At 71.1% G+C, this 56,742-nt stretch carries 53 protein-coding genes (2 of these 53 running past the window's edge); 23 read left to right on the top strand and 30 right to left on the bottom strand.

The genetic code is table 11. The features are described from left to right. The 3 genes in view from BLR04_RS04400 to BLR04_RS04390 are tightly spaced (each overlapping or abutting the next) and all read left to right on the top strand, a layout consistent with a single transcriptional unit that may run on beyond the window. Positions 1–1,006: the 3' portion of an MFS transporter gene (locus tag BLR04_RS04400; protein ID WP_090760721.1), read on the top strand. 269 nt of this gene lie to the left of the window's left edge; 1,006 of the gene's 1,275 nt are visible here — the last part of the coding sequence; the start codon falls outside the window, past its left edge; its stop codon occupies positions 1,004–1,006. After that, positions 1,003–2,007: an alpha/beta fold hydrolase gene (locus BLR04_RS04395; RefSeq protein WP_090759845.1), complete on the top strand. Its 1,005-nt coding sequence runs from the start codon at positions 1,003–1,005 to the stop codon at positions 2,005–2,007. The genes BLR04_RS04400 and BLR04_RS04395 overlap by 4 nt, the downstream gene beginning before the upstream one ends. Beyond that, positions 2,008–3,174: an alpha/beta hydrolase family protein gene (locus BLR04_RS04390; protein ID WP_090759844.1), complete on the top strand. Its 1,167-nt coding sequence runs from the start codon at positions 2,008–2,010 to the stop codon at positions 3,172–3,174. Here the strand turns inward: BLR04_RS04390 and BLR04_RS04385 are convergent. Beyond that, on the bottom strand, positions 3,162–5,150 hold the full coding sequence (locus BLR04_RS04385; RefSeq protein WP_090759842.1) for a glycosyltransferase family 2 protein: 1,989 nt from the start codon (positions 5,148–5,150) through the stop codon (positions 3,162–3,164). The two genes, BLR04_RS04390 and BLR04_RS04385, sit on opposite strands and share 13 nt — an antisense overlap. Before the next feature lie 70 nt (positions 5,151–5,220). Next, the gene (locus BLR04_RS04380) at positions 5,221–5,844 is read right to left on the bottom strand and encodes an aggregation-promoting factor C-terminal-like domain-containing protein (protein WP_245740023.1); all 624 of its coding nucleotides are present in this window, start codon (positions 5,842–5,844) and stop codon (positions 5,221–5,223) included. A gap of 362 nt (positions 5,845–6,206) precedes the next feature. Here BLR04_RS04380 and BLR04_RS04375 point away from each other — a divergent pair, with 362 nt between their 5' ends. The 3 genes from BLR04_RS04375 to BLR04_RS04365 are packed head-to-tail and all read left to right on the top strand — an operon-like array spanning position 6,207 to position 8,787. Then, the gene (locus BLR04_RS04375) at positions 6,207–6,881 is read left to right on the top strand and encodes a response regulator transcription factor (RefSeq protein WP_090759840.1); all 675 of its coding nucleotides are present in this window, start codon (positions 6,207–6,209) and stop codon (positions 6,879–6,881) included. Positions 6,882–6,898: 17 nt separating this feature from the next. Beyond that, positions 6,899–8,284 (top strand): sensor histidine kinase, encoded by a 1,386-nt coding sequence (locus BLR04_RS04370; protein WP_245740022.1) that lies wholly within the window; start codon positions 6,899–6,901, stop codon positions 8,282–8,284. Beyond that, positions 8,281–8,787 (top strand): hypothetical protein, encoded by a 507-nt coding sequence (locus BLR04_RS04365; protein ID WP_090759836.1) that lies wholly within the window; start codon positions 8,281–8,283, stop codon positions 8,785–8,787. The genes BLR04_RS04370 and BLR04_RS04365 overlap by 4 nt, the downstream gene beginning before the upstream one ends. Here the strand turns inward: BLR04_RS04365 and phoH2 are convergent, their stop codons facing one another. The 15 genes from phoH2 to BLR04_RS04290 form a co-directional block, all read right to left on the bottom strand. Then, complete coding sequence (phoH2, locus tag BLR04_RS04360; RefSeq protein ID WP_281191299.1) at positions 8,788–10,107, bottom strand: RNA 5'-3' helicase PhoH2; 1,320 nt, start codon at positions 10,105–10,107, stop codon at positions 8,788–8,790. It abuts the gene before it with no gap. Positions 10,108–10,314: 207 nt separating this feature from the next. Beyond that, complete coding sequence (locus BLR04_RS04355) at positions 10,315–11,076, bottom strand: isoprenyl transferase (RefSeq protein ID WP_090759833.1); 762 nt, start codon at positions 11,074–11,076, stop codon at positions 10,315–10,317. A 47-nt stretch (positions 11,077–11,123) separates the two neighbouring features. Then, positions 11,124–11,669, bottom strand: coding sequence for a hypothetical protein (locus tag BLR04_RS04350; protein ID WP_090759830.1), 546 nt, complete (start codon positions 11,667–11,669; stop codon positions 11,124–11,126). A 40-nt stretch (positions 11,670–11,709) separates the two neighbouring features. After that, positions 11,710–12,600: a DUF7064 domain-containing protein gene (locus tag BLR04_RS04345; RefSeq protein WP_090759828.1), complete on the bottom strand. Its 891-nt coding sequence runs from the start codon at positions 12,598–12,600 to the stop codon at positions 11,710–11,712. Between the two features lie 55 nt (positions 12,601–12,655). Next, entirely contained in the window at positions 12,656–13,006 is a 351-nt protein-coding gene (locus BLR04_RS04340) for an SCO6045 C-terminal-like domain-containing protein (RefSeq protein ID WP_218128715.1), read from the bottom strand. Next, a complete protein-coding gene (locus BLR04_RS04335; protein WP_090760715.1) occupies positions 13,003–13,815 on the bottom strand; it encodes an MbnB/TglH/ChrH family RiPP precursor modification enzyme in 813 nt (270 codons plus the stop codon). Before BLR04_RS04335 ends, BLR04_RS04340 begins: the two co-directional genes overlap by 4 nt. A gap of 1 nt (position 13,816) precedes the next feature. Next, positions 13,817–14,827, bottom strand: a complete 1,011-nt coding sequence (locus BLR04_RS04330) for a TIGR04222 domain-containing membrane protein (RefSeq protein WP_176902929.1) — start codon at positions 14,825–14,827, stop codon at positions 13,817–13,819. 104 nt (positions 14,828–14,931) lie between these two features. Further along, entirely contained in the window at positions 14,932–15,669 is a 738-nt protein-coding gene (gene narI, locus BLR04_RS04325; protein ID WP_090759824.1) for a respiratory nitrate reductase subunit gamma, read from the bottom strand. Further along, the gene (gene narJ, locus BLR04_RS04320; protein ID WP_090759822.1) at positions 15,669–16,283 is read right to left on the bottom strand and encodes a nitrate reductase molybdenum cofactor assembly chaperone; all 615 of its coding nucleotides are present in this window, start codon (positions 16,281–16,283) and stop codon (positions 15,669–15,671) included. Before narJ ends, narI begins: the two co-directional genes overlap by 1 nt. After that, entirely contained in the window at positions 16,280–17,917 is a 1,638-nt protein-coding gene (gene narH / locus BLR04_RS04315; protein WP_090759820.1) for a nitrate reductase subunit beta, read from the bottom strand. The genes narJ and narH overlap by 4 nt, the downstream gene beginning before the upstream one ends. After that, positions 17,917–21,558: a nitrate reductase subunit alpha gene (locus tag BLR04_RS04310; RefSeq protein WP_090759818.1), complete on the bottom strand. Its 3,642-nt coding sequence runs from the start codon at positions 21,556–21,558 to the stop codon at positions 17,917–17,919. The genes narH and BLR04_RS04310 overlap by 1 nt, the downstream gene beginning before the upstream one ends. A 95-nt stretch (positions 21,559–21,653) precedes the next feature. Continuing rightward, positions 21,654–22,121 carry a CBS domain-containing protein gene (locus BLR04_RS04305; protein ID WP_090759816.1) on the bottom strand — a complete coding sequence of 156 codons (468 nt, stop codon included), beginning with the start codon at positions 22,119–22,121 and terminating at the stop codon, positions 21,654–21,656. Continuing rightward, complete coding sequence (locus BLR04_RS04300; RefSeq protein ID WP_090759814.1) at positions 22,118–22,957, bottom strand: universal stress protein; 840 nt, start codon at positions 22,955–22,957, stop codon at positions 22,118–22,120. Before BLR04_RS04300 ends, BLR04_RS04305 begins: the two co-directional genes overlap by 4 nt. A gap of 215 nt (positions 22,958–23,172) precedes the next feature. Then, a complete protein-coding gene (locus BLR04_RS04295; protein ID WP_090759812.1) occupies positions 23,173–23,697 on the bottom strand; it encodes a DoxX family membrane protein in 525 nt (174 codons plus the stop codon). A 121-nt stretch (positions 23,698–23,818) separates the two neighbouring features. Further along, entirely contained in the window at positions 23,819–24,784 is a 966-nt protein-coding gene (locus tag BLR04_RS04290; protein WP_090759810.1) for an AraC family transcriptional regulator, read from the bottom strand. 60 nt (positions 24,785–24,844) lie between these two features. On the opposite strand from BLR04_RS04290, the gene BLR04_RS04285 reads away from it, so the two are divergent. Further along, positions 24,845–25,753, top strand: coding sequence for an SDR family NAD(P)-dependent oxidoreductase (locus BLR04_RS04285; RefSeq protein ID WP_090759808.1), 909 nt, complete (start codon positions 24,845–24,847; stop codon positions 25,751–25,753). Between the two features lie 45 nt (positions 25,754–25,798). On the opposite strand, the gene BLR04_RS04280 is transcribed toward BLR04_RS04285, so the two are convergent. The 5 genes from BLR04_RS04280 to BLR04_RS04260 all read right to left on the bottom strand — a co-directional run bounded on the left by BLR04_RS04280 (position 25,799) and on the right by BLR04_RS04260 (position 30,711). Further along, positions 25,799–27,580, bottom strand: a complete 1,782-nt coding sequence (locus tag BLR04_RS04280) for a phosphoenolpyruvate carboxykinase (GTP) (protein ID WP_090760714.1) — start codon at positions 27,578–27,580, stop codon at positions 25,799–25,801. Between the two features lie 261 nt (positions 27,581–27,841). Then, positions 27,842–28,354 carry a hypothetical protein gene (locus tag BLR04_RS04275; RefSeq protein ID WP_090759807.1) on the bottom strand — a complete coding sequence of 171 codons (513 nt, stop codon included), beginning with the start codon at positions 28,352–28,354 and terminating at the stop codon, positions 27,842–27,844. Between the two features lie 57 nt (positions 28,355–28,411). Continuing rightward, positions 28,412–29,563: a C40 family peptidase gene (locus BLR04_RS04270; protein ID WP_245740021.1), complete on the bottom strand. Its 1,152-nt coding sequence runs from the start codon at positions 29,561–29,563 to the stop codon at positions 28,412–28,414. 119 nt (positions 29,564–29,682) lie between these two features. Continuing rightward, on the bottom strand, positions 29,683–30,183 hold the full coding sequence (greA, locus tag BLR04_RS04265; RefSeq protein WP_090759804.1) for a transcription elongation factor GreA: 501 nt from the start codon (positions 30,181–30,183) through the stop codon (positions 29,683–29,685). 108 nt (positions 30,184–30,291) lie between these two features. Further along, positions 30,292–30,711 (bottom strand): DUF4307 domain-containing protein, encoded by a 420-nt coding sequence (locus tag BLR04_RS04260; protein WP_090759802.1) that lies wholly within the window; start codon positions 30,709–30,711, stop codon positions 30,292–30,294. A 134-nt stretch (positions 30,712–30,845) separates the two neighbouring features. Here BLR04_RS04260 and mca point away from each other — a divergent pair, with 134 nt between their 5' ends. The 3 genes from mca (at position 30,846) to BLR04_RS04250 (ending at position 32,268) form a co-directional block, all read left to right on the top strand. After that, complete coding sequence (mca, locus tag BLR04_RS04255; RefSeq protein WP_090759800.1) at positions 30,846–31,730, top strand: mycothiol conjugate amidase Mca; 885 nt, start codon at positions 30,846–30,848, stop codon at positions 31,728–31,730. 70 nt (positions 31,731–31,800) lie between these two features. Continuing rightward, positions 31,801–31,983: a hypothetical protein gene (locus BLR04_RS39520; protein ID WP_143021954.1), complete on the top strand. Its 183-nt coding sequence runs from the start codon at positions 31,801–31,803 to the stop codon at positions 31,981–31,983. Further along, the gene (locus tag BLR04_RS04250) at positions 31,984–32,268 is read left to right on the top strand and encodes a GNAT family N-acetyltransferase (RefSeq protein WP_090759798.1); all 285 of its coding nucleotides are present in this window, start codon (positions 31,984–31,986) and stop codon (positions 32,266–32,268) included. Positions 32,269–32,272: 4 nt separating this feature from the next. On the opposite strand, the gene BLR04_RS04245 is transcribed toward BLR04_RS04250, so the two are convergent. Continuing rightward, positions 32,273–33,421: a hypothetical protein gene (locus BLR04_RS04245; protein ID WP_090759796.1), complete on the bottom strand. Its 1,149-nt coding sequence runs from the start codon at positions 33,419–33,421 to the stop codon at positions 32,273–32,275. A gap of 133 nt (positions 33,422–33,554) precedes the next feature. Here BLR04_RS04245 and BLR04_RS04240 point away from each other — a divergent pair, with 133 nt between their 5' ends. Continuing rightward, a complete protein-coding gene (locus BLR04_RS04240; RefSeq protein ID WP_245740020.1) occupies positions 33,555–35,552 on the top strand; it encodes a thioredoxin domain-containing protein in 1,998 nt (665 codons plus the stop codon). Between the two features lie 60 nt (positions 35,553–35,612). On the opposite strand, the gene BLR04_RS04235 is transcribed toward BLR04_RS04240, so the two are convergent. Next, complete coding sequence (locus BLR04_RS04235) at positions 35,613–37,637, bottom strand: transglycosylase domain-containing protein (RefSeq protein ID WP_245740019.1); 2,025 nt, start codon at positions 37,635–37,637, stop codon at positions 35,613–35,615. Between the two features lie 215 nt (positions 37,638–37,852). Next, positions 37,853–38,332 carry an Lrp/AsnC family transcriptional regulator gene (locus BLR04_RS04230; RefSeq protein ID WP_090759792.1) on the bottom strand — a complete coding sequence of 160 codons (480 nt, stop codon included), beginning with the start codon at positions 38,330–38,332 and terminating at the stop codon, positions 37,853–37,855. A gap of 129 nt (positions 38,333–38,461) precedes the next feature. On the opposite strand from BLR04_RS04230, the gene hppD reads away from it, so the two are divergent. Together hppD and BLR04_RS04220 are read left to right on the top strand one after the other, a co-directional pair. Continuing rightward, positions 38,462–39,544, top strand: coding sequence for a 4-hydroxyphenylpyruvate dioxygenase (gene hppD, locus BLR04_RS04225; protein ID WP_245740018.1), 1,083 nt, complete (start codon positions 38,462–38,464; stop codon positions 39,542–39,544). A 120-nt stretch (positions 39,545–39,664) separates the two neighbouring features. Then, positions 39,665–41,104 carry a M1 family metallopeptidase gene (locus tag BLR04_RS04220; RefSeq protein WP_090759788.1) on the top strand — a complete coding sequence of 480 codons (1,440 nt, stop codon included), beginning with the start codon at positions 39,665–39,667 and terminating at the stop codon, positions 41,102–41,104. Between the two features lie 133 nt (positions 41,105–41,237). Here the strand turns inward: BLR04_RS04220 and BLR04_RS04215 are convergent, their stop codons facing one another. Together BLR04_RS04215 and BLR04_RS04210 are read right to left on the bottom strand one after the other, a co-directional pair. Continuing rightward, positions 41,238–42,482, bottom strand: coding sequence for an ROK family protein (locus BLR04_RS04215; protein WP_176902927.1), 1,245 nt, complete (start codon positions 42,480–42,482; stop codon positions 41,238–41,240). Then, positions 42,479–43,645, bottom strand: coding sequence for an FIST signal transduction protein (locus tag BLR04_RS04210; RefSeq protein WP_090759785.1), 1,167 nt, complete (start codon positions 43,643–43,645; stop codon positions 42,479–42,481). The genes BLR04_RS04215 and BLR04_RS04210 overlap by 4 nt, the downstream gene beginning before the upstream one ends. A gap of 171 nt (positions 43,646–43,816) precedes the next feature. On the opposite strand from BLR04_RS04210, the gene BLR04_RS04205 reads away from it, so the two are divergent. From BLR04_RS04205 to BLR04_RS04190, 4 genes are all read left to right on the top strand, one after another. Continuing rightward, positions 43,817–45,208: a sigma 54-interacting transcriptional regulator gene (locus BLR04_RS04205; protein ID WP_090759782.1), complete on the top strand. Its 1,392-nt coding sequence runs from the start codon at positions 43,817–43,819 to the stop codon at positions 45,206–45,208. A 61-nt stretch (positions 45,209–45,269) separates the two neighbouring features. Continuing rightward, positions 45,270–46,088, top strand: a complete 819-nt coding sequence (locus tag BLR04_RS04200) for a hypothetical protein (protein WP_090759780.1) — start codon at positions 45,270–45,272, stop codon at positions 46,086–46,088. A gap of 52 nt (positions 46,089–46,140) precedes the next feature. Further along, positions 46,141–48,102, top strand: coding sequence for a vWA domain-containing protein (locus tag BLR04_RS04195; protein WP_090760710.1), 1,962 nt, complete (start codon positions 46,141–46,143; stop codon positions 48,100–48,102). Between the two features lie 39 nt (positions 48,103–48,141). Then, positions 48,142–48,612: a GNAT family N-acetyltransferase gene (locus BLR04_RS04190; protein WP_090759778.1), complete on the top strand. Its 471-nt coding sequence runs from the start codon at positions 48,142–48,144 to the stop codon at positions 48,610–48,612. A gap of 53 nt (positions 48,613–48,665) precedes the next feature. Here BLR04_RS04190 and BLR04_RS04185 read toward each other — a convergent pair whose 3' ends face one another. Beyond that, positions 48,666–49,088, bottom strand: a complete 423-nt coding sequence (locus tag BLR04_RS04185; protein ID WP_245740017.1) for a DUF6292 family protein — start codon at positions 49,086–49,088, stop codon at positions 48,666–48,668. 143 nt (positions 49,089–49,231) lie between these two features. On the opposite strand from BLR04_RS04185, the gene BLR04_RS42235 reads away from it, so the two are divergent. Together BLR04_RS42235 and BLR04_RS04180 are read left to right on the top strand one after the other, a co-directional pair. After that, a complete protein-coding gene (locus BLR04_RS42235; RefSeq protein WP_281191298.1) occupies positions 49,232–49,357 on the top strand; it encodes a hypothetical protein in 126 nt (41 codons plus the stop codon). Between the two features lie 10 nt (positions 49,358–49,367). After that, positions 49,368–49,796, top strand: coding sequence for a hypothetical protein (locus tag BLR04_RS04180; RefSeq protein ID WP_090759774.1), 429 nt, complete (start codon positions 49,368–49,370; stop codon positions 49,794–49,796). 4 nt (positions 49,797–49,800) lie between these two features. Here BLR04_RS04180 and BLR04_RS04175 read toward each other — a convergent pair whose 3' ends face one another. Continuing rightward, positions 49,801–50,940: a cystathionine gamma-synthase gene (locus BLR04_RS04175; RefSeq protein ID WP_090759772.1), complete on the bottom strand. Its 1,140-nt coding sequence runs from the start codon at positions 50,938–50,940 to the stop codon at positions 49,801–49,803. 269 nt (positions 50,941–51,209) lie between these two features. On the opposite strand from BLR04_RS04175, the gene BLR04_RS04170 reads away from it, so the two are divergent. Continuing rightward, positions 51,210–52,352, top strand: coding sequence for a sensor histidine kinase (locus BLR04_RS04170; protein ID WP_090759770.1), 1,143 nt, complete (start codon positions 51,210–51,212; stop codon positions 52,350–52,352). 127 nt (positions 52,353–52,479) lie between these two features. Here BLR04_RS04170 and BLR04_RS04165 read toward each other — a convergent pair whose 3' ends face one another. Next, on the bottom strand, positions 52,480–53,850 hold the full coding sequence (locus BLR04_RS04165; RefSeq protein WP_090760708.1) for a cystathionine beta-synthase: 1,371 nt from the start codon (positions 53,848–53,850) through the stop codon (positions 52,480–52,482). A gap of 128 nt (positions 53,851–53,978) precedes the next feature. Here BLR04_RS04165 and BLR04_RS04160 point away from each other — a divergent pair, with 128 nt between their 5' ends. The 3 genes from BLR04_RS04160 to BLR04_RS04150 form a co-directional block, all read left to right on the top strand. Continuing rightward, on the top strand, positions 53,979–54,962 hold the full coding sequence (locus tag BLR04_RS04160) for an SGNH/GDSL hydrolase family protein (RefSeq protein ID WP_245740016.1): 984 nt from the start codon (positions 53,979–53,981) through the stop codon (positions 54,960–54,962). A 76-nt stretch (positions 54,963–55,038) separates the two neighbouring features. After that, entirely contained in the window at positions 55,039–56,382 is a 1,344-nt protein-coding gene (locus BLR04_RS04155) for an outer membrane protein assembly factor BamB family protein (RefSeq protein WP_090760706.1), read from the top strand. A gap of 69 nt (positions 56,383–56,451) precedes the next feature. Next, positions 56,452–56,742, top strand: partial view of an acetyl-CoA C-acetyltransferase gene (locus BLR04_RS04150; protein WP_090759766.1) — the start only. Its footprint extends 927 nt past the window's final position; only the first 291 of its 1,218 coding nucleotides appear in the window; the start codon lies at positions 56,452–56,454; the stop codon falls past the right edge of the window.

The raw sequence follows: 56,742 nt of genomic DNA, 5'->3' as shown, positions 1-56,742 counted from the left end.
CGCCGCGACGTTCCTGATCGGCTGCCTGCCGACGTACGAGACGCTCGGCCCGGCCGCGGCGCTCGTGCTGACGTCGCTGCGGCTCGTGCAGGGCTTCGCGCTCGGCGGCGAGTGGGGCGGCGCGGTGCTGATCGTCTCCGAGCACGGCGACAACGCGCGGCGCGGCTTCTGGGCGTCGTGGCCGCAGGCGGGCGCGCCGGGCGGCAACCTGCTCGCGACCGGCGTGCTGGCGGCCCTCGCCGCCCTGCAGTCGGAGGAGGCGTTCCTGTCGTGGGGCTGGCGGGTGCCGTTCCTGCTGTCGGGCGTCCTCGTGCTGATCGGGCTGTGGATCCGGTTGACGATCAGCGAGTCGCCGGTGTTCCAGCAGGCCCCGCCCGAGGAGCGGGCGCCGATCGTCGGGGTGCTGCGCCACCACGCGAAGGACGTGGTCATCGCGATCGGCGCGCGCATGGCGGAGAACATCTCGTTCTACCTGCTGACCGTCTTCGTCATCACGTACGCGACCACGAACGACATCCCCAACTCGACCGTGCTGAGCGCGGTGCTCATCGCCTCGGCCATCCACTTCGTCACGATCCCGATGTGGGGCGCGCTGTCCGACCGGGTCGGCCGCCGTCCGATCTACCTGGCGGGCGCCGCCGGCATCGGGGTGTGGATCTTCGCGTTCTTCCCGCTCGTGGACACCGGCAACTTCCTCGCCATCACCCTGGCCGTCACCGTCGGCCTGCTCTTCCACGGCATGATGTACGGCCCGCAGGCCGCCTTCTTCTCCGAGCTGTTCGGCACGCGGATGCGCTACACCGGCGTCTCCATCGGCGCCCAGCTCTCGGCGATCGTGGCGGGCGCGCTGGCCCCGATCATCGCCGTCGCGCTGCTGCGCGAATACGGCACGAGCGTGCCCATCTCGATCTACCTCGGCCTGGCGGCGGTGCTCACCCTGGGAGCGGTCTACGCCGCCCGCGAGACCCAGGGCAGCGACCTCGCGGAGAGGACGCCCGCGCGATGAAGGTGACCACCCAGAGGCTTTCCCAGCACGTCCACACCGTGGACGGCCGGACGGACGGCGAGCCGGTGCTGTTCGTGCACGGCAACGTCTCCTCGGGCGCGTTCTGGCGCGACAGCATGGCGGCGCTGCCCGAGGGGTACCGTCCGCTCGCGGTGGACCTGCGCGGGTTCGGCGAGACGGACCCGGCGCCGGTGGACGCCACCCGAGGGCTGCGCGACTACAGCGACGACGTGCTGGAGCTCGTCGACGCCCTCGGACTCGACGGCGTCCACCTGGTCGGCTGGAGCATGGGCGGCGGCGTCGTGCTGCAGGCGCTGCGCGACCGGCCCGCCGTCGTCAGGAGCGTGACGCTGGTCAACCCCATCTCGCCGTACGGCTTCGGCGGCACGGAGGGGCCCGACGGCCGGCTCACGCACCCCGACGGCACGGGAGCGGGCGCCGGTGCCGCCAACCCTGACTTCGTGACCCGCCTCCAGGCCGGCGACCTGTCGGAGGAGTCGCCCACGTCGCCGCGCAACGTCCTGCGATCGTCGTACGTGAAGGACCCGGCGAGACTCACCGACGAGGACTTCTACGTACGGTCGATGCTCACCACCCGCGTGGGCGAGGCCCACTACCCGGGCGACGCAGCCACCTCCGGCGCCTGGCCCGGCGTGGCGCCGGGCAAGACCGGCGTACTCAACGCCATCGCGCCCACCCACTTCCGCCTCGACCACCTGCACGAGATCCACCCGAGGCCGCCCATCCTGTGGATCAGGGGCGCCGACGACCTGATCGTGTCGGACACCTCGCTGTTCGACCTCGCCCACCTGGGCGCGCTCGGCGTCGTGCCCGGCTCCCCCGGCACCCCGGCCCAGCCCATGGTCACCCAGACCAGGACGGTGCTGGAGCGCTACGGCCACTACCGCGAGGTCGTGCTGGACGACTGCGGCCACAGCCCGCACCTCGAACACCCCGCCGAGTTCCAGCGCCTGCTGGCCGACCACGTGAAGGACGCGTAGATGTTCGTCGCACTCACCCTCGTCGCGAGCCTGCTGACCCCGGGCGGCGGGACGCCTCTCGTCGTGCCGGGCGCGGAACGCCAGGTCGTCGCCAGGCTGGACGACCTGACGACGGCCGGCACGTCGGTGACCGGGCACACCGACCCCTCCGACTGGGCCGGCCTGCACTCGGCCGCCACGGTCAACCCGACCGGCGTGCCCGGCGTCCAGATCGACGGCTACTTCCCCGACACCTCCACCGGCAACACCACGCACGGCTGGAACCACGACGCCCAGTTCGTCATCAGGCTCCCCGACAACTGGAACGGCGGCCTGGTCGTCACCGGCACGCCGGGCAACCGGGAGCAGTACGCCAACGACTACACGATCTCCGACTGGGTGCTGGCCAAGGGGTACGCGTTCGCCGGCACCGACAAGGGCAACGTCGGCGTGAACTTCTACGAGGACGGCCGCAGGCCGGGCGACGCCATCGCCGAGTGGAACGACCGCGTCACCGAGCTCACCGTGGCCGCCAAGGCCGTGGTCGGCCGGCACTACGGCCGCCGCGTCAAGCGGACGTACGCCGCCGGCATCTCCAACGGCGGTTACCTGGTCAGGTGGCAGCTGGAGAACAAGGGTCACCTGTACGACGGCGGCATCGACTGGGAGGGCACGCTCTTCCGGCTCAAGGGCGACAACCTGCTCAACTTCCTGCCGAAGGCGCTGAAGGCGTACCCGGACGGCAAGGGCGTGTACGCCGCGGGGTTCGCGCCCGGCTCGGAGTTCCTGTGGCAGTTCCACCGCGACTACTACTGGGAGCTGACGCAGGAGATCTACCAGAAGGAGCTCGACCCCTCGTACACGGGCGCGCCGGCCGACTACGACTACGACAGGCGCAAGCCGTACGCGGCGATGGCGAAGATCGCGCTCACCGGCCGGATCACCAAGCCGCTGATCACCCTGCACGGCACGCTCGACACGCTGCTGCCGATCTCGCGTGACTCCGACGTCTACGCCAAGATGGTCGGCCCGCACCGGCCGTTCCGCTACCACCGCGTGGAGGGCGGCAACCACCTCGACAGCCTCGTCGACGTCTACCCCGACCAGCTCAAGCCCATGCTCCCCGTCTTCCGCAGCGCCTTCGAGGAACTCGAGGCCTGGACAGGGAAGCCGCGTCAGGACAGGTAGCGGTGCCGTCCGGCGCGCGCCCAGCGGACCAGGTGGCGCGCACCGGGCAGCCGGCGGCCGAGGCGGTGCAGCACGGTGTCCCGGCCGAGGGGCGAACGCGGGCGCAGGGCGCTGCCGGAGGGTCTCGCCCGCACCTTCCCCCCGCGTACCTCCAGCTTGAAGCGCAGCCCGACCTCCTCCTCGGGGCTGCGCAGCGAGCACGTCCAGCCGCCGGTGCTGAGCTCGCCGCTGCCCGCCATGCGCTTGACCGGCACCTTGGCCACGAGCTGCCCGGCGATCCTGCCGGGCACCCCGGCCTCGACCAGGGCGGGGACGCTCACCTCGCGATCGCGCCGCCCGAGGCCGCGCAGCACCAGCTCCAGCGGCGGGCCGCCGCTCGGCGGCACGTACGGCACCGGCAGCACGACGTACATGTTCCCGTCGAGCTGCTTGAGTGACACGCCGGGCGACACCAGCGCGATCGACTCGGTGAACGAGCGCGGCTCGATGGCCAGGCCCAGGTCGCCGTGGTCGCTCCAGCAGGGCACCACGAGCCGCGTCCTGGGCCGCTGGGCCAGCACGCCGAGGCAGTTGAGCGGCCCCTCGGCGCGGCCGACGCGGGCTCTCGCCTGGTTGGCGCCGCTGTACATCCGTACGTGGACCTCCCACTGCCCCGACGTGAGCGGCTCGCCGAGGGCGGCGCTGGTGACGTCCAGCCGGGCCTCCCCCTTGATCTGCACCCGGACCTGACGGCGGCCCTCCTTGACCTGTGCCACGTGCTGGGTCAGCGGCAGGAAGTGGACGACGCCCGTCCGGGCGTGGCGGACGTACACCTCCATGCGGGCGCGCTCGACCGCCTCGGTGATGTCGGTGACGCCGTCGGAGACGTTCCTGAGGTCGAGGGCGCGCGGCGGGACCCAGTGGATGCGGTCGCCGTCGAGGCGGTACCGGTCGGGCGTGTTGTCGCGGTTCACCATCTCGGCGGTCAGCGCGAGCACGAGGACGTGCGCGTCCCAGCGCACCTCGGTCAGGTCGGCGCGCAGTTTGGCCCGAACGCCGAAGTTCGCCATGAGCACGATCTGGTCGAGCCGCCCGGCGCGGACGTAGGCGGCGATCAGGCGGAGCTGGACCGGCAGGTACGCGTCCAGCCGCTCGTGGAACCGCTTGGTGACGAGCTCCTGCACGACCCGGAAGTGCACGCCCCGGTCGACGGACGACTCGGCGAACCTGGTGGTGAGCAGCGGGCGCAGGGCGGCGTGGCGGTACCAGTGGGCGTACATGCGGTCGCGCTGCCGGCCCTCGCCGACGTAGGTGTCGATGTCGTCGAGCAGCGCGTACAGCTCCGCGGCGATCGCGCGCGGCTTCTCCTCGGCGGGCAGGACCTCGCCGAGATGGCAGCAGACGTGCTCGGCCAGCACGGCGATGACCTTGGCGTGCAGGTACGCCCGCATGACGAACGCCTGCTCCGCCATCCGGCTGCCGCTCACGGAGAAGCCGAGGTCGTGCTGCTCCAGGAAGGAGCGGCGGTAGAGCTGCTGCGGCTGCAGCAGGGTGAGCAGCCGGTCGCGCAGGATGTCGGCGCGGGCGGTGCTGCGTTCGAAGGCGGTCATCGGCGGCCCCGATTCCCTGACCAGGCGGCCGATGAGCACGTCGGCGTCGGTCTCCACGGCGCGGTCGTGCATGCGCCTGAGTGCGTCGCGGTCGAGGCGGTCGCGCTGGCCGAGGAAGTAGACGTAGTCGCCGGTGGCCGCGGCGAGGCCGACGTTGCGGCCGCGCATCGGGGAGCCGGTGTGCGGGAGGTGCAGCGTGCGCACGTGGGGACGAGCGCCCGCGATGGCGTCGAGGCGTTCGGTGATGCCGTCCGTGGACCCGTCGTCCACGAAGATCACTTCGTATTCGTCCGCGGGCAGTGTCTGCTCCAGGGCGGAGCGGATGCACGCGTCGGCGGTGTCACCCGGATTGTGAACATTGACGATCACACTGACCTTCACACCCATGTGGCCAGGGTGCGACGGTATGGCGGGAGGGGCGCGGCGGCTTGCCGATTAGAGGAGCAAAGTTGACTCTCTAATACCAGCCGACGGACTGTGAATGACCCCACGCGGCACAGGGCGTGCCATAGCGGCCCTTGATGTAACCGAGCCCCCACTTGATCTGGGTGGCGGCGTTGGTCTGCCAGTCGGAGCCTGCGCTCGCCATCTTGCTGCCCGGCAGCGACTGCGGGATGCCGTACGCGCCCGAGTAGCGGTTCATCGCCCGCTCGTTCCAGCCGCTCTCCTTCGTCCAGAGCGACTCCAGGCAGCCCCACTGGTCCTGGCCGAAGCCGAACGAGGCGAGCATGCCCTTGGCGGTGGCCTTGTTGCTGCCCGGCGAGGGGGTGCTGCCGGGCGGGAAGTTCGTCGCCGGGAAACCGCCGCCGGACGGGGCCTGCTTGGGGACCACCCACTTGAGGCCCTTGCCCGTCCCGGTGCGGCCCTCCTTGAGCTGCTGGGCACGGAACGCCTGCTCGGCGGCCGCCTTCATGGCGTCGTTCTCGGGGTCGGGCGCGGCCAGGTCGCCCGAGGCGAGCTTGCCGAGATCGGTGAGGCTGAACTGCTGGGCGTCGGACCGGTTGGCGTTCTCGACGGCCCTGTTGAAGACGAACGCGCCGCCGGCGCCGACGACGGCCAGCGACACGACCGCGATGATCACGCGCTTGGGGGTGAAGGGGGAAGGCCGGCGCGACCGGCGCGCCGCAGGGCGGTCGGCTTCCTGGGGGCGCTCTTTCAGCTGCGGACGCGGGCTCACGAACCATGAGCTTGCCCTGTACTAGGGGGTGGTCCGCAACCGAAACGCGGGAATTCGTTGCCGCAACCTTTGCTAAGTGGCTGCTTAGCCCGATTTTTCGCAAATATTGTGACGTTGGTCACATAAGGCGCTGGCTCCCCTTCGGGCGCCCGTACCGAAGGGGAGTCGCCTTCAGGTTGGTGGGCGCACGTCGGAGTCTGTTCAGGACCGCGTCACAGTTTGGTGACTTAGTTCGGTCATATGGAGCATTCAAGAATAATATCCGCGTGGCTGGCATCCTCCTCGTCGAAGACGACCCCTCGGTCCGCACGGCCCTCGAACTCGCGCTGGCCCGTCAGGGACACTCCGTCACCTCGTACGCCACCGGCGAGGAGGCCCTCGACCACATCAGGGCCCGCCGCCCCGAGATCGCCATCCTCGACGTCATGCTCCCCGGCATCGACGGGGTCGAGGTGTGCCGCCGCATCCGCAAGCTCGACCAGCTCCCCGTCATCCTCCTCACCGCCCGCGGCGACGACCTCGACGTGGTCGTCGGGCTGGAGGCGGGCGCCGACGACTACGTGGTCAAGCCGGTCGAACCCCGCGTCTTAGACGCCCGCATCCGCGCTGTCCTGCGCAGGGCCGACTCCACGGCCTCCGACCGGATCACCTTCGGCGACCTCATGATCGACCGCGGCGCGCTCAAGGTCATGCTCGCCGGCAAGGAGGTCCACCTGACCCCGACCGAGCTGCGGCTGCTGCTGGAGCTCGTCCGTCACCCCGGCCAGGTGCTCAACCGCCGCTACCTGCTGCGCGTCGTCTGGGACCACACCCACATCGCCGACTCACGGCTCGTGGACGCCTGCGTCCAGCGCATCCGCGCCAAGATCGAACGCAAGCCCGCAGAACCCGTGTTCATCCATACGGTCCGCGGCTTCGGATACCGGTTCAACCCGCCGTGATCCCCATACCGACAGGGTTGCGCGCCCGTCTGGTCATCACCTTCACGCTCGTCGCCGTCACCGCCACGCTGGTCGTCGCCGGCATCGGGTACGAACTCGCGAAGTCCGCGCTGGTCACCAGGGCCGAGAGCACCGCGATCGACCTGGTGACCCGGCAGCTGAGCGGCATCACGTTCCCCGTCGGCACGCTGCGGCCCGGCGAGGCCGCGCCGACGCAGCGGGAGCTCGACCGCCTGGCCCAGACGTTCAACGGACCGGGCCGCAGCGTGGTGGTCGAGTACGACGGCATGGTCTCCTCCAACGGCCCCCTGACCCGCGACGACGTGCCCAACGAGCTGTACGGCCGGGCGAACCAGAGCCTCGTCGCCCAGCGGACGACGATCCACGACGAGCTCTACCTGATCGTGGGCGCCGAGGTCTACCGCGCGGACGACGGCCGGGCCGAGGCCACTGGCCTGCGCGCGTTCGTCTTCTTCCCCATGCGCGACGACGAACACCGGCTCGACGCGCTCAGGAGCACGCTGGCCAGGGCGAGCCTGCTCATCGTGCTCGTCGCCCTCGTGGTCGCCCTGCTGTCGGCGCGGCGGGTGCTGCTGCCGGTCAGGCGGCTCAGCGCGGCCGCCCAGGCGCTCGGGCAGGGCCGGCTCGACACCCGCCTGCCCGTGCACGGCCAGGACGAGCTGGCCGAGCTCACCGTCAGGTTCAACGACGCGGCGGCGGCGCTGGAGCTGAGCGTGGCCGAGCTGCGCTCGCTGGAGGCGATGTCCCGCAGATTCGTCGCGGACGTCTCCCACGAGCTGCGTACGCCGCTCACGGCCATGACCGCGGTGGCCGACATGCTCTCGGAGGAGGCCGCCCGGCTCCCGGAGGCGCCCGCGCAGGCCGTCAGGCTGGTGCTGCGGGAGATCGAGCGCCTGCGCGAGCTGGTCGAGCAGCTCATCGAGGTCAGCCGCTTCGACGCGGGCACGGCCACGCTGAACCTGGAGCCGGTGACCGTGGCCGACGCCGTCGCCGACTGCCTGAGCATGCGCGGGTGGACGGACCAGGTGACGGTGAAGACGTCGCTGGGCCTGACGGTGAACCTCGACCTCGGCAGGTTCGACGTCATCGTGGCCAACCTCGTCGGCAACGCACTCAAGCACGGCGCTCCCCCGGTCGTGATCAGCGCCCGCGGCACCGACAACGGGCTGGAGGTGAAGGTGCGCGACCACGGCGCCGGCATCCCGGCCGAGGCATTGCCGCACGTCTTCGACCGCTTCTTCAAGGCCGGCCGGGGCCGCAGCCACGGCAGTGGCCTCGGCCTGTCCATCGCCAAGGCCAACGTCCTGCTGCACGGCGGCACGATCTCCGTACGCCCGCAGCACCCAGGAACCCTCTTCACGGTCTGGCTGCCGCACGCATGAGGACCACCCGCGCCGCGCTCCTGCCGGCCCTGCTGGCCCTGGCGGTCGCCTGCGGCATCGCGCCCACCGACGTGCAGGACCGGGGCCAGGCCCCCACGGTCAGCATCCCGCCGCCGTCCAGGACGATCTATCTGATCAAGGACGGGCACCTGGCCCTGGCGCCGGCCGACGTCGCGGACGACACCGTCAACAGCCTGCTCGGAGCCCTTTTCGCGGCCTCCGACCAGCCGCTCGGCGACCGGATCACCGCGCTGCGCGGGTTCACGTACCTGCGGACCACGAGCTCCATCAACCCGGTGCAGCGGGACGAGGTGCAGCTGCCGCGCACCTCGGCGCTGACCGTCCACATCAGCGGCGATCGCCTGCTGAGCAGGCTCGGCAAGGCGCAGATCGTCTGCACCGCCCAGCAGGACGCCGCCCTGGAGAGCGTCAGCATCGTCGTGGAGAACGCGAACCGCCCCCCGAAGAACGAGGGGCGGTACACGTGCGGGGAGCTGAAGTGATCACATGGTGATGTCTTCGAGCATCTCCGTCACCAGCGCGGCGATCGGCGAACGCTCCGAGCGGGTCAGCGTGACGTGCGCGAACAGCGGGTGGCCCTTGAGCTTCTCGACCACCGCGACGACCCCGTCGTGCCGTCCGACGCGCAGGTTGTCGCGCTGCGCCACGTCATGGGTGAGCACGACGCGCGAGTTGGCGCCGATGCGGCTGAGCACCGTCAGCAGCACCCCGCGCTCGAGCGACTGGGCCTCGTCCACGATCACGAACGCGTCGTGCAGCGACCGGCCACGGATGTGCGTCAGCGGGAGCACCTCGAGCATCCCCCGGTCGAGCACCTCCTCGATCACCTCGGGCGAGGTGATCGCGCCGAGCGTGTCGTAGACCGCCTGGGCCCACGGGCCCATCTTCTCGCCCTCGGTGCCGGGCAGGTAGCCCAGCTCCTGGCCGCCGACGGCGTAGATCGGGCGGAAGACGACGACCTTGCGGTGCTGACGGCGCTCCAGGACGGCCTCCAGGCCCGCGCAGAGCGCCAGCGCCGACTTGCCGGTGCCGGCCCGGCCGCCGAGCGAGACGATGCCGATCTCCGGGTCCATGAGCAGTTCGAGCGCGACCCGCTGCTCGGCCGAGCGGCCGTGCAGGCCGAAGACCTCGCGGTCGCCGCGGACCAGGCGTACGGACTTGTCGGGCTGCACCCGGCCGAGCGCCGAGCCCTTGGCCGACAGCAGCCGCAGGCCCGTGTGGGCGGGCAGCTCCCTTGCCTCCTCGACGTCGGCGGTGCCGTGCTCGAAGAGCGTCTCGACGTCCTCGGCCGTGACCTGGATCTCGGCCATCCCCGTCCAGCCGGACTCGTCCACGAGCTCGGCGCGGTACTCCTCGGCCGCCAGGCCGATGGAGGCCGCCTTGACCCGCATCGGCAGGTCCTTGGAGACGAGGACCACGTCGCAGCCCTCCGCGGCGAGCGAACGCGCGACCGTCAGGATGCGCGTGTCGTTGTCGCCCAGGCGGAACCCCACGGGCAGAATGGACGGGTCGCTGTGGTTGAGCTCAACCCTGATCGTGCCGTCGCCGGTGGGCATCGCCTCGTCCAGCCGCCCGTACTTGATACGCAGATCATCGAGGTAGCGCAGCGCCTTCCTCGCGAAGTAGCCGAGTTCGGGGTGGTGCCGCTTTCCCTCCAGTTCTGTGATGACCACGATGGGAAGGACGACGTCGTGCTCGGCGAAGCGGGTCATTGCCGCCGGGTCGGCCAGCAAGACTGAGGTGTCCAGGACGTACGTGCGCTTGGCCGGCTGGTGAGTAGGGTTGCTCGAGGACACTGCCACACGTTCTCCCCCGGGCGCCCAGTTGGTACGGGCACCCTGCAGACGAGGTGGGAATCGGACCGGTCCCGCGTCCCCGACCGCGAACGCCGTCGGCGCCGGAGGCCCGGCCCCCTCAGCAGATCGTGGTGCAAAGGCGGGCCCTCTCCGAAATGTCCGGCCTGTGACCGGACACTTGCAACGTTACGTCCTGAATACCCGAATGTCGCGTCAGGAACCGTAACGCCGGTGTCTCGCAGCGTAGTCGCGCAGCGCCCGCAGGAAGTCGACCCTGCGGAAGTCGGGCCAGTACGCCTCATGGAAGTAGAACTCCGAATGAGCGCTCTGCCACAGCATGAAGCCCGACAGGCGCTGCTCGCCCGAGGTCCGGATGAGGAGGTCCGGGTCGGGTTGGCCGCGAGTGTAGAGATGCTCCGCGATGTGCTCGACATCGAGCACCTCGACGAGGTCCTCGATGCTCGCCCCCTTGCTCGCTTGCTCCTGGAGCAGTGAGCGCACCGCATCGGCAATCTCACGCCTTCCTCCATACCCAACTGCAACGTTCACAATCAGGCCTGGACGGTTTGATGAGGCTTCTTTTGCATTTTTTAGGACATTGGCCGTGCGATCCGGGAGAAGGTCGAGCGCGCCCACCGGGATGATCCGCCAGCCCTCGGCGACGAGTTCGCGGGTCACGTCCTCGATGATGCGCAGCAGCGGCTCCAGTTCCTCCCTGGGCCGGTTGAGGTTGTCGTTGGACAGCATCCAGACGGTGACGACCTCGACGCCGGTCTCACGGCACCACTGCAGCAGCTCCGAGATCTTGTCGGCGCCCTTGCGGTGACCGGACGACACGTCGTTCATCCCCATGGCACGCGCCCAGCGGCGGTTGCCGTCGATGATGACACCGACGTGCCGCGGAATGCCGTCCTTGGACAGCTTGGCCTCCAGCCGTCGTTCGTACAGCCGGTAGACCAGGTCGCGCAGGCCCACGGAGTGCCTCCCCAGCGATGCTGTGATATCGCCCCAAAACCCAATTATCACCGCGAATCGCCCATGCCTGCGCCTTTTACGGCATTCCTCTCTTGATCGCCACCTTCCAGACACCCTTCCGCCTCCCGGACGAGCTGCCGGATGAAGGCCGACAGCTCCGCCGACGTCAGCACCGCCCGCGTGCCCGCGCCGGTCGAGCCCCAGGCCTCGACGTACGCCCGTCTCGTCAGCCGCCACTCGCCGCACGCGGGCTGCCACACCGGGATCGTCCTGAGCTGGCAGCGCAGCTCGCCGCCCTCGGCGCCGGTCCGCGTGCGGTAGCGGAAGGAGAACAGCTCACCGTCGGGTTCGGCGACCGGGAAACGATCGTCAGGATCGGCCCAGCGCCGCGCCGCGTCCCCGCCCCGGCGCGCGTCATCGACGCCGCGCGCCAGCCGTTCCAGCAGCCAGCCGCAGCGCTCCCCCACGCTCCCGTACGGCGTCCCGTCGCGGTGCAGCTCCAACGTGACCTCGTACGGCGTGCCGACGCTGTCGGTGCACGCGACAGGCGTGACGCTCAGGTACGAGCCGTCCATGCAGCGCAGTCCCCCCATGGCCTGCACCGTTTCCGGTCGAAACTCGGCTAAACGCGCGTCAGGCCTGCTGAGACGGCTGCCACAGGTGGTCGCGCCAGCCCGGCGGCTGGTGCCATTCCGTCCAGCCCCAGCCGGTACGCCCGTCCTCGGACTCGAAGCGGCACATGGCCCGGGGGAACTCCGCCACCTTCCCGTCGGGCGAGGTCAGGGTCACGGGGGCGAAGGCGACGGGACGCACCGTGGTGGCGCGGCCGGGGAAGCCCAGCACGGTCTCGGACGGCCGGTCGCCGTCGAACACGGTCGCCGCCGAGAAGCCGGCCACGTGCTCCAGCTCGCCGCCCGGGGGCACCGCGAACGCCGGCCAGGGCAGCTCCATGCCGAAGTTGGGGCGCATGCCGTGGACGAAGGAGCCGTCCTCCAGCCGGCCGCTGCTCCACAGCCACGAGATCGACCACCAGTCGCGCACGCCCCAGCTGTGGTCGCGCTCGCCGTACCCGCGGAAGGGGACGCCGCCGATCGTGCCGGTGACCACGCAGGGCACCTCGTAGCGCGGCGTGATCGCGTAGCCGTAGACGCCGCCCTCCGTACGCCATTCGAGGTCGAGGGAGAGCTCCTTGGAGGCCAGGTGGACGCGGGCGGACCGGAAGCGCTCGACGGTGGCGTGGGAGGCCGTGTAGCCGTCGCCGGAGACGGACAGGCCGGGGCCGGGCAGCGGCGCCTCGTGGTCGATCACCGCCACCCGCTCCCCGTCGGCGGTCACGAGGCAGGCCCAGTACCAGGCGCGCCCCCACGCGGGGTAGAGGCCGAGGCGGACGTAGCCGCCCAGGCTGCCGTCCTCGGCGACGAAGTCGTAGTACCAGGACTCGTTCCACAGCGGCTCGCCGCCGGGCTCGTGCCGTCCCTCGTCCTCGGGTGCCAGGGGCCACTCGCCCATGTTGACGATCCGCATGCCGCCTCCCAAGCGCTTGCTGTGATCATCAGCTTAGGCCGCGGCCGCCCGCCGGTCACGGGGACGATCGTCTGGACCACCACCGGCGCCGGGGCCTCGCGGCGGGCATCCGGCCGCGCGCGACCAGCCAGGCGGCGAAGTCGTCGGCATCGGCGCGGTAGCCGGACGGCGGGGCGGCGCGGGCCCGCGCGTACGCGGCGAACTCCGCCGCCAGCTCGGGACCGGCCGCCTCGGCCGCGTCGGGACGGATGCGGGCCACGATCGCGCGCCGCTTGGCCACCAGGCTCGCCGACTGCGCCCGCAGCCGTTCGCGGTCGAACCCGGCGGGCGCCTCTCCCCCGGCGACCAGCGCCGCGACCAGCCGCCGCTGCGCCTCCCCCAGCCTGCGTCGCGACTCCTCGCTCACCGCGAGATCCCGGCGGCCATCGCCGACCTGATCCGCGCCAGCTCGTCCAGCAGGACGTCGTCCGGCGGGTACGCGTCGTCCCACTCCAGCAGCACCCCCGGCGGCTCGGTACGGGCGCACAGCTCGGCGAGCAGGTCGAGGACGGCCTGCGGCGCGCGGGCCGTGTGCGTGTCGTGCCAGAGGCCGCCGTGCTCCAGCCCACCGGCGACGTGCACGTACGCGAGGTGCTCCAGCGGCAGCGCGTCGAGCGCCGCCACCGCGGACAGGCCGAGGTTGACCTGGTTGGTGTGCAGGTTGGCCACGTCGACGAGCAGCCCCACGCCGGTGCGCTCGACCAGCTCGGCCAGGAACTCGGCCTCGGTGAGCTCGTCGTCCGGCCAGCAGAAGAGGGCGGCGACGTTCTCCAGGGCCAGCGGGACCGGCAGGGCCTCCTGGGCCAGGCGCACGTTCTCGGCGACGATCCGCAGCGCCTCCCTCGTCCGCGGCACCGGCAGCAGGTGCCCGGCCTCGGCTCCACCGCCGCGGACGAACGCCAGGTGCTCGCTGACCAGCGGCGCGTCCAGAGCACGCGCGCAGGCGGCCAGGCGGGCGAGGCGGGCCTGGGAGGGCCGCTCGGCGTCCCCGATGCCGAGCGACACCCCGTGCGGGATCACCGGGAGGCCCCGCGCCCGCAGCACCTCCAGCGACTCGGGCAGCTGCCAGGGATCGATGTTCTCGGCGACGACCTCGACGAAGCCGACGCCCGCCATCCGCTCGATCGTCAGGTCGAGCTCCGGCCGCCACCCGATGCCCACGCCCAGCCCGCGCACGTCAGCACCCTCCCCCGCCACAGCCGCCGCCTCCGCCACAGCCCGAACCCCCACCGCAGCTCGAGCTCCCGCCGCCGCAGCTGACCGGCGAGGAGGACGACGTGTACGACTGCCCGCCTCCGCTTCCCGACGAACCGTACGAACCTCCCCTGGACGACGCCGACGGCACCGATGGCGCCGCGGCGAGCGGCGGGGGGTTGAACGCCTCGTACAGGAGCGAGTCGTGGCCCAGCTCGGCGCAACCGTGCAGCGCGACGACGAGATGGACCTCCACGCTCCCCGGGGGATGCTCGCGCTCGGCCGCGGCGAGCACCCTGCGTCCCGCCTCGGTCAGCACCGGCGCGGCGAGCGCCCGCCGGCGCGCGCGTCGCGGCGTCAGTGTCGCGACCGGACGGTAGACCGGGCCGTAGGCGTAGGCGCTCACCGCCATCCCGACGTACGCCGCCAGGCCGAACGCGAGCAGGAAGAACGCCAGGGCGGCCACCGGCGCCGGGTCCCCGCCCCCGGCCACCAGCAACAGCCCGGCGAGGCCGGCTCCAGGCAGCGCCAGGCCGGCGACCAGCCGCACCCACAGCCGCAGCATGTCGATGCGGTGGAGCAGGGAGTCCGGACGGACCAGGCCGCGCTCCGCGAGCTCCTGGCCGAGCGCGTCCATCACCCGGGCGTGGGCGACCTGCTCGGCGAGCGTCCGCACCGCCGATCCTGCGGGGGACACCTTCGCGAGTACGGCGTCCTCGATCGGATGGCTCGGCCTGAAGCCGCCGGCGACGGCGTGCACGAGCCCCCCGCGCGACGCGCGCAGGACCCCCGTCTCGGCCAGCAGCACGATGGCCGTCTCCGCCACGCGGCGCGCGCCCGCGGCCAGGTACGCCAGCTCGTAGTGCCCGGCTTCCGATGGGCGGCGACTCGCCTCGATCGCGCGTAAGGCGGTGAGAACCCGCCGGAACGAGTGAACCACGTGGCCGGCGAACACCGCCATGGCCACGGAAAGGACCAGGATGACCAGATCCATGTACGGCCTCCCCTCCAGGACCGTTGGTTCCTGCTGTCGGATGTGACCCGTACTGCCGACAGTAAGAATCGCCATGGCCCGGCCAGGGGTTTAGCACTATTTGCTCACGACTTCTTCGCCCGCGTCACCGGGTTCAGCGGTTCCCAGCCGCGCCGGGCGGCGGGACGCCCCTCGTCCCTGCTGCGGTAGACGATGTAGGGCCGGGTCAGGTAGCCGAGCGGCGCGGTGAGCATGTGCACCAGCCGGGTGAACGGCCAGATGGTGAACAGCACCAGCGCACTGAGCGCGTGCAGTTGGAACAGCGGCGGCACGCCGGTCATCAGCGCCGGGTCGGGCTGGAGCAGGAAGATCGACCGGAACCACGGGGAGACGGTGGTGCGGTAGTCGTAGCCGCCGCCCGCGATGTTGGCCAGGACGGTGGCGGCCAGGCCGAGGACGATGGTGAGGGTCAGGACCGCGTACATGAGCTTGTCGTTGCGGGTGGTGGCGGTGAAGACCGGGCCGACCGTACGGCGCCGGTAGATCAGGATCGCCAGGCCGCCCACGGTGGCGACGCCCGCGACCGCGCCGAGCACGACGGCCAGGAGGTGGTAGAGGTGCTCGCCGACGCCCACGGCCTCGGTCCAGCTCTTGGGGATCACCAGGCCGCCGACGTGGCCGAGTGCCACCACGAGGATGCCGAAGTGGAACAGCGGGCTGCCGACCCGCAGCAGGCGCGACTCGTACAGCTGCGAGGACCTGGTCGTCCAGCCGAACTTGTCGTAGCGGTAGCGCCAGAGGTGGCCGAGCACGAACACGGTCAGCGCCACGTACGGCGCGACCACCCACAGCAGCACGCTCATCAGCCGGCCTCCATGATCGCGTACGGTTCCAGGCCGACGGCCTCGGCCGGCGGGCCATCGGCGGCCAGGCGCGCCGCGGTCTCCCGCGCGCGGGCGCCGGCCGGGGGCAGCGTGGCCAGCACGGCGGCGACGACGCCCGCGTACGGGGAGCGCTCCTCGTCCAGGGCCGCGCGCAGCACCTCCAGGCCGGCGCGGTGCTCGGTCATCAGCCGCCGGGCCTGCCGGACGGCTCCGCGCGCCGACAGCTCGCACACCACGGCGAGGTGGTCGGGCAGCTCACCGTCGGTGAGCTCGAAACCCGCCGCGCGCAGGGCGTGCTTGAAGCGCAGCAACGCGGCGCCGCGCTTGCGGGTGTCGCCGTAGGCGTAGTACGTGAGGTACGGGCAGCAGCGCCGCTTCAGGTCGAACGTCGCCACGTAGTGGGCGGCCAGCAGCGCCGGGTCGGTCGCGGCCGCGTGCGTGAGGAAGGCGGCCAGCCGCTCCCGCGTCTCGCCCGCCGGCAGGCCGGTCACCTCGGCGGCCAGCACGTCCAGCCCGTCGTGCAGGCGCTCGTCGGGGTAGGCGAGCAGCACTGAGGCCACCATGTGGGCGGTGCGCAGGTGCCGTTCCCTCATCTCTTCCTCCTGGGGAACAGCCCGTCGGGCGTGCCCTTGCCGTCCCAGTTGAGCAGGTTGACGCGGCCGTGCAGGTCGTCGGCGGCGTCCAGGTCGTCGCTCTCCTGCCGTTCGCGCAGCGCGTGGAAGCTCTCCACCGCGACCGGCGCCGGCCGCCCCGACGCCTCGCCGAACGGCCCGGTCATGCCGGGGCCGCCCTCGTAGTCGAGGCTGCAACCGGTGGCGAGCTCCTCCAGCTGCGCGCCCTGCTCGGCGTGCGCCGTGGGGATGACGTACCGCTCGCCGTAGGGGGCGAGGGCCAGCAGGCGGTGCATGTCCTCGACCTGCGCGCCGCTCATCCCCACGGCGCTGGCGATCGACTCGTCGGGGTCCTGCCCGAGGTTGAGGCGGCGCATGTACGAGCGCATCGCGGCGAGCCGGCGCAGCACCGCCCGCACGGGCCCTGGGTCACCGGCGGTGAACAGCTCGGCCAGGTAGCCGATCGGGATGCGCAGGGCGTCGATGGCGCCGAACAGGTTGCCCGCGTCCTCGCCGTCGTGGCCGGTGCCGGCCAGCACGTCCACGACCGGCGACAGCGGCGGGATGTACCAGACCATCGGCATCGTCCGGTATTCCGGGTGCAGCGGCAGCGCCACGCCGAGATCGAAGATCAGCTTGTGGACGGGCGACCGGCGGGCGGCCTCCAGCCAGTCGTCGGGGATGCCTTCGGCGCGGGCGGCGGCGGCCACCTCGGGGTCGTGCGGGTCGAGCAGGACGCTCTTCTGCGCCTCGTACAGGTCCTTCTCGTCGGGGGTGGCGGCCGCCGCGGCCACCCGGTCGGCGTCGTACAGGACGAGCCCGATGTAGCGCAGCCGTCCCACGCACGTCTCGGAGCAGACCGTGGGGATGCCCACCTCGACCCGGGGGAAGCAGAACGTGCACTTCTCGGCTTTCCCGGTGCGGTGGTTGAAGTACACCTTCTTGTACGGGCAGCCCGTCACGCACATCCGCCACCCCCGGCAGCGGTCCTGGTCGACCAGGACGATGCCGTCCTCCGAGCGCTTGTACAGCGCGCCCGACGGGCAGGAGGCCACGCAGGACGGGTTGAGGCAGTGCTCGCAGATGCGCGGCAGGTAGAACATGAAGGCCCGCTCGAACTCCAGCGTGACCTGGCCCGACACCTTGCGCAGCACCGGGTCGGGTGAGGGGTCGCCGGCCAGGTTGTCGTCCCAGTTCGCGCTCCAGCTGATCTTGGTGGGCTCGCCGGTGATGAGCGAACGGGGCCGCGCCACCGGGGCGTCGGCCTGCATGGGCGCGGAGAACAGCCGGTCGTAGTCGTACGTCCAGGGCTCGTAGTAGTCCTGGAGGGACGGCATCAGCGGGTTGGCGAAGATGGTCAGAAGCTTCCGCACCCGCCCGCCCGCCTTCAGGCTCAGCCGGCCGCGCCGGTTGAGCTCCCAGCCGCCCTTCCACCTCTCCTGGTCCTGGTAGGTACGGGGATAGCCCTGGCCGGGGCGGGTCTCGACGTTGTTGAACCAGACGTACTCGGTGCCGGCCCTGTTGGTCCAGGCCTGCTTGCAGGTGACCGAGCAGGTGTGGCAGCCGATGCACTTGTCCAGGTTCATGACCATGGCCAGCTGTGCCATGACGCGCATCAGTACTCGACCTCCTGGCTGCGGCGGCGGATCATGGTGACCTCGTCGCGCTGGTTGCCGGTCGGCCCGAGGTAGTTGAACGCGAAGCTCAGCTGGGCGTAGCCGCCGATCAGGTGGGTGGGTTTGACCATCAGGCGGGTGAGCGAGTTGTGGATGCCGCCGCGCAGGCCCGAGATCTCGCTCTTCGGCACGTCCACCACCCGCTCCTGCGCGTGGTGCATGTACACCGTGCCCTCCGGCATGCGGTGCGAGACGACGGCACGGGCGACCACGACGCCGTTGCGGTTGACGGCCTCCACCCAGTCGTTGTCGGCGACCCGCGCCCTGGCCGCGTCGGACGGGCTCATCCAGATCGTCGGCCCGCCGCGCGACAGCGTGAGCATGAGCAGGTTGTCCTGGTACTCCGAGTGGATCGACCACTTCGAGTGCGGGGTGAGGTAGCGCACGACGACGCCCTGCGCGCCGCCAGAGCCGAGGGCGGGCTCGCCGAACAGCGCGGCCATGTCCAGCGGCGGCCGGTAGACGGGCAGCGCCTCGCCCGCCTCGTGCATCCAGTCGTGGTCGAGGTAGAAGTGCTGGCGGCCGGTGAGGGTGTGCCAGGGTTTGCGGTGCTCGACGTTGAGCGTGAACGGCGCGTAGCGGCGGCCGCCCGCCTCGCTGCCGGACCATTCCGGTGACGTCGTCACCGGAACCGGCCGGGCCTGGGTGTCGGCGAACGTGATCCGCTTGTGCTCGTCGGCCAGACCGTCGAACGAGGTGCCGGTGCGCGCGGCCAGCGTGGCGAACCCCTGCGCGGCCAGGCGGCCGTTCGTGGTGCCCGACAGGGCCAGGATCGCCTCGCACAGGTCGACGTCGCGGGCCAGGGACGGACGGCCGCCGGCGGTGGTGCCGTTCACCCGGGCCAGCCGGCCGATCTCGCCGGAGACGTCGTACGTCAGTCCTTTGGTGGTGGCGCCCAGCCGCTCCAGCAGCGGGCCGAGGGCGGCCATCCGCTCCGCCACGGCCGCGTAGTCGCGCTCGACGGTCACCACCTTGGGGAAGTCGCGTCCGGGCGTGGGCGGCCGTCCCGCCGCCCGCCAGTCGCGGACCCGCCCGTACGGGGTGGCCAGCTCGTCAGGCGTGTCGTGCAGCAGCGGCGCGGCGACCACGTCTGTGCGGGTGCCCAGACGGGTCGCGGCGAGGTCGCTGAAGGCACGGGCGATGGCGTGGAAGGCGGCGAAGTCGGTACGGGTCTGCCAGGGCGGGTCGATCGCCGGCGTGAAGGCGTGCACGAACGGGTGCATGTCGGTCGAGGACAGATCGTGCTTCTCGTACCAGGTCGCGGCGGGCAGCACGATGTCGGAGAACAGCGTGGTGGACGTCATCCGGAAGTCCAGCGACAGCAGCAGGTCGAGCTTGCCGCGCGGCGCCTCGTCCGTCCAGGCGAGGCTCGCCGGCCGCTGCGGCGGCGCGGCCTCCTGCGCGCGCACGGCGGAGTCGGCGCCCAGCAGATGGCGCAGGAAGTACTCGTTCCCCTTGGCCGACGAGCCGAACAGGTTCGCCCGCCACACGGTCAGCACGCGCGGCCAGTTCGCGGGCGCGTCGGGGTCCTCGCAGGCGAAGCCGAGCCGCCCCGCGGCGACCTCGTCGGCCACGTACGACCCGGCGTCGGCGCCCGCCGCGGCGGCCTCGTCGGCCAGGTCGAGTGGGTTGCGGTCGAAGGTCGGGTACGACGGCATCCAGCCCATGCGGGCCGAGTCGGCCAGCAGGTCGGCGGTGGCCTTGCCGGCGAACGCGCCCTCGCCGAGCGGCGAGCTGACGACGTCGGCCGGGTAGGTGTCGTAGCGCCACTGATCGGTGTGCAGGTACCAGTAGGCGGTGCTGATCATCTGCCGGGGCGGCCGCGACCAGTCGAGCCCGAACGCGAGCTGCGCCCACCCGGTGATCGGCCGGCATTTCTCCTGCCCGACGTAGTGCGCCCAGCCGCCGCCGTTGACGCCCTGGCAGCCGGTCAGCGTGGTCAGCGCCAGGAACGAGCGGTAGATCGTGTCGGCGTGGAACCAGTGGTTCGCCCCCGCCCCCATGATGATCATGGATCGGCCGCCCGATTCCTCGGCGTTCGCGGCGAACTCCCTGGCGATGCGGGCCGCCGCCGACGCCGGCACGCCGGTGACGGTCTCCTGCCAGGCCGGCGTGTACGGCTCCGCCGCGTCGTCGTACCCGGACGGCCAGCGTCCCGGCAGGCCGTCGCGGACCACCCCGTACTGGGCGAGCATCAGGTCGAGCACCGTGGTCACCAGGTGACCGCCCACTCGCCGCGCCGGCACGCCCCGCTCCAGCACCCCGTCGCCGTGGCCGTCGAAGCGCGGCAGCGCGACGGTGACAGGTTCCCCGCCGAGGGCGGTCAGCAGCGGGTCGGCCTCGCCCAGGTCGAGGTTCCAGCGGCCGCGCCCCCACTCGGAGTAGCGGAAGGCGAGCGAGCCGTTCGGCACGACCGGCTCGCCGGTCCGCCCGTCCAGCAGGACCGTGGCGAACGCCGCCGCCTCGCCGTCGTGCCCGAGGTCGGCCGCGGTGAGGAACTTGTCCGGCACGTACGATCCGTCCCGCTCCCGCAGGCGCACGAGGAACGGCAGGTCGGTGAACCGCTTGACGTAACCGGCGAAGGACGGCGTCAGCCGGTCGACGAAGAACTCCTTGAGGATCACGTGCCCCATGGCCATGGCCAGTGCGCCGTCCGTGCCCGGGTGGGGGGCCAGCCACTCGTCGGCGAACTTCGCTGCGTCGCTGTAGTCGGGCGAGAGCACCACCACCTTCTGGCCGCGGTAGCGCGCCTCCGCCAGGTAATGGGCGTCCGGCGTCCGGGTGACCGGCACGTTGGAGCCCCACACCAGCAGGTACGCCGCGTCCCACCAGTCGGCAGACTCCGGCACGTCCGTCTGGTCGCCGAACACCTGCGGGGAGGCCACCGGCAGATCGGCGTACCAGTCGTAGAACGACAGCATGGCGCCGCCGATCAGCGAGACGAACCGGGCGCCGACCGCGTGCGAGGCCATCGACATGGCGGGGATCGGGGAGAAGCCGGCCACGCGGTCGGGACCGTACGTCTTGATCGTGTGCACGTGGGCCGCCGCGACGATCTCGCAGGCCTCGTCCCAGGTGACGCGTACGAGCCCGCCCTTGCCCCGCGCCGACTGGTACCTGGTCCGCCTCGACGGGTCGGCGGTGATCTCGGCCCACGCCTCGACCGGGTCGCCGAGCCGCGCCCTGGCCTCGCGGTACATCTCCACCAGCACGCCGCGGGCGTACGGGTAGCGCACCCGCGTCGGGGAGTAGGTGTACCAGGAGAAGGCCGCGCCGCGCGGGCAGCCGCGCGGCTCGTACTCCGGCCGGTCGCCGCCCACGCTCGGGTAGTCGGTCTGCTGCGCCTCCCAGGTGATGATCCCGTCCTTGACGTAGACCTTCCACGAGCACGAGCCCGTGCAGTTCACCCCGTGCGTGGAGCGCACCACCTTGTCGTGGCTCCACCGGTCGCGGTAGAAGGCGTCCCCCTGACGCCCGCCCACCTGGTGCAGCGACCGGAGGTCGGCCGAGACCCGGCCCGGCCGCAGGTGCCGCCCGAGTTTCAGCAGCGCGTCGCTGACCGGCCCGTCCAGCTCCGACATGGGCACCCCTCTTCCGTCACAGACCCCGGCGTACCCGACGGATCGACTGCGCACGCCCCGCTCTCAGCAAGAGGTCCCCCTCGCTGAGGGGCGGATCACCCGCGTGGGGGCTGTACCGGTTCCAGGCGGAACATGCCGGTGACCACCTCACCCCGCTCCTGGGCGTCCCTGACACGTCCCGCGACCGCGGCCAGCACATCACGGGCGGTGATCAGGCCCACCGGCCCGTGGGCCGAGAGCACCGGCACCGCGTCCACGCCGGCGTCGAGCATCACGGCGGCGACCTTGGCCAGCGGGGTGTCCGGCCGGACGCTGGGCCGCGTCGCCCGTCGCAGTAGATCCCGCACGCGGCGGGCGGACTGCTCGTGCGGCCCGCCGGACCAGGAGGCGGCCAGGTCCTCGCGCGTCAGGATGCCGAGCACGTGCGGACCGTCGACCACGGGCAGGTGGTGCACGCCGGCCTGGCGCATCAACTCCCAGGCCAGCAGCGGCGACTCCTCCGCTTTCACGGCCACCAGCACGCGGCTCATCACCTGGCCGGCGGTAACCGTCTCGGTGTTCACGACGCCTCCGCTCCGCGCGGCCGGACCACCGCGACCGGGCAGCTCACGTGGTGCAGCACGCCGTGGCTCACCGAGCCGAGCACGGCCGAGGCGAAGCCACCGCGGCCGCGCGAGCCCACCACGACGAGATCGGCGGTTCGCGCGGCCTGGACCAGGGCCGCCACCGGGTGCGTGTGCAGTTCCTCGTGGGTGATGGTGACGTCGGGGTCGCTCTGCTGCCAGGGAAGAATCCGTGCGCGCGCCGCCCGGCTCTCCTCCTCCAGCGCCTGCTCGATCAGCGGAGCGTAGGCGAGCGCGTACGGCGCGGGCATCGGCACCTGCCAGGCCGAAACCACGTGCAGCTCGGAGCGACGGGCTCTGGCCTGCTCGACGGCGTACGCCATGGCCGCCTGCGCGTGGTCGGATCCGTCGTATCCGACCACGACCCTGCCGTGCGCGCCGGCCGCGGGGCCGCGGACCACGACGACCGGCCCGGCCGCGTGCCCGGCCACGCCCATGCCGACGGAGCCGACGACCATCCCGGTGAACCCGCCGAGGCCGCGGCTGCCCAGCACCAGGGTGTCGGCCTGCCGGGACTCGCCGATGAGCGCGTCGATCACGTTCCCGGTCAGCAGTTCGGTGCCGACCTTGACGCCTTCGGCGAGTTCGCGCGCCCGGTCGGCGGCGTTCTCGAGAGTGGTCCGGCAGTACTCGACGCGCTCGTCGTACGGCCACGACTCCCCCACGTGCACGATGCGCAGGTCGAGTCTGCGGCGCTCGGCGTCAGCGGCTGCCCACTCCAGCGCCGCGGCGGCAGGCGCGGACCCGTCCACCGCGACCACGATCTGACCGGCCATCACTCATCTCCTTCACCGAACCGGATGTGTCATGTTCAGCCTGGCAAGGCCGGCGCCACGGCGCCGGAGGAGAAGGTCCACCGGCACAGTGCCATTGGTCCCGAACCCGGCGCGGGGCCCTGCCAGAGGTCGTCATGCCCCCCGTGCTGCCCGGCTCATGGACGCCACAACGCCCACCCCCTGGGCCGGGGGTGGGCGTTGTGGCGTGGTCTCGGCTACTTGAGCCAGCCGTTGCGCTGGACGACGGGCAGGTTCCCCAGGCCGAGGGTGGTGCCGGCGCCGGTGAGAGCCAGGCCGGCCAGCACGATCGCGTACACGATGTGGTCGTCGACGAAGGGGTTGGTCTCCAGGGGCAGCGCGGCGGCCCACATCAGGAGCAGCATCGCGCCGCCGGCGACGGCGGCGACGCGCGTTCCGACCCCGAGCACGAGCGCCAGGCCGACGCCTGCCAGGCCGGCCATGAACAGCCAGTCGACCCATGCCTGCCCCGCGAGGCTCGTGAAGAAGCCGCCCAGCGCGTGCTCGCCGGTGCCCTTGAGGAATCCGGTCGTCGGGCTGCCGCCCGCGAGCCACGCCTTGTCCGCGGGAGTGGCGAACCCCCAACCGAACGTCTTGTCCAGGAACGCCCACAGGAAGACCCACCCGATCGCGATCCGGGCGACCGCCCAGACGTAGTCCGCGGGTGTGCGCGCGGCCTTGCCGACGCCGATGTCCGTCGCGGGCCTGTGGATGGTGGCCATGGGGGGCCTGCCTCTCTGCCGTGTCGTGCGGTCCTGTTCGCGCCTCCATCACACCGTTCGCGCGGTCGTGAGATCAGTGCCGTACGGCCCGCGGCCGAAGGACGTTGGTCCTCATCACCGATCACGTCGCCGAGCCGAGGCCACTTCCGGACCGCACCGGCGCACCGAGCCGCCGGCGGTAGTCGCGCGGGGACGCGCCGGTGACCCGCTTGAACGCGTTGCTGAGCGCGCTCTCCGAGCCGTACCCGACCTCACGGGCGATCACCGCCACCGTTCCGTCGCCGCGGCGCAGGCGCTCGGCGGCGAGCTCGATCCGCCAGCCGCTCAGGTAGTTGAGCGGGCCCTGCCCGACGACCTGCTTGAACCGGGCGGCGAGCGTCGACCGCGACACCGCGGCGACCTCGGCCAGCTGCGCCACCGTCCAGGCATGCGCAGGACGGGCGTGCATGGCCCGCAGCGCCGGGGCCACGACCGGGTCAGCGAGTCCGGCCAGCCAGCCGGACACCTCGCCGGGCCCGGCGGCGGCCAGGTGGAGTCGCAGGACGTGGATGAGCATGACGAGGGCGAGATGCTCGGTGACGAGCGTCGAGGCGAGCGGCCGCGCGCGCAGTTCGGCGTCGATCTGGTCGAGCGCCCAGCGCACGGTGGCGGCCTCGGGGGTGCGGCCGGGCACGTGGATCAGCGGCGGGAGCCCGTCGAGCAGCAGCTCCTGGGCGCGCTCGCCGAAGTCGAACCGGCCGCCGAGGAACACGACGTCGTCGCCGGTGCCGACCCTGGCCGTGCCGTCGGTGGCCGCCACGAAGATCGGATGGGCCGGGACCGGCTCCACCCCCGGCCCGCCGGCCAGGATGAAGCTGCGCGGCTGGGTGAGCAGGAAGCAGTCGCCCTCGTCCAGCCGGATCGGCTCGGGCACGCCGTCGACGGTGAGCAGGCAGTGCCCGCGGCGTACGGCGTTGAACTTCACCCCCTGCGGCGGCTCGAACGCCACCGCCCACTCGCCGCCGGCCACCAGCCCGACCGACAGGTGGCCGGTCGCGCCGACGAGCGTGAGGACCTCTTCGAGGGGATCGGCACGTTGGACGTTCACGCAACTATGTTGGACCCGGAAGCATTCCCCGTCCAGTCATCGGCTCCTAGCGTGGGACACATGACACGTATCAGCACTCCGTTCGGGGCCAAGACCCCGGCCGCCGAGATCCTCGCCGGCGTCGACCTCACCGGCCGCCGCATCATCGTCACCGGGGGCGCGTCCGGGATCGGCGCGGCGACCGTCCAGGCGCTGCGGGGTGCGGGGGCCGAGGTCACCGTCGCCACCCGCAACCCCGCCGACGGTGAGCGGGCCCTCGATCTGAGCGACCTCGGCTCCGTGCGCGCGTTCGTGGCCGGCTGGACGGGGCCGCTGCACGCGATCGTGGCGAACGCCGGGATCATGGCGGTGCCCACCCGCGAGCTCGCCGCCAATGGCTGGGAGCTGCAGCTCGCGACGAACTTCCTCGGTCACTTCGCGCTGATCACCGGCCTGCACGAGAACCTGCGCGAGGCCGGTGACGCGCGGGTCGTCACCGTGAGTTCCGGCGCGCACCTCAGGGCGCCGTTCGACTTCGACGACCCGCACTTCGAGCGCCGCCCGTACGACCCGTGGGTCGCGTACGCGCAGTCGAAGACGGCCGACGTCCTGCTCGCGGTCGCGATCGCCCGGCGCTGGGCCGCCGACGGCGTCACCGCCAACTCGCTGGCCCCCGGCTACATCCACACCAACCTGCAGCGCCACCTCGACGACGACACCATGCGGGCGTTCGGCTCGATGGACGAGGAGGGCAACCTCCTGACCCCCGACTACTACAAGACCCCGGAGCAGGGCGCCGGCACCTCGGTGCTGCTGGCCGCGTCCCCGCTGGTCAAGGGCGTGACCGGCCGGTACTTCTCCGACAACCAGGAGGAAGAGGTGGTTCCTGGCGGTCCTGAGGCGACCGGCGGCGTGGCGGGGTGGGCGATCGACCCGGCTCTCGCCGACCGCCTGTGGGATTACGCCCTCGAAGCCGTCCGGCGCGCCTGAACACGCGAACCGGCCCGCACGGCGTGCGGGCCGGTCACGCGTGCCTCAGCTGAGGCGGTCGCACAGGGCGTTGTACTCGTCCCACAGCTCCTTCGGCAGGTGGGAGCCGAACTTCGCGAAGTGGTCGGGGATCAGCGCCGCCTCCTCACGCCAGACGTCGCGCTCAACGGTCAGCAGCGTGCGCAGGTCGTCCTCCGACAGGTCGAGCCCCTCGGTGTCGAGCTCGCGCGGCAGCAGGCCGATCGGCGTGGACACGGCGTCGGCCGCGCCGTTGAGGCGCTCGACGATCCACTTCAGTACGCGGCTGTTCTCCCCGAACCCGGGCCAGATGAACGCGCCGTCGGTGTTCTTGCGGAACCAGTTGACGTAGTAGACGCGCGGCAGCTTCGCGCCCTGCCGCCGGCCGATCTCCAGCCAGTGGGCGAAGTAGTCGCCCATGTTGTAGCCGCAGAACGGCAGCATCGCGAACGGGTCGTAGCGCAGCTCACCGACCTTGCCCTCGGCGGCGGCGGTCTTCTCGGAGGCGACGTTGGCTCCGAGAAAGACGCCGTGCTGCCAGCTCAGCGCCTCCGTCACCAGGGGGACGGCGGTGGCGCGGCGGCCACCGAACAGGATCGCCGAGATGGGCACGCCCTTGGGGTCCTGCCACTCCGGTGCGATGGTCGGGCACTGGGCGGCGGGAACCGTGAAGCGAGCGTTGGGGTGGGCGGCGGGCTCGCCGCTGCCGGGCGTCCAGGAACGCCCCTTCCAGTCGGTCAGGTGCGCAGGAGGCTCCTCCGTGAGGCCCTCCCACCACACGTCGCCGTCGTCGGTGAGGGCGACGTTCGTGAAGATGGCGTTGCCCCAGAGGGCCTTGACCGCGTTGGCGTTGGTCGTCTGACCGGTGCCGGGCGCCACGCCGAAGAAGCCGGCCTCCGGGTTGATCGCGTACAGGCGGCCGTCGGCGCCGAAGCGCATCCAGGCGATGTCGTCGCCGATCGTCTCGACCTTCCAGCCGGGGATCGTCGGCTCCAGCATCGCGAGGTTGGTCTTGCCGCAGGCGCTCGGGAACGCGGCGGCGATGTAGCGGGGCTCCCCGCTCGGCGGCGTGAGCTTGAGTATGAGCATGTGCTCGGCCAGCCAGCCCTCGTCGCGGGCCATGACGCTGGCGATGCGCAGGGCATAGCACTTCTTGCCGAGCAACGCGTTGCCGCCGTAGCCGGAGCCGTACGACCAGATCTCGCGCGTCTCGGGGAAGTGGCTGATGTACTTCGTCGAGCTGCACGGCCACGGCACGTCGGCCTGGCCGGGTTCGAGGGGCGCGCCGACGGAGTGGACCGCCTTGACGAACTCGCCCCGCTTCTCGATGAGCCGCAGCGCCCGCTCGCCCATGCGGGTCATGATGCGCATGGACACGGCGACGTACGCGGAGTCGGTGATCTCGACGCCGAGCTGCGAGATCTCGCCGCCGAGCGGGCCCATGCAGAACGGGACGACGTACATGGTGCGGCCGCGCATGCAGCCCTTGAAGAGCTCGCCGAACGTGCGGCGCATCTCGTCGGGCGCGACCCAGTTGTTCGTCGGGCCGGCGTCGTCCTCGCGCTCTGAGCAGATGAAGGTACGGTCCTCGACGCGCGCCACGTCGCTCGGGTCGGACTTGGCGTAGAAGCTGTTGGGCCGGGCGGCCAGCCGGGTGAGCGTGCCCTGCTCGACGAGCAGGTTGGTCAGGCGCGTCCACTCCGCCTCCGACCCGTCGCACCACTCGACGCGGTCGGGCTCGGTCAGGGCCGCGATCTCGTTCACCCAGGCGACCAATTCGGCATTGCTGGTGGGTGCGGTTGCTTGCATGGAAACGGACACGACTTCGACTCCTCCACTCTCCCAGGGCCCCGTCATCATTTACGACGGATCGACGAAAAGCCAATTGGCATAGACCTGTTCGGCGATGCCATCACCGCAGGCAGAAGCCCTGACGATTGGGTCTCACTACCCAACGAAGGAGGATTTAAAAGAAGAAATTCAGCGCACTGGTCCACACCAATCTCGATGGTCTAAACCAATATCTCGATTGGTCCAGTCCATTTCCCGGCACGTTTCCGCTGGACGGCATCAAGAATGGGCGTCGGGGCCCGCGGCGCGGACCCTGTCGACGTGCTGGAGCGCGTCGCGGAGGTCGGCCAGCCAGGCGTCGGTGTTCTTGCCGACCAGGCGTACGCACCAGGCGAGGGCGTCACTGCGGCTGCGCGCCACGCCTGCGGCCACCAGGGTGTCGAGGACCTGGCGTTCCGCCTGCCGCAGCCGCGTCATGACCGGCACGGAAAGTGTGGTGAACATCACAGTCGTGCCGCCGCAGGCGACTCCCCAGGACACCTTGCGGCGGAATCGGTGCTCGGCCTCGCGGGCGATCTCGATGCGCCGCTCTCGCGTCTCCTCACGGAACCTGGCGGCGATTCCCTCGATGAGCGCGGCCCGCTCGGGCTCGGACACGTCGGAGGGCGGGTCGGGAAGTGTCCCGACGACGGCGATCTCCTCACGGTCGCGGACGATCGCGGGGGCGCCGGTGAACCACCCTTCGGGCAGCCGACCCGTGAACCAGCCGCGAACCTCATCCTCTGTAGTCATGTAATCAACATTACAGAGCTAAGGCCCTCGCGAACACCCCACCCGACCTGGGCGCTGCTAACGGACCTTGGCGGCCTGCACCGGGCTCACCCTGACCACCCCGGCCAGGTTGCGCATGCTCACCGGGACGAGCTTCACCACGTCGCCGGTACGCGGCGCGTGCAGCATCTTCCCGTCGCCCCAGTAGATGGCCACGTGCGAGATGTAGTCGGGGTTCGTCGGGTCGTTGCGCCAGAACAGCAGGTCGCCGGGCTGCGCCTGCTCGTACGGCACCTGCGGCCCCGCCAGCCACTGCTGGTGCGTCACGCGGGGCATCCGCACGCCCGCCTGCGCGTAGGCCCACTGGACGAGCCCCGAGCAGTCGAAGGTGTCGGGGCCCTCGGCCCCCCACACGTAGGGGCGGCCGAGCTTGGAGACGGCGGCCCGCAGCGCCGCGGTGAGCTGCTCGCCCGTCATGAACGACCCGGCCGGCCACTCCCGCGGCGGCACCTGCTGCTGCCGCCGCGGCGGCGTCGCCGGGTTGACCAGCGCCACCTGGGTGCCCTTGGGCAGCACCCGCAGGATCGCCGCGCGCAGCTGCTCGACGTCGGTCTTGGGGGCGCTGACGATGAGCGCGTTGTCGTGGGGCAGGCCCATCCTGCGGCCGACCTCGCGGGAGACGACCGCGTCCACGGCGCCGAACCCGGTGGTGGCGTACGCGCCCACCCGCAGCGGCCCGGCCGGCCCCAGCACCTGCCGGTGCAGCGTGAGCCCGCCGTCGTTGCCGAGCACGAAGGAGACGGCCACGTCCCCGGCCGCCACGTTGCGCCAGAGCGGGTCGGACGCCGCGGTCACCTTCGGGGTGTAGGCCCGGAACGTCGATGGGTCGACCCCGAGCGTCTGCACCTGCTTGCCGTCGAGGGTGACCGAGGCGGCGTCGGCCAGCTCCAGCGCGCGCACCCCTGGCACCTTGGCCACCTTGTGCAGCAACGCGTTCGTGAACGGCTTGCGCGTGAGAACGAAAAGATGGGGTTTATGTAATGTGCGAAGCGGGGCCACCGGCGCGGGCGTGGAGACCGCCTGCTTCGTCCGGGGCCGCTGCTGGGCCAGCAGCCGTTGCGCGGGACGCGATTCCCTGGCCGATAACTCGGCACTCACCTGGGGCGGGTGGACGAGCAGTAACACGTCGGCGGTCAGCACCGCCACCAGGGCCACCACGATGAACAGCACCAGTCTGGGGGTGTTTCGCCGTTCATGGGCGGTGACGAGAAACCCGAGATCCTCGCGAATTCCCGTCCCACGCAAAAGAGCCGCCGGGCCACTGGCCCGGCGGTCGTCGTTCGGTGGGGTCAGTTGCCGACGTACGGCACGGCCTCCAGGATCTCGACGGTGTTCTGCCGTCCGTTGGGCATGGAGTAGGTCGCCTTCTCCCCGATCTTCTTACCGTTGATCGCCGCCCCCAGCGGGGACTTGGGGGAGTACACGTCGATCGGCGCCCCGCTCTCCTCGCGGGAGGCGAGCAGGAAGGTCACCTCGTCGTCGTCGCCCTCGAACCTGATGGTCACCGTCATGCCGGGACCCACCACGCCCTCGGTCTTGGGGGCCTCTCCGACCTTGGCACTGTCGAGGATGTGCCGGAGGTGGAAGATCCGGGCCTCCATCTTGCCCTGCTCGTCCTTGGCGGCGTGATAGCCGCCGTTCTCCTTCAGGTCACCCTCTTCCCGAGCGGCTTCGATCTTCTTGGCGATGTCGACGCGCCCGGGACCAGAGAGATACTCGTACTCCGCCTTCAGGCGGTCGTACGCCTCCTGCGTCAGCCATGTGACGTTCTCATCGCGAGAGTCGGCCACGGGTTCTCCTTGCTTGCCTAGGGGGCCTGAGATCACTTCGAGGTAGCGTACGGTTGAATTGCGAAATGGTAACAAGACAACGGCTCGAACGCCTCCCCAAATGTCTCACTATACGAGATTGCAGTACTGGATGTGGACGGAAGTCGCCTGACCACTGGTGTCCAGGCTTTCCTTGACCGGCTTACTACCCTCGCCGGGCGGGATTCTTACTTCTCGGATGCCCACTTCCGCGTGATTGACGTCGAGCGCGCGGAGGCGACACACCGCCGCCCGGTCATCGGGCTTGTAGACCTCGAAGGTTATCTCCGCGCGACTCGGGCTCAGCACCTCGAACGTGATCACCTGTGACGGGGCTTCGGAACCGCCCGCCGTCATCGACCACATGACGTAGCCCCAACCGCCCGCGATGATGGCCACCAGCACGCCGATCACCACGTGGACGACGAGCCGGCCCCTTCGCTTGGGACGATCGGGGTAGTCGTCGGGCGTGCCGAGAACGGGCCCGTCCTCGACATCTCTGGTGACCATGGCGGAATCTCCCTGCACTCCCTCAGCGTTATCCGAGACAATTGTCGCCCGCGAGGGGTGTGCCCTCGCGACCGCCCAGCAGAAACTAACCTCTCCGGGTGACTACCCGGTCCTACTGAGGAGACATCGAGCCCGTGAGTGCACCGCTGAGGCTGATGGCCGTCCACGCCCATCCCGACGACGAGTCGAGCAAGGGCGCCGCCACCATGGCGCGCTACGTGCGCGAAGGCGTGGGCGTCCTGGTCTGTACCCTCACCGGCGGCGAACGCGGATCGGTGCTCAACGCCAAGATGGACCGTCCCGAGATCGTGGCGAACATCGCCGCGGTGCGCAAGGCCGAGATGGACCGCGCGCGCGAGATTCTCGGCGTCGAGCAGCGCTTCCTCGGCTTCGTCGACTCCGGCCTGCCGGAGACGGAGGAGGAGCCGCTCCCCGAGGGCTGCTTCGCGCTGAAGAAGATCGAGGACGCCGCCGCGCCCCTGGTGGCCGCGGTCCGCGAGTTCCGCCCGCACGTGATCATCACGTACGACGACGACGGCGGCTACCCGCACCCCGACCACATCATGACCAACCGGGTGTCGGTCGAGGCGTTCGAGGCGGCCGGCGACCCCGACCGCTACCCCGACGCCGGCGACCCCTGGCAGCCGCTGAAGCTCTACTACCACATGAGCTTCACCAAGGAGCGTTTCGAGGCGCTGCACGAGGCGATGACCACGCGCGGCCTCGGCTCGCCGTACGCCGACTGGATCTCGCGCTGGGAGGACCGCCCCGCCAAGTGGCCGGTCACCACGCGCGTCGAGTGCGGCGACTACTTCCAGATCCGCGACGAGGCGCTGCTCGCCCACGCCACCCAGGTCGACCCCGAGGGCAACTGGTTCGTCGTCCCGCGCGAGCTGCAGCAGGAGATCTGGCCGACCGAGGACTACCACCTGGCGCGCTCGCTGGTCGACACCGAGCTGCCCGAGTCCGACCTGTTCACCGGCATCCACGCCGACAACGTCTCGCCCGCCTGCCACTGACGTCCCCCGCCCGGCGGCCACTCACCCGGCCGCCGGGCGGACCACGGGCTCCCGGTGGCAGACTGGAGGCGTGGAAGTTCTAGCAGCGGGTGATGTGAGTCCGGGTTTGCTCGGCTTCGTCGTCGTGGCCCTCATTGCGTTCGCCCTCTATCTTCTGATCAAGTCGATGAACAAGCAGATGTCGAAGATCAAGGTTCCGCGCGAGGGCGACACGCCGAGCGAAGACGCCAAGAACGACGAGAAGGCCAGGTAAATGCCGACAGAAGTGGTCGACAACTCGACGGAGAGCCGGTTCGAGATCCTCGTGGACGGCAAGGTCGCCGGGTTCGCCGACTATCGCCTGCTGCCCACCAAAATCATCTTCACGCACACCGAGGTGCTGCCCGAGCACGAAGGGCAGGGCCTGGCGGGCAAGCTCGTCGGCCACGCCCTGCAGGCGAGCGCCGACACCGGTCTGCGCGTCGTGCCGAGCTGCCCCTACGTCGCCCGGTACATCGAGCGCCACCCCGAGTTCAAGGACCTCGTCGCCCCGGCCTGACCGGTCACTCGGCCGGGGGTGCCCAGCTGCGTTCGAGCGCCTTGGGCAGCCCCCACCAGCCGAGCGGGGTCAGCACGTCGTCCTCGTCGACGATGCCGAGATACCCCCACAACGTCACCACCGACGTGAACAACCGCTCGGTGGCCTCCACGTCGTCGTCGGCGTGCTCGTCCACGTCGACGTCCTCCGACTCGGCGATCAGGCGCGCCATCCGCTCGGGCGAGGCCAGCACACCAGGCCCCATCCTGGCCAGCGCCGCCACCCCGGCCAGCCAGTCGGCGTGCTGGATCGCGCACAGGTTGGCGAGGGCGATGTCCTCCTCGCTCAGCTCGCCGTCGAGATCGACGAACTCCTCCAGCACGTCGCCGCCCTCCGACAGGTCGGAGATGGGCCCCGCGATGCCCGCCGCCACCGCGAGCCACAGCTCGGCGTCGTCGTCGGGCAGCGGCCGGTCCTCGAAGCCGGCGCAGGCCCGCAACACGTTCGACGGGTAGCCGGGCAGGGCGAGCAGTGCGCGCAGCCGCGCCGCGGCCGCCTCCAGCTCCGCGAGCGGCGCCTCTGGCTGCTTCGGCAGCTCCGCCATGATGTGGCGCAGCTCCGACAGCGCGTACGCCTCCTCCTCGTCCCAGGCGGCGAACAGCTCTTCGTCCTGCTCGTCGCTGACCGCGAAACCGGGCACCCGGCCGTCGGGCAGCGGCGTGCTCAGCCACTGCTCCTGCAGCTCCTCGTACGCCCTGCGCGCCTCCCGGTCGCCGGACACCAGCGCGTCGGGCTCGATCTCGCCCGCGGCCAGCCGCTCCTCCAGGTAGGCGACCAGGCGGGCGTACATCTCGGCGGCCACGGGGCCGCGTTCGTCCTCCTCCGGCCAGACGAAGTAGCTCGGCGTCATGAGGATCGGCTCGGTGCCGGTCGACTCCAGCCACCGCTGGACGTCGCCCACCGTGGCCTGGCCCGCCTCGATCGAGCTGAGTATCGCCTTGGCGGACTCCCAGAACGTCGGGGTGAGCGGCCTGCCCGCTGCCAGCATCTCTCGTCGCAGGTCGGGCAGCGCCACGAGCGCCACCCCCGACGGCACGGCGAGCAGCGCGCGCGCCACGTCCCTACGGGTGAGCGCCAGGACCGGGCGACCGGCGTGGGCGCAGACGAAGTCCATCTCCACGTCCGTAACCTACGCCGTGACGACGTCCGCAGACAGTCTCCGCACGTCTGGGCGCGGCGGTGCGCCGGCTCACCGGCGGCTCCTGGCGGCCCCGTACGGACGCATAGGGTGGGTGCGGGAGGTCATGATGAACCGCTTGAAAGACGCCACGAGCCCCTATCTGCTGCAGCACGCCGGCAACCCGGTCGACTGGCACCCGTGGGGCGAGGAGGCGTTCGCGGAGGCGCGGCGCCGTGACGTGCCCCTGCTCATCAGCGTGGGCTATTCCGCCTGCCACTGGTGTCACGTCATGGCCCACGAGAGTTTCGAGGACGCCGAGACCGCGGCGCTGATGAACGAGCACTTCGTCAACATCAAGGTCGACCGCGAGGAGCGTCCCGACGTCGACGCCGTCTACATGACGGCCACGCAGGCGATGATTCAGCAGGGCGGCTGGCCCATGACGGTGTTCGCCACGCCCGAGGGCCACCCGTTCTACTGCGGCACCTACTTCCCGCGGCCGCACTTCCGGCGGCTGCTCACCGAGGTGCACCGCGTGTGGACCGGCGACCGCGAGGCCGTGCTCCAGCAGGGCGCGAAGGTGGTGGAGGCGCTCAACACGAACGCGTCGCTGCCCAACGGGCCGCTGCCGGGCGACGACACCCTGCGGCAGGCCGTCGACAATCTGCGCGGGTCGTTCGACCCCGTCCACGGCGGCTTCGGCGGGGCGCCCAAGTTCCCGCCGTCCATGGTGCTGGAGTTCCTGCTGCGCTCCGGCGAGCGCGAGATGACCGGCCGCACCCTCGACGCCATGGCCCGCGGCGGCCTGTACGACCAGCTCGGCGGCGGCTTCGCCCGCTACAGCGTCGACGCCCGCTGGGTCGTGCCGCACTTCGAGAAGATGCTTTACGACAACGCGCTGCTGCTGCGCGTCTACACGCACTGGTGGAAGGCCGGCGGCGGCGAGCAGGCCCGCCGGGTGGCGCTGGAGACGGCCGACTGGCTGCTGAGCGAGATGCGCACGCCCGAGGGCGGGTTCGCCTCGGCGCTCGACGCCGACAGCGAGGGCGTGGAGGGCAAGTTCTACGTCTGGACGCCCGGCGAGCTCGTCGAGGTCCTCGGCGAGGAGGACGGCCGCTGGGCCGCCGAACTCTTCGAGGTCACCGACGCGGGCACCTTCGAGCACGGCGCGTCGGTGCTGCAGCTCCTGCGCGACCCCGACGACCAGGCCCGGTACGCCGACGTGCGGGCGCGCCTGCTGGCCGCCCGCGAGCGCCGGGTGCGCCCCGGCCGCGACGACAAGGTGGTGGCCTCCTGGACCGGGCTGGCCGTCGCCGCCCTCGCCGAGACCGGCGCGGTGTTCGAGCGGCCCGACCTGGTGGCCGCGGCCACGGCTGCGGCCGAGCTCATCGCGGGCACCCACATGCACGACGGACGGCTGCTGCGCACGTCCCGCGACGGCCGCGCGGGCACGAACGCCGGAGTACTCGACGACTACGCCAACGTGGCCGAGGGCCTCATCGCGCTGTACGGCGTCACCGGCGAGGCGCGGTGGCTGCGGCTCGCGGGCTCGCTGCTGGACACCGTGCTCGACCGGTTCTCCGACGGGTCGGGCGGCTTCTACGACACCGCCGACGACGCCGAGCGGCTGTTCCAGCGGCCGCAGGACGCCACCGACAACGCCGTCCCCTCCGGCCGGTACGCCGCCGCGGGGGCCCTGCTCTCCTACGGCGCGCTCACCGGCTCCACCCGGCACCGGGAGGCGGCCGAGGCCGCGCTCGGCACGGTGTCGGTGCTGGCGGCGGCGCACGCGCGGTTCGCGGGCTGGGGGCTGGCCGTGGCGCGGGCGGCGCTGTCGGGGCCCGTCGAGGTCGCGGTGGTGGGGCCGCCCGACGACGCGCGGACGGTGGCGCTGCACCGGGAGGCGCTGCTCGCCGACGTACCTGGGCTTGTGGTGGCGCTCGGTCACGGGGGCGGCCGGAGCGGCGCGCGGGGCAACGGTCAGGCGACCGAGCCGGTCTTCCCGGCTCTGCTGGAGGGCCGCGGCCTGGTGGACGACGCACCGGCCGCGTACGTGTGCCGCAACTTCACCTGCCGGCTCCCCACCACCACCCCGGATTCCCTCCGCACCCAGCTGACCACCTGACATCCCCGCACGGGCGCTCGTGTGAGCCGACGCGCCCGGCACGAGGGGCGGGACGTGGGGTCAGCGGGTTTCGCCCTGGCGGACGCGGGGGTCGTCCGCGGGGGCGTGGTCTTCCTGGAGCCAGTCCTGCTCGGGGAGGTCGAGCGTCGGCGGCGCCTCCTGCTCCGGCCCCGAGTCGCGCCGGAAGTCGTCGTCCGGCGCCTCCCGCTCAGGCTGGTCGGTGAACGGCGGCCCGCCGTCGGGCTCGCTCTCCTCCCAGTCGTCGGGTTCGCGCTGCGGCGGGTAGTCGTCGTCAGGGGCGTCGCTCTCATAGTCGGGCGTCGTCGGGTAGCCGTAGGAGTAGCCGTACTGGGACGGCTCGGGGAACTGCTCGACCGGCTTGCCCTCCATGGCCTTGGCCATGAACGCCCGCCAGATCTGCGCCGGCAGCTGCCCGCCGAACTGCGTGCCGTACCCGGGGATCGTCACGGTGGCGTTGTCGTCGCGGTACATGGTGACCGCGACGGCCAGCTGCGGCGTGAAGCCGTTGAACCAGACCGACCGCGACTTGTCGGTGGTGCCCGTCTTGCCGGCCACCGGACGGTCGTCGAGCCGGGCGGCCGTGCCGGTGCCGAACTTGACGACCTGCTGCAGCGCGTACGTGGTGTCGGCGGCGGCCTGCTCGCCCACCACCTTCGTGGCGACCGGCTGGACGACGTGCTCGATGCCGTTGGCGTCGGTGACCGACCTGACCACATGGGCCTCCATGTGGACGCCCTTGTTGGCGAACGTGGAGAAGCCCGAGGCGTTCTGGACGGCGCTGACCGAGGCCACCCCGAGCGGGAAGGTGGCCGCCTGCTCGTGCGGCTTCAGCTGGGCGGCGGGGATGCCGGCCAGTTCGGCGACCTTGGCGACCTTGGCGAGGCCGACCTTCTGGCCGAGGTCGACGAACGCGGTGTTGACGGAGTTCTGGGTGGCGGTGACCAGGTTGATGTATCCGTACGAGCGGTCGTTGTCGTTGGGGATGGGCTTGGAGGCGGACGGCACCTGCAACGGCGAGTTGCCGTTGACGGTGGTGGACAGGTCGAAGTCGTTGTCGAGGGCCGCGGCCAGGGTGTACGCCTTGAACGTCGAGCCGGCCATCACCTTGGCCGAGAACGCGCTGTCGTACTGGGGGCTCCCGCCGTAGAAGGCGACGACCTCGCCCGTGGCGGGGTCGACGGCGGCGAGGCCGGCGCGGACCTTCTCCGGCGTGGCGTCGGGCAGCAGCGCGTCGACGGCGCGCGCGGCCTCCTGCATGAGCTTCTTGTCGAACGTCGTGACGATCTTCAGCCCGCCGCTGTTGATCTGCTCGTCGGTGTAGCCGCGCCGGTTGAGCTCGGCGGTGACCTGCGTCAGCATGTGCTGGGCCTGGCCCTTGAGCTCGAACGGCTTCTTCGGCGGCGCCAGCTTGGGGAACTTCTCGGCGGCCACCTGCTCGGGCGTGAGGGCTCCGGTCTGCCCCATCGCGTCGATGACCGACTGCCAGCGTTCCTTGATCGCGTCGAGGTCGGCGCCCTTGGGGTCGGCGAAGCGGCTGGGCTGCTGGATGACCGCCGCGAGGTAGGCGCCCTCGGCGACGGACAGGTCGCTGACGTCCTTGCCGAAGTAGGCGCGGGCGGCCGACTGGATGCCGTTGGCCCCGCGGCCGAAGTAGATCGTGTTGAGGTACTGCTCCAGCACCCAGTCCTTCGGCTTGGACTGGTCGACCTTCATCGCGATGAGGATCTCTTTGAACTTGCGGGTGATCGACCGCTCCTGGCTCAGCCCGCTGTAGTAGTTGCGGACGAGCTGCTGGGTGATGGTGGAGCCGCCCTGGAGCTGGCTACCGCTGACGGTGGACCACACGGCCCGCGCGGTGCCCGTGAGCGAGACGCCGGCGTCGTCGTAGAAGGAGCGATTCTCGGCGGCGATGACCGCGGCGCGCACGTGCTGGGGCACCTGCGCGATGTCGACCAGCCTGCGGTCGACGCCCTGCCGCGCGAGTACGGTTTTTCCGTCGCGGTAATAGATCACCGAGCCCTGAGCGGTCGCCTGCTTCTGGGTCGTGTCCGGAATGGGAGTCATGGCCCAAGCAATGGCGAAAAGCCCGCACAGAACGAGGATTCCAGCGCCGCAAGAAATCAGCACAAGTCGTAGAATCCGCCGTCTTTGCATTCTTTTACCACCACCACTTCGCACCCCTGGACTCCCCTCGCCAAGCGTCGCCCAGTCACCATGAGCTGGGAGGATGCCAAGGGTAAACGATTGATAATGGTGCCCCGTCCCCAGTGATGGTACGACTAGCGACCCTCCCGACGTGGAACATCGGCGACCAATGGCAGTACTCGGTAGGGAACGGGCGTGTCGAGGGCGATGATCGAATTAGTTCTCAGCACACCATGAACTCCGACGATCACATCGATGACCCGCTGCAAATCGGAGTTCGTGCGCGCCACCACCCGGCAGAGAAGGTCACTGCCGCCGGTGATGGTGTGCACCTCCAGCACCTCGGGGATCCGCGCCAGCCGGTCGGCCACCGGGTCGTGCCCCGCCACCTGCCGGATCTCCAGGCTCACGAACGCGGTCACGTCGTACCCGAGCGCGGCGGGCGATACGTCAGGACCGAAGCCCGAGATGACGCCGCGGGCGATGAGCCGGTCGAGGCGGGCCTGCACCGTGCCGCGGGCCACGCCGAGCCGGCGCGAGCACTCCAGCACCCCGAGGCGCGGCTCGTTCGTCAGGAGGGTGATCAGCCGGGCGTCGAGCTCGTCGATTGTCATGCTGTACAGATCTACCGAACAGATCGCCGGAGCACTAGGCAGATTGTCCACTCAACCGGGTAACTGTTGCTCAACTCGCCTAGGAAACTCGACAGTTGAGGCATGAATGATGTTTTTCCGGTTAACGGCATGGATGCTGTGGTGTTCGCTGTGGGCAACGCCAAGCAGGCCGCCCACTACTACTCGACCGCCTTCGGCATGAAGCTGGTGGCCTACCGCGGGCCGGAGAACGGCAGCAAGGACACGGCCGCGTACGTGCTCACCTCGGGCAGCGCCACCTTCGAGTTCCGGGCCTCGATCCGCCCGGGCACCGACATCGCGCGGCACGTCGCCGAGCACGGTGACGGCGTCATCGACCTCGCCATCCAGGTGCCCGACGTCGAGGCCGCGTACGCGCACGCGGTGGCCAACGGCGCCAAGGGGCTCGAGGAGCCGTACACGCTGGAGGACGAGCACGGCAAGGTGATGATCGCGGCCATCGCCGCCTACGGCGAGACCCGGCACACCCTGGTCGACCGGGCCAACTACGGCGGGCCCTACCTGCCCGGCTACGTGGCCGCCGAGCCGCTCGTCGCCCCGCCCGCCACCAAGAACGGCCGGTTGTTCCAGGCCATCGACCACTGCGTCGGCAACGTCGAGCTGGGCAAGATGGACGAATGGGTGGAGTTCTACCGCAAGGTGATGGGCTTCACGAACATGGCCGAGTTCATCGGTGACGACATCGCCACCGAGTACTCCGCGCTCATGTCGAAGGTCGTGGCCGACGGCACCCGCAAGGTCAAGTTCCCGCTCAACGAGCCGGCCGTCAGCCGCAAGAAGTCGCAGATCGACGAGTACCTCGAGTTCTACGGCGGCGCGGGCGTCCAGCACATCGCGCTCGCCACGAACGACATCCTGACCACGGTCGACCAGATGCGGGCGGCCGGTGTCCGGTTCCTGGACACGCCCGACTCCTACTACGACGACCCCGAGCTGCGCGCGCGCATCGGCGAGGTCCGCGTGCCGATCGAGGAGCTGAAGAAGCGCCGCATCCTCGTCGACCGCGACGAGGACGGCTACCTGCTGCAGATCTTCACCCAGCCCGTGCAGGACCGGCCCACGGTCTTCTTCGAGCTGATCGAGCGGCACGGCTCGCTCGGCTTCGGCAAGGGCAACTTCAAGGCGCTGTTCGAGGCGATCGAGCGCGAGCAGGACCGCCGGGGCAACCTGTAGGTCCCGCGACGGCGGGGGTTCACGCCGGTGACCCCCCGCCGAGCTGCGCAAACCGGTCGTCCCGAGTACGTGACTCAGCGTAAGCTTGCAGGTCACGAGCTGAAGGGGGCCTGTTCGCCTATGCGTTGTTCCGTCAAACGCGCGGTGGCCGTACTCGTGGTGCTCGGCGGCGGCATCGGCAGCGTGGCCGGCGGCGCCGTCAGCTGCTCACCGGCCGACGAGCCGACGCCCCCCGTCGTCCAGAGCACCGAGGCGGCCTTCCGCCCGGGCGCGCCCGGCATCGGCGACCCCGACTTCCCCACCGACGGCAACGGCGGCTACGACGTCGCCCACTACGACCTCGACATCGCCTACACGCCGGCCACCAAGCGGCTCGTGGGCGTGGCCACCGTCAAGGCCTCCGCCACGCAGGGCCTGTCCAGCTTCAACCTCGACCTGGCCGGGCTCGAGGTGCGCCAGGTGACCGTCGGCGACGCCCGCGCCTCCTTCAGCAGGCAGGGCGACGAGCTCACCGTACGTCCCGCGAAACCGATCCCCTCGGGCAACGAGTTCACCGTCAAGGTCTCCTACGACGGCGTGCCGAATCCGGCGAAGGACATGGGCAATCTCGGCACGTTCGGCTTCATCCCCACCTCCGACGGGGCCTTCGTGGCCTCCGAGCCCAACGGGTCGAAGACCTGGTTCCCCGCCAACGACCACCCCGCCGACAAGGCCACGTACGACTTCACGATCACCGTGCCCGCCGGGCTGACCGCGCTCGCCAACGGCGAGATGGTGGGGCGGCCCAAGACGTCCGGCGGAACTACCACCTTCCGCTGGCGCGAGCGCCACCCGATGGCCACCTACCTCGCCACGGCCACGCTCGGCAAGTTCGAGCTGCGCCGGGGCACCTCGGCCGGGGGCATCCCCACGCTCGCCGCCACGGATCCCCACTACAAGAACGGGCTCGACCAGCTCTACAAGAGCTCCGCCGAGCTCACCGACCACTGGGCCACGGTCTTCGGGCCCTACCCGTTCTCCTCGACCGGCGGCGTGATCGACAACCATCTCGCGGGCTACGCGCTGGAGAACCAGACCAAGCCCATGTACGGCGGCTTCCGTCCCGACCAGCTGATCATGGCCCATGAGCTGGCCCACCAGTGGTTCGGCAACAGCCTGACCATCTGGCGCTGGAAGGACCTCTGGCTCAACGAGGGCTTCGCCACGTACGCCGAGTGGCTCTACACCGAGCACAAGGGCACCAAGACCGCCGAGCAGTACTTCACCGACTACCACAGCCGGCCCGTCGACGACCCGATGTGGTCCTATCCCCCGGGCCGGCCCAAGCCCGACGACCTGTTCAACCAGTCGATCTACATCCGCGGCGCCATGACGCTGCACGCGCTGCGCAAGGAGATCGGCGACGAGACCTTCTTCAAACTGCTCAAGACCTGGGCCGCCGACCACCGCTACGGCCACGTCACCACCGACCAGTTCATCACCCTGTCGGAACGCCTCTCCGGCAAGAACCTCAAACCCCTCTTCGACACCTGGCTCTACCAGCCCCACCGCCCCGCCTGACCACCGCGACCGCGCGGCAGGACCAGCCCTGCCTGCTGCGCGACCGAGGAGCGCAGCGGGGCCAGAGGTCAGGAAGGACTCGGTCTTCGTCCACCCCGCCGCCGGCCCCGCCCTCCCCAGGCCAGTGAGGGTGTCAGGAGGGCCAGGGGATCTCGGGGTTGAGGAGGGCGGCGGCGCCCACCAGGCCGGCCTCCTGGCCGAGGGCGGCGGGGACGACCTTGACGCGTCGGGCGAAACCCATGCGGGAGTGTTCCCGCAGGGCCTCCTCCAGCGGGCCGAACAGGGGCTCTCCCGCCTGGGAGAGCCCGCCGCCGATGGTGACCAGGTCGAGGTCGCACAGGTGCGTGGTCGAGGCGATCGCGATGCCGATCGCCCGCCCGGCCCGGCGCATGGCTCGCAGCGCGATCTCGTCCCCTGCCCGCGCGTCCGCCGCCAGCTGCCGCGCCGTCACGGCCCGATCCTCGTCGTACGCGACGTCCTCGTCGTATCCGGCGCGCCTGCCCTCGTCCGGGTACGGCCGCGCGTCGGCGTGGCCGGTACGTACGCCGGGGTCCCGGTACGGCGGAGCGGCGGCGGGCAGGACGGTGGTGGTCGTCGAGGGCGGGACGGTGTCGGCGGGCGGGACGGTGTCGGCGGGCGGGACGGTCACGGCGCTCGGGACCGGCGCCCGGACCTGGTCCCGGGCGGGCTCGCCGGGGTCAGCGATGCCCGGAGTGCCAGGGTGAGCCGTGCCGGGAGCGCTGGGATGGGCGGTACGGGGTGCGGCGCTGGGGGGCACCGTGTGGGGGTGCCAGCCCTCGGCCAGGGCCCAGGTGGCCAGAGCGGGGCCGCGCGCTATCGCCTCCAGGCAGCCGTGGGCGCCGCAGGCGCAGCGGGGGCCGCCGTACGGTTCCACCACCACGTGGCCGATGTGGCCGGCGTTGCCGGTGGGGCCGTTCACAAGGCGGCCGCCCAGGATGAGGCCGCCGCCCACGCCCGTGGACACCACCATGCCGAGCATGTCGGCGGTCCCCTGCCCCGCGCCCTTCCAGTGCTCGGCGAGGGCGAGACAGACGGCGTCGTTGTGGACGCGTACCGGCAGGCCGGGGAAGCGGGCCGCGAGGCGGGCACGCAGCGGGAACCCGCGCCAGCCTGGCATGTTCAGCGGGGACACCTCACCGTCGGGCCAGGTCATCGGGCCCCCGCAGCCCACCCCCACCCCGTCGACGGGGCCGGGCAGGAGGTCGATGAGGCCGGTGAGCGTACGCCAGAGGGTCTCGGCGTCGGCGCCCTGCGGGGTCGCGACGCGGCGTGAGGTGACCACGGTGCCGTCGTCGGCGACGAGCCCGGCGGCCATCTTGGTGCCGCCGACGTCGACCGCCAGGATCACGGGCCTCACGCCGTACTGGAGAAGACGAGCACGGACGCGGTGAAGCCGTGCACGTGGTTGTGGCCGGCGACCGGACCCACCTCTCCGGCGGCGTAGAAGCCCGCCACGCCGATCGGCCCCAGCGTGTCGCGCAGCGCGACCGGGTCGTGGTCGGCGGTGCCGAACATGGCCGAGCCCCGCCCGTTGCAGGAGAACAGCAGCGCGCCGTCCACCTTGCCGATCTCCTCGCGGTGGGCGTCGAGCAGGTCGTACAGGTCCTCGTCGGCGGTGGCGGCGTCCCGGACCTGGAAGCGTACGGTCCTGCCGACCTCCACGACGTCGCCGATGGCGACGGCCTCACGTTCCGGGTCGATGCCGATGACTCCCCGGATGAGGAAGTCGCCGCGTTCGTGGCGTTCGGCGTACTCGTCCATGGCCAGGCCGATCTGCAGGCCAGAGGCGACGAGCTCGCGGTCGTCCTCGTCGAGCTCGCTGACGATGTCCTCCAGGCGGGCCAGTGCCGGCTGGCCGGCGAGTTCGAGCAGCAGGTTCTCCTCCGAGGCGGTGACCACCATGTTGGGTCCGATCGGCCGGCACCCCTGGCTGACCACCGTGCTGATCTTGACGGAGCCGCCGATCAGCACGCCGATCGCGCCCTCGGTGTAGACCTCGCCGTCGGCGAACAGCCGTACGGACCCACGGCCCTGCACCCCGTTGGCGAGCCCGCCGATCAGCGGCAGGTCACCGAGGACGTCGGCGGAGCGCTCGACGAAGGCGTCCGTCGGGAAGCTGTACGGGTCGGCCAGGAGGATGGCCACGTGGTCGTCCGGGCTGCGTTCCGGCAGGCCGACCACCACGAACCGGTCCTCGGCCGTCAGCGTCTCCAGGGCGAAGGTCGTCAGCTTGGCCCCTTCCAGGGTCGCGGCCCACGCGCTGACGGACGGTGTCAGCTCGACCCCCTGTCCGTCGGCGATCACTCCGGTGGCGCTGCATCCGATCACGTTCGCTTCGGGCGCGAGCTTCATCGCGGCCTCTCCGGCGCGCGCGACGTCGTCAGGATCGTCGCCGCAGATGAAGAAGCAGACCAGGTCTGCTGGGCCGCTGAGCCTCGACAGGGCCTGGCCGACGGCGTTCTCCGCGGCCTCCACCAGGTCGGAACCCACGGCGAGGCCGTCGGCGAAGCGGCTAGTCATCAAGGCCACGCGTCTCGCCTCCCTCGACATGTCCAAGTTCCCTAGGCCCGATTCTCCCCACAAAGGGGACAAGCACGCACACGAACCGTCACCTAATAGTCAAGATCCGAAATCTCCGCCAGGTGCGAAACTCCCTGCCGGATTCCGCGCGGGCGACGTAGTCTCGATCCCGTGCATCAGCCACGAATTCTCCGCGAGTTGCGAGAGAGCGGCCACGTTCATCGCACCGTCAAAGCCGAGGTCCGGGAAAACCTGCTGGCCAAGCTGCGGGCGGGTGAGCCACGGTTCCCCGGCATCGTCGGCTTCGACGACACGGTCCTGCCTCATCTCGAACGCGCCCTGCTCGCCGGGCACGATCTCGTCCTCCTCGGCGAGCGCGGCCAGGGCAAGACCCGGCTCATCCGTACGGTGACGGGCCTGCTCGACGAATGGACACCCGTCGTCGAGGGTTGCGAGATCAACGACCATCCGTACGCGCCGGTCTGCACGCGCTGCCAGGCGCTGGCGCGCGAGCTGGGCGACGAGCTGCCGATCGGGTGGAAGCACCGCGACGAGCGCTACGGCGAGAAGCTCGCCACGCCCGACACCTCCGTGGGCGACCTGATCGGCGACGTCGACCCCATCAAGATCGCGGAGGGACGCACGCTCGGCGATCCGGAGACCGTCCACTACGGGCTGGTCCCGCGCACCAACCGCGGCGTCTTCTCCGTCAACGAGCTGCCCGACCTGGCCGAGCGCATCCAGGTGTCGCTCCTCAACGTGCTGGAGGAACGCGACATCCAGGTGCGCGGCTACAACCTGCGACTGCCGCTCGACATCCTGCTCATCGCCAGCGCCAACCCCGAGGACTACACCAACAGGGGCCGGATCATCACGCCGCTGAAAGACCGCTTCGGCGCCGAGATCCGCACCCACTACCCGCGTACCGTCGAGGACGAGCTGACGCTCATCCGCCAGGAGTCCGTGCCGGACATCGGGGCCGACGTCCCCGAGCACCTGGTCGAGGTGATCGCCCGGTTCACCCGTCTGGTCCGCGAATCGACCTCGGTCGACTCGCGTTCCGGCGTCTCCGCCCGCTTCTCGATCGCCGCGGCCGAGACCGCGGCCGCCTCCGCGGTGCGCCGCGCGGCCGTCGCGGGCGAGGAGCAGGCCGTCACGCGCGTGGTCGACCTGGCCTGCGTGGTCCACAGCCTGCGCGGCAAGGTCGAGTTCGAGGTCAGCGAAGAGGGCCGCGAGACCGAGATCCTCGCCCACCTGCTGCGCCGGGCCACGGCCGAGACGTTCCGTAACCGGCTGGGCGGCATGGACCTGTCGGCGGTGATCGAGAAGTTCTCCGAGGGCGCGCAGGTCGAGTCGGGCGAGCTGGTCCCGGCCTCCGAGCTGCTGCTCCGCATGGGCCCGGTCAACGGGCTGGCCAAGGTCATGTCGCGCCTCGGCATGGGCGCGGGCGAGGAGTCGCCCGGTCACGCGGCGGCCGCCCTGGAGTTCGCGCTGGAAGGGCTTTACCTCATGCGGCGGTTGTCCAAGGAAGACCTCGACGGGGTGACGGTCTACCGCACCTGAACAAATCGGCGGCTCCCTACGTCATAGGAATGACTGACTGTCACTTCGGGGGAGATCGTCCATGAAACTGCTTGCCACCGTCACGGCCGCCGCCGCCTTCGCCGTGGGCGGCTGCGCCGTGCCCGCGGCCATGTCAACACCCGTGTCCACACCCACTACCTTGTCGTCCGACACCGTTTCCGCCACGCAGACCGCCGCCTCCCCCTCTGGGGTCGTGTACGGCTGGGCGTGGTCCGACGGCCAGGGCCACCTGCGCATCGTGCCCAAGGCCGAGTCGTTCGTGAAGCAGTCGAGCGGCTTCACCGGCTACCAGCTGAAGGACGTCCCTGGCGCCGAGGAGGTGCGTCTCGACTACGGCGCGGCCACGTTCGGCCGGGTCACGGTGGAGTGCGGCCTGAAGGAGACCGAGGGCAATGTGGCGCTCGACGCCAAGGGCCTCGGCCGCACCGCGTGCACGCCCGCCGACCTGACGGACGGGCTCGAGCGCGGCCCGGTGGCGCTGCGCGCGGAATACCGCACCGGCAAGGCGACGCGGATCAACGAGATCCTGGTGAGCGACTGGCCCGACCTGCGCACGGCCACCGGGACGATCCAGCGCGTCAACGACACCACCGTGCTGCTGTCGACCGGGGGCAAGCAGGTCAAGCTCGGCTACTCCTTCGCGACGGCTTTCTACCGTACGACGGCCGGGTGCGGTGACGGCTGGCTCACCGGCCGGCCGGTCAACGCCGACAAGGACGGCCTCGGCAAGAAGCAGTGCTCCGCCGACGACCTGACCGCGGCGCTGGCCAAGCTGCACGACCCGGTACGGGTGAAGGTCGACTACACGCCCGGCGTCGACTCGCTGGAGCAGGTGTGGGAGGTCTTCGGGGACGCGTGACCGCTTTCTCGCGGCACATGGGAGCCTTTCTCGGGTTAGCGTGGGTTTCGTGATGGCCTTCCGCTATGGCGAGTACCACGACGGCCCCGACCCCCTGGCCCCTCCGTACGACGTGCGCGCGGCCCTCGACGAGATGGGCGATGCCATCCTGTCGGGCTCGACCCCGGTCCACGCCCTGCGTGACCTGCTCAAGCGGGGGCTCCCCGGTGCTCAGGACCGCCGGGGTCTCGACGACATGCTGAAAGAGGTCCGGCGGCGCCGGCGCGACCTGCGCGAGCGCGGCCGCCTCGACGGCACGCTGGAGCGCGCCCGGGCGCTGCTCGACAAGGCGATCGGGCAGGAGCGGGCGGAGCTGTTCCCCGACCCGTCCGACGACGCGCGCCTGCGGGAGGCGGGGCTCGACGCGCTGCCTGACGACACGGCGAGCGCCATCCAGGAGCTCAGCACGTACGAGTGGCGCTCGGCTGCCGCCCGCCAGACGTACGACGAGCTGCGCGACCTGCTGCGCCGCGAGGTGCTCGACAGCCAGTTCCGGGGCCTGCGCGACGCCCTCGCCAACCCCGACCCCGCGGCGATGGAACGTGTCCGGCAGATGATGGCCGACCTGAACGACATGCTCGACAGGGACGCCCGCGGCCTGCACACCCAGGAAGACTTCGACGCCTTCATGGAAAAGTACGGCGATCTGTTCCCCGAGCGGCCGCGCAACCTGGAGGAGCTCGTCGACATCCTGGCCCGCCGCGCGGCCGCGACGCAGCGGATGCTGGCCTCGATGACCCCGCGCCAGCGCGAGGAGCTGGCCGGCCTCATCAACCAGACGCTCGAACAGGCGGGCCTGTCCGACGAGATGCGCCGCCTCGGTGAGGCCCTCTACGCCCGCCGTCCCGACCTGGCCTGGAACGCGCCCGAACGCATGACCGGCGACGAGCCGCTGTCCATGGGCGACGCGGTGACGGCGCTGGAGGAGCTGGCCGACCTCACGCAGCTGGAGACCGCCCTGCGCCAGGACTACCCGGGCGCGCGGCTCGACGACGTCGACGAGGCCGCCGTACGCCGGGCGCTCGGCCGTTCGGCGGTCGACGACCTGGAGGCGCTCAAGCGGATCGAACGCGAGCTGGAGGAGCAGGGCTACCTGCTGCGCCGCCGCGGCAAGCTGGAACTCACCCCGAAGGCCGTCCGCCGCCTGGGCGAGACGGCGCTGCGCCGGGTGTTCTCGTCGCTCGACGCCGGACGCCGGGGCGACCACGACCAGCACGACGCCGGCTCGGCGGGCGAGCTCACCGGGTCGTCGCGGCCGTGGCGCTTCGGCGACGAGCAACCCATCGACGTGGTGCGCACGCTGGTCAACGGCGTGCGCAGCGGCGGCGTCACCGTGGGCGAGCAGCGCACCGGGGTCCGGCTCTCGGTCGACGACTTCGAGGTGGCCGAGACCGAGCGCCGCAGCGCCGCGGCCGTCTGCCTGCTGGTCGACCTGTCGTACTCGATGGCGCTGCGCGGCACGTGGGCGGCGGCCAAGCAGACGGCGCTCGCGCTGCAGGCGCTCGTCGCCTCGAAGTTCCCGCAGGACGCCGTACAGATCGTCGGGTTCTCCAACTACGCGCGGGTGCTGCAGCCGGACGAGCTCGCCGGGCTCGACTGGGACATGGTGCAGGGCACCAACCTGCACCACGCGCTGCTGATCGCCGGCCGTCACCTCGACCGCCACCCCGACTTCGAGCCGGTCGTGCTGGTGGTGACCGACGGCGAGCCGACGGCCCATCTGCTGCGCGACGGCCGGTCGGCGTTCGAGTGGCCGCCGTCGCCTGAGACGCTGGAGCTCACGCTGGCCGAGGTCGACAAGATGACCCGGCGGCGGGCCACGCTCAACGTCTTCATGCTGGCGGCCGACGACCGGCTGAAGGAGTTCGTGGACGAGGTGGCCCGCAGGAACGGCGGCCGCGTCTTCTCCCCCAGCGCCGACCGCCTGGGCGAGTACGTGGTCAGCGACTTCCTGCGTCTGCGCCGCTCCCGCTAGCTCGCCGGATTGTCGGTGCCGGGTGGCAGACTCGCTCGCATGCTTGACGACCTGCGGTTGAGAGACGTGGTGGAGGCCGACCTGGAGGTGTTCCTGGCGCAGGAGCACGACCCCGAGGCGGTGCGCCGGTCGAGGTTCCCGCCCCGGGAGCGTGCGGCGTTCATGAGCCACTGGAAGACGTCGGTCCTGGGTGACCCGACCGTGCTGGTTCGAACGGTCGTGGTGGGCGGCGCGCCGGCGGGCAACCTCGTGGCCTGGTGGGAGGGTGAGCGGCGGTTCGTCGGCTACTGGCTCGGCCGCGAGTTCTGGGGCCGTGGGGTGGGCACCCGCGCGCTGGGCCTGTTCCTGCGCGAGGAGAAGGCCCGGCCCCTTTACGCCGACCCGTTCCACGGCAACACCGCGTCCGTACGGCTGCTGGAGCGGCACGGGTTCGAGCGGGAGGGCGTCGTCAGGCACGGCGACGACGAGCACATCCTGCTGGTGCTCAGGTCATCACCGCAGGAGAGCTGAAGGCCAGGCGTCGGTGTGGCGAGCGGGCTCAGGGGTCGGTGCGGCCGGTGAGGTCAGGCGTCGATGAGGCGGGTGTAGAAGTCGAGGGCCACGTCGAAGCCGTCGCGGCAGTTGCGGTGGGAGCGGTAGCAGGGGCGCCACGCGGAGCTGGCGCCCACACCGGCCCGCGCGTCGCGCAGCGCCGCCGGCACCCGCTCGGGCCTCGGCAACAGGCCGTGACCGAGGTAGCGCACGCCCGAGAGCTCGGTGTGCTGCCCGGCCCCGCCGGAGACGAACGTGCCGAGACGCCAGCCGCTCTCCTCGTCCCACACGAGCGCGCTGCCGTCGGCCATGCGCACGGTGGCGGCACGCGGGTCGCAGGGGCCTTCCCACCAGTCGGCGACCTCGGGGCCCAGCAGGTCGACGACCTGCCGCACGTAGCAGATCGGCTGGTGCAGCCACTCATCGGTGTACGGCTCAACGTGCTTGACGGCCACGGAAGGCACCCCCTTGGTCCTACGAGGTGAGGAGCAGGAAACTTGCGGCAACCCACCATACCGGCGCGTGCTGTCTTCCGGTTACAGAGCGTCTAGTCATTAAGGACGATATTTACGCCCCGATCAGGGAAGCAGAGGTAAGCATGATTGCCATGATTCTGCTCGTCCTGTTCATGGTCGTGGCCGTGGTGAGCAGGGAGCTCTGCATGCGGGGTTGCAATTCGGGCAAAGAGAGTGTCGGCTCACGGAGCGAGATCACCGGCGACTAGTCTCTGCGACATGTCCCTGCTTCTCTGGCTGCACGTCGGATTCGCGATCTTCACGATCGGTCCGGTCACCGCCGCGACGATGGCCGCCCCTCGGGTCATCCGCAACAAGAACGTCCCCGCGCTGCAGTTCATCCAGCGCCTCACGCGGATCTACAGCATCGGCGCCATCGGCGTCTTCGTCTTCGGCCTGGCGCTCGGCATCGTGATGGGCGGAGGCGTGCTCGGCAAGTGGTACATGTCGGCCTCGATGACCCTGTTCATCGTGGGCGCGGTGCTGCTCGTCCTCATCGACCGCGACCTGCGCGCCGCCGTACGGGCGCTCTCCAGCGAGAGCACCGACGACGACGCGCAGGTGCAGAACGGACGGATCGCCGCGATCAGCGGACTGCTGTCCGTGATCTGGCTGGTGATCCTCTTCCTGATGATCGTGCCCGAGTAGACGGCTACCCGAGGGCGCGCGTGAGGTCGGCGAGCAGGTCGTCGACCGTCTCGATGCCGACCGACAGCCGTACGAGGTCGGCGGGCACCTCCAGCTTGGAGCCCGCCACCGAGGCGTGGGTCATCCGGCCCGGGTGCTCGATCAGCGACTCGACGCCGCCGAGCGACTCGCCCAGCGTGAACAGCTCGGCCTTGTCGCACACCTCGACGGCCGCCGCCTCGCCGCCGTCGACGCGGAACGACACCATGCCCCCGAACCGCTTCATCTGCTTGGCCGCCACCTCGTGGCCCGGGTGCTCGGGCAGCCCGGGATAGAGCACGTCGGTCACCCTGGGGTGGGCCAGCAGCAGGTCGACGACGCGCTCGGCGTTGTCGCAGTGGCGGTCCATGCGGACGCCGAGGGTCTTGAGCCCGCGCAGCGTGAGCCAGGCGTCGAACGGCCCGGCCACCGCGCCCATCGCGTTCTGGTGGTAGGCGAGCTCCTCGCCGAGGTCGCTCGCGGCGGCGACGAGCGCGCCGCCGACCACGTCGGAGTGGCCGCCGACGTACTTGGTGGTCGAGTGGACGACGACGTCGGCGCCGAGGGCGAGCGGCTGCTGCAGATACGGCGAGGCGAACGTGTTGTCGACGACCAGCAGCGCCCCGGCGTCGTGGGCGAGCTGCGCGAGGCCCGCGATGTCGGCGATGCCGAGCAGCGGGTTGGTGGGCGTCTCGACCCAGATCAGCCGGGTCTTCTGCGTCATGGCCGCGGCCACGGCGTCGAGGTCGTGCAGCGGCACGGGGTCGTAGTGCAGGCCCCAGCGCTCGTGCACCTTGGCGAACAGGCGGTAGGTGCCGCCGTACGCGTCGCCGGGGATGATGACGTGGTCCTGCGGCTTGCAGACCGTACGCAGGAGGGTGTCCTCGGCGGCGAGCCCAGAGGCGAAGGCGAGCCCGCGGGCCCCTCCCTCCACGGCGGCCAGCGCGGTTTCGAGCGCGGTCCGCGTGGGGTTGGCCGAACGGCTGTACTCGTATCCGGAACGCAGGCCGCCCACGCCGTCCTGCTTGTAGGTGGACGTGGCGTAGATCGGGGGCACGACCGCGCCGGTGACGGGGTCGGGCTCCTGACCTGCGTGGATGGCCAGCGTCTCAAAACCGTTGCTCATACAGGCCACGTTAGTGGAAGCCGGACGCCGCTCAGCTCCCGCGCGTACGCGACAGCAGCACGGGGTCGGCCAGCGCGAGGAGCACCCCGACGACCAACCCGACGCCCAGCAGCACGAAACCCATGACCACCATGACCGTCTCCTTCCGACACCGTCCAGCTTCTGCGGCGGGCCGGGGGCGGCGCCTCCGCTGAAGGACGGGTTCGCGGCCGTCGCGCTCGGCCGAACGGTCGATCCAGGGGCAGTACTCGCGGCCTAGGCTCGATGACGTGGTCGATTCCAAGCGCATCGTGTACTGGGTCTGGCGGCTGAGCGCGATCGCGATGCTCGGTGTGCTCGGCGTGATGTTGCTGATCGACATCCTGTTCGCGAAGAACTTCGGGGGCGCGCAGTGGCTCACGCCCTTCTGCGGGATGGCCGGCATCGTGGCGTTCGCGCTGCGCAACAGGTACCGCGTGGGGGGCTTCGTCGCCGTGCTGACCCTGTCGCTCGGCACGTCGCTGGTGATCAGGTACACGGGCATGGACAGCATGCCGGGCGGCGCCGAGTCGGGGGCGCTGCTGCTTCTGCTGGTGGGCGTCCTGCGGCACGTGGAGCCGCTGCGCCGGGCGGTGGCACTCAGCGTCGTGGCGCTGGCCGTGCTGATGGCGGAGGCGAACACGCAGAGCATGCGGCAGTCCGGGCTGGCGTTCTCGTTCCTGCTGTTCGTCGGCTGGTCGACGGCCGCCGGCATCGGCTCGTACCTGCGCTTCCAGCAGGTACGCCGGGTGGAGGCCGTGCACGCGGTACGCCGGGTCGAACGGCTCGAGATCGCCAGGGAGCTGCACGACCTGGTCGCGCACCACATCACCGGCATCGTCGTCCAGGCCCAGGCCGCGCGTACGGTCGCCGAGACCAGGCCCGACGCGGTGGCGCCCGCGCTCGACGCCATCGCTGCGGCCGGGTCGGAGGCGCTGACGTCGATGCGGCGCATGGTCACGGTGCTGCGCACGGAGGACGACGCGACCCGCTCGCCCGGCGCCACCCTGGCCGACCTGCGCTTGCTGACCGAGCGCTTCTCTGCGGGCGGGCCGAAGGTGGCCTTCGAGATCGGGTCGGGCCTCGACGACCGTACGCTGCCGCCTGAGATCATGACGACGGTGCACCGGGTGCTGCAGGAGGCGCTGACCAACGTGCGTAAGCACGCGCCGCGTACCGCCTGGGTCGAGGCGTCGCTGCGCCGCGGCGAGGGCCGTGTGCTGCTGGTGGTGCGCAACTTCGGCTCGGGCGCCGACCCCCGGCTGTCCAAGCTGGGCGGCGGGTTCGGGCTGGTCGGCATGGCCGAGCGGGTACGGGCGCTGGGCGGAAGCCTGCACGCGGGCCCCACCCAGGAAGGCGCCTGGGAGGTGGTCGCCGAGTTCCCCCTCCCCTGACCGGACGCCGTGGCTCCACACCCTGTGGATGCCTGCCGGGGCCTCGGCGGCTGCCCGCGCCGTGGCGTCCTGGCGCGCCCACAGGGTGGGCGCGCCGCACGGTTGCCGGGCAGAGGCCTGTGATCAGCTAGCGGTTGGCGAGGAAGGCGAGCAGGTCCTGGCGGGTGATCAGACCCGAGGGCTTGCCGTCTTCCAGCACGACCGCCGCATCCGCCTTCTCCAGCGCTTCGACCGCACGAGCCACAGGTTCACCACTGCCGATCGTGGGTAGCGGAGCCGACATATGATCGGCGATCGGGTCGTCGGAGGAGAGCCTGCCGTGGTAGAGCGCCTCGAGCAGGTCGCGCTCGACGATGGAGCCGACCACCTCGGCCGCCATGACGGGCGGCTCCTCCTTCATGACCGGAAGCTGCGACACCGAGTACTCGCGCATGATCGAGATCGCGGTGCCGACCGACTCGTGCGGGTGGGCGTGCACGAACTCCGGCAGCCCCGGACCCTTGCGCTCCAGCACGTCGCCGACCAGACCCTCATCCGAGGACGTGGTCAGGAAGCCGTAGTCGGCCATCCAGTCGTCGTTGAAGATCTTCGACAGGTAGCCGCGGCCGCCGTCGGGCAGCAGCACGACCACCATGTCGTCGGGCCGGGCCGTGGCCGCCACCCGCAGCGCCGCGACGACGGCCATGCCGCAGGACCCGCCGACGAGCAGGCCCTCCTCGCGGGCGAGGCGGCGCGTCATGGTGAAGGAGTCCTTGTCGGACACCGCGATGATCTCGTCACAGATCTTGGTGTCGTACGTGGCCGGCCAGATGTCCTCGCCCACGCCCTCGACGAGGTAGGGACGGCCGGTGCCGCCGGAGTAGACGGAGCCCTCCGGGTCAGCCCCGATGATCTTCACCTTGCCGCCGGAGACCTCCTTGAGGTACCGGCCGGTGCCGCTGATCGTGCCGCCCGTGCCGATGCCGGCCACGAAGTGGGTGATCCGGCCCTCGGTCTGCTCCCACAGCTCAGGGCCCGTGGAATGGTAGTGGGAGTCGGGGTTGTTGACGTTGGAGTACTGGTCGGGCTTCCAGGCGTTCGGCACCTCGCGGGCCAGCCGGTCGGAGACCGAGTAGTACGAGTCGGGGTGGTCGGGCGAGACCGCCGTCGGGCAGACGACGACCTCGGCGCCGTACGCCCGCAGTACCGCGATCTTGTCCTGGGCCACCTTGTCGGGCACCACGAACAGGCACCGGTAGCCCTTCTGCTGGGCCACGATGGCCAGGCCGACGCCGGTGTTGCCGGAGGTCGGCTCGACGATCACACCGCCCGGGCGCAGCGCGCCCGACTTCTCCGCGGCTTCGATCATGCGTACCGCGATGCGGTCCTTGACCGATCCGCCCGGGTTGAAGTACTCGACCTTGGCGAGCACCTGGGCGGGCACCCCCGCATTGACTTTGTGCAACCGGACGAGCGGGGTGTTCCCCATGAGCTCGACCAGGGAATCGTAGACGCGCACCGAGGTGTTCACCTTCTTTGCGGAAGCTTGGTCAGCTTGCTGTCGGGCCGGGTCCGGTGGGGGTGACCGGACCTCGGCTACTTTTCAAGGCAAACGCTACCGCCGAGTCGACCGAGGAGGGCACGTACGTGGTCTGGCCAGCAGGAATGGCGCGGGCGGCGCGGAAGATAGCCACCGCGGCGGCACTCGGCGGGGGCGGTCTGACCGCGCTCGGAGCCACGGCGTACGGCCTGCTGATCGCGGAGGGCCTGCTGGCCCGCAAGGCCATCGGCCAGCCGCACGGCCTCGACGGCCCGCCCTCTGACGGCCTGTACGGCGGCTTCCCCGGCGAGCCGATCAAGATGGTCATGCTGGGCGACTCCACGTCGGTGGGCCTCGGCATGACCGACCCGGCCAAGACCCCCGCCGTGCTGCTCGCGAACGGCCTGGCGTCGGTCGCCGAGCGCTCCGTGCGGCTCGTCGTGGCCGGCAAGTCGGGCGCGCCGTCGGCCCACCTGGCAGACCAGGTCGACGTCGCGCTCGCCGGAGGGGTCGACCTCGCGGTGATCTTCGTGGGGGCCAACGACATCATCACGCAGACGCCGCCGGCGGTGGCCGTACGGCATCTGACGAAGGCGGTGCGGCGGCTGCGGGAGGCGGGGGCCGCGGTGGTCGTCGGCACCTGCCCCGACCTCGGCACCGTACGGCCGATCGCGCAGCCGCTGCGGTGGGTGACGCGGCGCTGGAGCCGCCAGCTGGCCGCGGCCCAGACGGTCGCGGTGGTGGACGCCGGGGGCCGTACGGTGGCGTTCGCCGACGTCCTGGGCCCCGAATTCGCCGCAAATCCGGCAGAAATGTTCGGACCGGATCGTTTCCATCCATCTGACCGAGGTTACGCGGAGGCCGCTTACGCGGTGCTACCGTCGGTGTGCGCTGCGTTGGGGCTTTGGCCTGGACCGCACCCCCAGCGCGGCGAAGCACTGCAACCGATATACCTCGCGGCGGCTACGGCCGCGGAGGAGCCCGGCACCGAGGTCACCGCGACCCGGGTCGACGGGCGGGCGACGGGGCTCCACGGCAAGTGGGTGACGTTGTTCCGCCGGCGGCTCGGCGAGCCGCTCAACGACGCCTGACGGCTCAGCGCGGACCACGCCCGGTGACCCTCCGGGGCGGAGCCGCCACTCCCCGTCTCTTTGGAGTGGATTGCCCGTGCTCCGGTCCCTCTGGAAACCGTCCCTCGCCCTCGCCGGAATTCTCGCCGCGACGGCCTGCTCCGGCAGCGACGCGGCCACCACCGAGTCGACGACCTGGCACAACACCACCGTCCACGCCGTCAGCCGGATGGCCGTGGCGTCCGGGGTGGTGGCCACCACCTCCATGAAGCCCGACGGCACCCTCGAGACGGTCGCCGTCGGCCTCAAGGACGGCAGGAAGCTGTGGAACCACCCGGCCACGATGGCCGGCCGCCTGCCCGGCATGGGCGTGACCACGCCGGCGGTCGTGGAGACCGCCCCGGGCAAGGCCGTGGTCGTGGCGCTCGACCCGGCCAAGAAGGGCCGCTGGAACGCCACCCTCGTGGCCCGCGACGCCCACACCGGGGCCCAGAAGTGGACCAGGCCCGTGCACTCGACGTTCGGTCCGCAGCGGTGCGGACCGTACGTCTGCCTGTCCGAGCACACCGCGCTCGCCAAGGCGCGCATGGTGGTGCTCGAACCGGCGACCGGCAAGGTGCTGTGGCGGCTGCCCGGCATTTCCGAGGTCGAGTGGTCCGACCGCACCCGCGTGCTGCTGCTGCGCCTGTCGGCGAATCCCTCGGTCGAGTCGTACGAGCTGAAGACCGGCAAGCTGCAGTGGCAGCAGCCGATCGAGCAGGCACTCGGGCCCGGCATCGACATGTCGGGCGGGTGGGCGTTCGGGTCATCCGGCGACGATCTGGTGGGCTACGTCGCCCCCTACACCAACCCGCAGACCAGGAAGGTCTCCACGTTCGGGCTGTTCTCCGTCAAGCTCTCCGACGGGACGATCAACTGGATGCGCCCCTCGGTCGTACGCGTCTACCCGAGCGGCAACCCCGGCCACGCCCCCGTCGTACGTCCGGTCGACCCCCAGGGCGCCTACGGCGGGTTCGCCCGGCTCGACCCGCAGACCGGGCGGGTGGTCGGCCAGATCCCGGCCTCCGACGTGCCCGGGTCGGGCTGGTGGCTCGCCTTCCCGGAACGCATGGACAAACTGGGCTTCCTCACCCACAACGCCAAGGGCACGGCGTTCGACCTCGCCACGGGCGACCCGACGCCGGTCGACGAGCAGCACGGCTGGTCGTTCTGCGTCACCGACCCCAAGCCGCTGCCGCTGCGCGGCCAGCCGCCCGGCTTCTACTCCACCGCCGCCGTCTGCGAGTACGACCTGGCCACGGGCAAGCGCGTCTCCCCCGCCGGGGCCCCGCCGCTCTGGTTCACCGGCAGCGAGGAGGGCTGGCGGCTGTGGCACGACGAGAAGGGCGCCCTGCACGCGGTCCACGACCACACGGGATCGGCGCCCGGCATGTACGGGTGACGCCCGGTACGGGCCTTGCGCGCAGAACTGGAATATAGTTCTACTATTAGCGCCGACAAAGGAGGGGCCATGCCCGAGGCAGTCATCGTCGCAACCGCGCGTTCCCCCATCGGACGAGCCTTCAAGGGCTCGCTCAAGGACATCCGGCCGGACGACCTGACCGTGCAGATGATCCAGGCCGCGCTGGCGAAGGTCCCCCAGCTCGACCCGTCGTCGATCGACGACATCATGCTCGGCTGCGGTCTGCCAGGAGGCGAGCAGGGCTTCAACATGGCCCGCGTGGTGGCGGTGATGCTGGGGCTCGACAACGTGCCCGGCACCACCGTGACGCGCTACTGCTCCTCGTCCCTGCAGACCACC

Origin of the sequence: Nonomuraea maritima, from assembly GCF_900100395.1 — a bacterium.
GTDB classification, from domain to species: Bacteria; Actinomycetota; Actinomycetes; order Streptosporangiales; family Streptosporangiaceae; genus Nonomuraea; species Nonomuraea maritima.
The sequence above is the reverse complement of the archived record's forward strand: the minus strand, read 5'-3'. Positions and strand labels throughout refer to the sequence as shown.

Excerpts from the sequence above, each read along its gene's own strand:
- BLR04_RS04395 (WP_090759845.1), top strand. The coding sequence starts at position 1,003 with ATGAAGGTGACCACCCAGAGGCTTTCCCAGCACGTCCACACCGTGGAC.
- BLR04_RS04390 (WP_090759844.1), top strand. The coding sequence starts at position 2,008 with ATGTTCGTCGCACTCACCCTCGTCGCGAGCCTGCTGACCCCGGGCGGC.
- BLR04_RS04385 (WP_090759842.1), bottom strand. The coding sequence starts at position 5,150 with ATGGGTGTGAAGGTCAGTGTGATCGTCAATGTTCACAATCCGGGTGAC.
- BLR04_RS04365 (WP_090759836.1), top strand. The coding sequence starts at position 8,281 with ATGAGGACCACCCGCGCCGCGCTCCTGCCGGCCCTGCTGGCCCTGGCG.
- BLR04_RS04350 (WP_090759830.1), bottom strand. The coding sequence starts at position 11,669 with ATGGGGGGACTGCGCTGCATGGACGGCTCGTACCTGAGCGTCACGCCT.
- BLR04_RS04345 (WP_090759828.1), bottom strand. The coding sequence starts at position 12,600 with ATGCGGATCGTCAACATGGGCGAGTGGCCCCTGGCACCCGAGGACGAG.
- BLR04_RS04330 (WP_176902929.1), bottom strand. The coding sequence starts at position 14,827 with ATGGATCTGGTCATCCTGGTCCTTTCCGTGGCCATGGCGGTGTTCGCC.
- narI (WP_090759824.1), bottom strand. The coding sequence starts at position 15,669 with ATGAGCGTGCTGCTGTGGGTGGTCGCGCCGTACGTGGCGCTGACCGTG.
- narJ (WP_090759822.1), bottom strand. The coding sequence starts at position 16,283 with ATGAGGGAACGGCACCTGCGCACCGCCCACATGGTGGCCTCAGTGCTG.
- narH (WP_090759820.1), bottom strand. The coding sequence starts at position 17,917 with ATGCGCGTCATGGCACAGCTGGCCATGGTCATGAACCTGGACAAGTGC.
- BLR04_RS04310 (WP_090759818.1), bottom strand. The coding sequence starts at position 21,558 with ATGTCGGAGCTGGACGGGCCGGTCAGCGACGCGCTGCTGAAACTCGGG.
- BLR04_RS04300 (WP_090759814.1), bottom strand. The coding sequence starts at position 22,957 with ATGGCCGGTCAGATCGTGGTCGCGGTGGACGGGTCCGCGCCTGCCGCC.
- BLR04_RS04295 (WP_090759812.1), bottom strand. The coding sequence starts at position 23,697 with ATGGCCACCATCCACAGGCCCGCGACGGACATCGGCGTCGGCAAGGCC.
- BLR04_RS04285 (WP_090759808.1), top strand. The coding sequence starts at position 24,845 with ATGACACGTATCAGCACTCCGTTCGGGGCCAAGACCCCGGCCGCCGAG.
- BLR04_RS04280 (WP_090760714.1), bottom strand. The coding sequence starts at position 27,580 with ATGCAAGCAACCGCACCCACCAGCAATGCCGAATTGGTCGCCTGGGTG.
- BLR04_RS04275 (WP_090759807.1), bottom strand. The coding sequence starts at position 28,354 with ATGACTACAGAGGATGAGGTTCGCGGCTGGTTCACGGGTCGGCTGCCC.
- BLR04_RS04260 (WP_090759802.1), bottom strand. The coding sequence starts at position 30,711 with ATGGTCACCAGAGATGTCGAGGACGGGCCCGTTCTCGGCACGCCCGAC.
- BLR04_RS04250 (WP_090759798.1), top strand. The coding sequence starts at position 31,984 with ATGCCGACAGAAGTGGTCGACAACTCGACGGAGAGCCGGTTCGAGATC.
- BLR04_RS04245 (WP_090759796.1), bottom strand. The coding sequence starts at position 33,421 with ATGGACTTCGTCTGCGCCCACGCCGGTCGCCCGGTCCTGGCGCTCACC.
- BLR04_RS04240 (WP_245740020.1), top strand. The coding sequence starts at position 33,555 with ATGAACCGCTTGAAAGACGCCACGAGCCCCTATCTGCTGCAGCACGCC.
- BLR04_RS04235 (WP_245740019.1), bottom strand. The coding sequence starts at position 37,637 with ATGACTCCCATTCCGGACACGACCCAGAAGCAGGCGACCGCTCAGGGC.
- BLR04_RS04230 (WP_090759792.1), bottom strand. The coding sequence starts at position 38,332 with ATGACAATCGACGAGCTCGACGCCCGGCTGATCACCCTCCTGACGAAC.
- hppD (WP_245740018.1), top strand. The coding sequence starts at position 38,462 with ATGGATGCTGTGGTGTTCGCTGTGGGCAACGCCAAGCAGGCCGCCCAC.
- BLR04_RS04220 (WP_090759788.1), top strand. The coding sequence starts at position 39,665 with ATGCGTTGTTCCGTCAAACGCGCGGTGGCCGTACTCGTGGTGCTCGGC.
- BLR04_RS04210 (WP_090759785.1), bottom strand. The coding sequence starts at position 43,645 with ATGACTAGCCGCTTCGCCGACGGCCTCGCCGTGGGTTCCGACCTGGTG.
- BLR04_RS04200 (WP_090759780.1), top strand. The coding sequence starts at position 45,270 with ATGAAACTGCTTGCCACCGTCACGGCCGCCGCCGCCTTCGCCGTGGGC.
- BLR04_RS04195 (WP_090760710.1), top strand. The coding sequence starts at position 46,141 with ATGGCCTTCCGCTATGGCGAGTACCACGACGGCCCCGACCCCCTGGCC.
- BLR04_RS04190 (WP_090759778.1), top strand. The coding sequence starts at position 48,142 with ATGCTTGACGACCTGCGGTTGAGAGACGTGGTGGAGGCCGACCTGGAG.
- BLR04_RS42235 (WP_281191298.1), top strand. The coding sequence starts at position 49,232 with ATGATTGCCATGATTCTGCTCGTCCTGTTCATGGTCGTGGCCGTGGTG.
- BLR04_RS04180 (WP_090759774.1), top strand. The coding sequence starts at position 49,368 with ATGTCCCTGCTTCTCTGGCTGCACGTCGGATTCGCGATCTTCACGATC.
- BLR04_RS04175 (WP_090759772.1), bottom strand. The coding sequence starts at position 50,940 with ATGAGCAACGGTTTTGAGACGCTGGCCATCCACGCAGGTCAGGAGCCC.